At 63.4% G+C, this 55,575-nt stretch carries 54 protein-coding genes, 1 tRNA gene and 2 pseudogenes (1 of these 57 only partly in view); 16 read left to right on the top strand and 41 right to left on the bottom strand.

The genetic code is table 11. From position 1 onward, the window contains the following. Nucleotides 1-571: the 3' portion of a quinone-dependent dihydroorotate dehydrogenase gene (locus AB7F11_RS15220; RefSeq protein ID WP_428289580.1), read on the top strand. 515 nt of this gene lie to the left of the window's left edge; only the last 571 of its 1,086 coding nucleotides appear in the window; its start codon lies beyond the left edge, outside the window; its stop codon occupies nt 569-571. Here AB7F11_RS15220 and AB7F11_RS15215 read toward each other — a convergent pair. Genes AB7F11_RS15215 through AB7F11_RS15190 form a run of 6 tightly spaced genes read right to left on the bottom strand, consistent with a single transcriptional unit; the run spans nt 561 to nt 5,379 of the window. Beyond that, entirely contained in the window at nt 561-1,682 is a 1,122-nt protein-coding gene (locus tag AB7F11_RS15215; RefSeq protein WP_428289581.1) for an NAD(P)/FAD-dependent oxidoreductase, read from the bottom strand. The genes AB7F11_RS15220 and AB7F11_RS15215 overlap by 11 nt on opposite strands. Nucleotides 1,683-1,699: 17 nt before the next feature. Next, the gene (locus AB7F11_RS15210) at nt 1,700-2,470 is read right to left on the bottom strand and encodes a S1C family serine protease (RefSeq protein WP_428289582.1); all 771 of its coding nucleotides are present in this window, start codon (nt 2,468-2,470) and stop codon (nt 1,700-1,702) included. Continuing rightward, on the bottom strand, nt 2,467-3,570 hold the full coding sequence (locus AB7F11_RS15205) for a nucleotidyltransferase domain-containing protein (protein ID WP_428289583.1): 1,104 nt from the start codon (nt 3,568-3,570) through the stop codon (nt 2,467-2,469). The genes AB7F11_RS15210 and AB7F11_RS15205 overlap by 4 nt, the downstream gene beginning before the upstream one ends. Then, complete coding sequence (locus AB7F11_RS15200; protein WP_428289584.1) at nt 3,567-4,466, bottom strand: HprK-related kinase A; 900 nt, start codon at nt 4,464-4,466, stop codon at nt 3,567-3,569. The genes AB7F11_RS15205 and AB7F11_RS15200 overlap by 4 nt, the downstream gene beginning before the upstream one ends. Nucleotides 4,467-4,480: 14 nt before the next feature. After that, nucleotides 4,481-4,777 carry a hypothetical protein gene (locus AB7F11_RS15195; protein WP_428289585.1) on the bottom strand — a complete coding sequence of 99 codons (297 nt, stop codon included), beginning with the start codon at nt 4,775-4,777 and terminating at the stop codon, nt 4,481-4,483. Next, a complete protein-coding gene (locus AB7F11_RS15190; protein ID WP_428289586.1) occupies nt 4,774-5,379 on the bottom strand; it encodes a hypothetical protein in 606 nt (201 codons plus the stop codon). The genes AB7F11_RS15195 and AB7F11_RS15190 overlap by 4 nt, the downstream gene beginning before the upstream one ends. A 199-nt stretch (nt 5,380-5,578) precedes the next feature. Between AB7F11_RS15190 and AB7F11_RS15185 the strand changes: the two are divergent. After that, nucleotides 5,579-6,400, top strand: a pseudogene (locus AB7F11_RS15185) (integrase arm-type DNA-binding domain-containing protein); the annotation flags it as partial. A 70-nt stretch (nt 6,401-6,470) separates the two neighbouring features. Next, nucleotides 6,471-6,935, top strand: a complete 465-nt coding sequence (locus tag AB7F11_RS15180) for an integrase (protein WP_428289587.1) — start codon at nt 6,471-6,473, stop codon at nt 6,933-6,935. A gap of 382 nt (nt 6,936-7,317) precedes the next feature. On the opposite strand, the gene AB7F11_RS15175 is transcribed toward AB7F11_RS15180, so the two are convergent. Continuing rightward, nucleotides 7,318-8,181 carry a nucleotidyl transferase AbiEii/AbiGii toxin family protein gene (locus tag AB7F11_RS15175; RefSeq protein ID WP_428289588.1) on the bottom strand — a complete coding sequence of 288 codons (864 nt, stop codon included), beginning with the start codon at nt 8,179-8,181 and terminating at the stop codon, nt 7,318-7,320. Further along, nucleotides 8,178-8,783, bottom strand: a complete 606-nt coding sequence (locus AB7F11_RS15170) for a type IV toxin-antitoxin system AbiEi family antitoxin domain-containing protein (RefSeq protein WP_428289589.1) — start codon at nt 8,781-8,783, stop codon at nt 8,178-8,180. The genes AB7F11_RS15175 and AB7F11_RS15170 overlap by 4 nt, the downstream gene beginning before the upstream one ends. Nucleotides 8,784-9,441: 658 nt before the next feature. Between AB7F11_RS15170 and AB7F11_RS15165 the strand changes: the two genes are divergently transcribed. From AB7F11_RS15165 to AB7F11_RS15150, 4 genes and pseudogenes are all read left to right on the top strand, one after another. Continuing rightward, entirely contained in the window at nt 9,442-10,320 is an 879-nt protein-coding gene (locus AB7F11_RS15165; RefSeq protein WP_428289590.1) for a restriction endonuclease, read from the top strand. A 13-nt stretch (nt 10,321-10,333) separates the two neighbouring features. Then, a pseudogene (locus AB7F11_RS15160) lies at nt 10,334-12,319 on the top strand (DEAD/DEAH box helicase family protein); the annotation flags it as partial. Between the two features lie 498 nt (nt 12,320-12,817). Beyond that, nucleotides 12,818-13,510, top strand: coding sequence for a DUF3427 domain-containing protein (locus AB7F11_RS15155; protein WP_428300105.1), 693 nt, complete (start codon nt 12,818-12,820; stop codon nt 13,508-13,510). 42 nt (nt 13,511-13,552) lie between these two features. Beyond that, nucleotides 13,553-13,810, top strand: a complete 258-nt coding sequence (locus AB7F11_RS15150; protein ID WP_428291564.1) for a hypothetical protein — start codon at nt 13,553-13,555, stop codon at nt 13,808-13,810. A 268-nt stretch (nt 13,811-14,078) separates the two neighbouring features. Here the strand turns inward: AB7F11_RS15150 and AB7F11_RS15145 are convergent. From AB7F11_RS15145 to thrS, 9 genes are all read right to left on the bottom strand, one after another. Next, nucleotides 14,079-14,155 (bottom strand) — tRNA-Pro (locus AB7F11_RS15145). 35 nt (nt 14,156-14,190) lie between these two features. Further along, nucleotides 14,191-14,646 (bottom strand): MerR family transcriptional regulator, encoded by a 456-nt coding sequence (locus AB7F11_RS15140; RefSeq protein WP_428291563.1) that lies wholly within the window; start codon nt 14,644-14,646, stop codon nt 14,191-14,193. Nucleotides 14,647-14,838: 192 nt separating this feature from the next. Then, nucleotides 14,839-15,165: an integration host factor subunit alpha gene (locus AB7F11_RS15135; protein ID WP_428291562.1), complete on the bottom strand. Its 327-nt coding sequence runs from the start codon at nt 15,163-15,165 to the stop codon at nt 14,839-14,841. Nucleotides 15,166-15,190: 25 nt separating this feature from the next. Continuing rightward, nucleotides 15,191-17,623, bottom strand: a complete 2,433-nt coding sequence (pheT, locus tag AB7F11_RS15130) for a phenylalanine--tRNA ligase subunit beta (RefSeq protein ID WP_428291561.1) — start codon at nt 17,621-17,623, stop codon at nt 15,191-15,193. Nucleotides 17,624-17,632: 9 nt separating this feature from the next. Beyond that, nucleotides 17,633-18,685 carry a phenylalanine--tRNA ligase subunit alpha gene (pheS, locus tag AB7F11_RS15125; RefSeq protein WP_428291560.1) on the bottom strand — a complete coding sequence of 351 codons (1,053 nt, stop codon included), beginning with the start codon at nt 18,683-18,685 and terminating at the stop codon, nt 17,633-17,635. Nucleotides 18,686-18,810: 125 nt separating this feature from the next. After that, complete coding sequence (gene rplT, locus AB7F11_RS15120) at nt 18,811-19,170, bottom strand: 50S ribosomal protein L20 (protein ID WP_086120609.1); 360 nt, start codon at nt 19,168-19,170, stop codon at nt 18,811-18,813. 24 nt (nt 19,171-19,194) lie between these two features. Beyond that, nucleotides 19,195-19,398: a 50S ribosomal protein L35 gene (rpmI, locus tag AB7F11_RS15115; protein WP_066151481.1), complete on the bottom strand. Its 204-nt coding sequence runs from the start codon at nt 19,396-19,398 to the stop codon at nt 19,195-19,197. Between the two features lie 181 nt (nt 19,399-19,579). Beyond that, nucleotides 19,580-20,194, bottom strand: coding sequence for a translation initiation factor IF-3 (gene infC / locus AB7F11_RS15110; protein ID WP_428291566.1), 615 nt, complete (start codon nt 20,192-20,194; stop codon nt 19,580-19,582). 109 nt (nt 20,195-20,303) lie between these two features. Then, the gene (gene thrS, locus AB7F11_RS15105; RefSeq protein ID WP_428291559.1) at nt 20,304-22,211 is read right to left on the bottom strand and encodes a threonine--tRNA ligase; all 1,908 of its coding nucleotides are present in this window, start codon (nt 22,209-22,211) and stop codon (nt 20,304-20,306) included. Between the two features lie 290 nt (nt 22,212-22,501). On the opposite strand from thrS, the gene AB7F11_RS15100 reads away from it, so the two are divergent. Continuing rightward, complete coding sequence (locus tag AB7F11_RS15100; protein WP_428291558.1) at nt 22,502-23,101, top strand: hypothetical protein; 600 nt, start codon at nt 22,502-22,504, stop codon at nt 23,099-23,101. Between the two features lie 49 nt (nt 23,102-23,150). Here AB7F11_RS15100 and aceA read toward each other — a convergent pair whose 3' ends face one another. After that, nucleotides 23,151-24,482, bottom strand: a complete 1,332-nt coding sequence (aceA, locus tag AB7F11_RS15095) for an isocitrate lyase (RefSeq protein WP_428291557.1) — start codon at nt 24,480-24,482, stop codon at nt 23,151-23,153. A gap of 385 nt (nt 24,483-24,867) precedes the next feature. Here aceA and AB7F11_RS15090 point away from each other — a divergent pair, with 385 nt between their 5' ends. Further along, nucleotides 24,868-25,749, top strand: a complete 882-nt coding sequence (locus tag AB7F11_RS15090; RefSeq protein ID WP_428300104.1) for a DMT family transporter — start codon at nt 24,868-24,870, stop codon at nt 25,747-25,749. Between the two features lie 2 nt (nt 25,750-25,751). Here the strand turns inward: AB7F11_RS15090 and AB7F11_RS15085 are convergent, their stop codons facing one another. Beyond that, nucleotides 25,752-26,411: a sulfite exporter TauE/SafE family protein gene (locus AB7F11_RS15085; protein WP_428290896.1), complete on the bottom strand. Its 660-nt coding sequence runs from the start codon at nt 26,409-26,411 to the stop codon at nt 25,752-25,754. 18 nt (nt 26,412-26,429) lie between these two features. Beyond that, nucleotides 26,430-27,809, bottom strand: a complete 1,380-nt coding sequence (hemN, locus tag AB7F11_RS15080; RefSeq protein ID WP_428290895.1) for an oxygen-independent coproporphyrinogen III oxidase — start codon at nt 27,807-27,809, stop codon at nt 26,430-26,432. 152 nt (nt 27,810-27,961) lie between these two features. Here hemN and fnr point away from each other — a divergent pair, with 152 nt between their 5' ends. Then, a complete protein-coding gene (gene fnr / locus AB7F11_RS15075) occupies nt 27,962-28,681 on the top strand; it encodes a fumarate/nitrate reduction transcriptional regulator Fnr (RefSeq protein WP_428290894.1) in 720 nt (239 codons plus the stop codon). Between the two features lie 21 nt (nt 28,682-28,702). Here fnr and AB7F11_RS15070 read toward each other — a convergent pair whose 3' ends face one another. From AB7F11_RS15070 to AB7F11_RS15030, 9 genes are all read right to left on the bottom strand, one after another. After that, nucleotides 28,703-28,939, bottom strand: a complete 237-nt coding sequence (locus AB7F11_RS15070; protein WP_428290893.1) for a hypothetical protein — start codon at nt 28,937-28,939, stop codon at nt 28,703-28,705. A 1-nt stretch (nt 28,940) separates the two neighbouring features. Continuing rightward, on the bottom strand, nt 28,941-29,234 hold the full coding sequence (locus AB7F11_RS15065; protein WP_428290892.1) for a FixH family protein: 294 nt from the start codon (nt 29,232-29,234) through the stop codon (nt 28,941-28,943). Between the two features lie 31 nt (nt 29,235-29,265). Beyond that, nucleotides 29,266-30,765: a cytochrome c oxidase accessory protein CcoG gene (gene ccoG, locus AB7F11_RS15060; protein ID WP_428290891.1), complete on the bottom strand. Its 1,500-nt coding sequence runs from the start codon at nt 30,763-30,765 to the stop codon at nt 29,266-29,268. Further along, entirely contained in the window at nt 30,725-31,639 is a 915-nt protein-coding gene (ccoP, locus tag AB7F11_RS15055; RefSeq protein WP_428290890.1) for a cytochrome-c oxidase, cbb3-type subunit III, read from the bottom strand. Before ccoP ends, ccoG begins: the two co-directional genes overlap by 41 nt. A 28-nt stretch (nt 31,640-31,667) precedes the next feature. Then, a complete protein-coding gene (locus tag AB7F11_RS15050) occupies nt 31,668-31,808 on the bottom strand; it encodes a cbb3-type cytochrome oxidase subunit 3 (RefSeq protein ID WP_428290889.1) in 141 nt (46 codons plus the stop codon). Nucleotides 31,809-31,825: 17 nt separating this feature from the next. Next, complete coding sequence (gene ccoO / locus AB7F11_RS15045) at nt 31,826-32,452, bottom strand: cytochrome-c oxidase, cbb3-type subunit II (protein ID WP_428290888.1); 627 nt, start codon at nt 32,450-32,452, stop codon at nt 31,826-31,828. A gap of 10 nt (nt 32,453-32,462) precedes the next feature. Beyond that, complete coding sequence (ccoN, locus tag AB7F11_RS15040; protein WP_428290897.1) at nt 32,463-33,902, bottom strand: cytochrome-c oxidase, cbb3-type subunit I; 1,440 nt, start codon at nt 33,900-33,902, stop codon at nt 32,463-32,465. 74 nt (nt 33,903-33,976) lie between these two features. Beyond that, nucleotides 33,977-34,114 (bottom strand): cbb3-type cytochrome oxidase assembly protein CcoS, encoded by a 138-nt coding sequence (gene ccoS, locus AB7F11_RS15035; RefSeq protein WP_159606574.1) that lies wholly within the window; start codon nt 34,112-34,114, stop codon nt 33,977-33,979. 7 nt (nt 34,115-34,121) lie between these two features. After that, complete coding sequence (locus AB7F11_RS15030) at nt 34,122-36,479, bottom strand: heavy metal translocating P-type ATPase (protein WP_428290887.1); 2,358 nt, start codon at nt 36,477-36,479, stop codon at nt 34,122-34,124. A gap of 108 nt (nt 36,480-36,587) precedes the next feature. Between AB7F11_RS15030 and AB7F11_RS15025 the strand changes: the two genes are divergently transcribed. After that, nucleotides 36,588-37,031, top strand: a complete 444-nt coding sequence (locus AB7F11_RS15025; protein WP_428290886.1) for a universal stress protein — start codon at nt 36,588-36,590, stop codon at nt 37,029-37,031. A gap of 3 nt (nt 37,032-37,034) precedes the next feature. Here the strand turns inward: AB7F11_RS15025 and AB7F11_RS15020 are convergent, their stop codons facing one another. The 7 genes from AB7F11_RS15020 to AB7F11_RS14990 all read right to left on the bottom strand — a co-directional run bounded on the left by AB7F11_RS15020 (nt 37,035) and on the right by AB7F11_RS14990 (nt 44,228). Beyond that, entirely contained in the window at nt 37,035-38,591 is a 1,557-nt protein-coding gene (locus AB7F11_RS15020) for a malonate--CoA ligase (protein WP_428290885.1), read from the bottom strand. A gap of 36 nt (nt 38,592-38,627) precedes the next feature. Beyond that, on the bottom strand, nt 38,628-39,395 hold the full coding sequence (locus AB7F11_RS15015; RefSeq protein WP_428290884.1) for an enoyl-CoA hydratase/isomerase family protein: 768 nt from the start codon (nt 39,393-39,395) through the stop codon (nt 38,628-38,630). Further along, complete coding sequence (locus AB7F11_RS15010) at nt 39,392-40,381, bottom strand: Bug family tripartite tricarboxylate transporter substrate binding protein (RefSeq protein ID WP_428290883.1); 990 nt, start codon at nt 40,379-40,381, stop codon at nt 39,392-39,394. The genes AB7F11_RS15015 and AB7F11_RS15010 overlap by 4 nt, the downstream gene beginning before the upstream one ends. Nucleotides 40,382-40,412: 31 nt before the next feature. Continuing rightward, complete coding sequence (locus AB7F11_RS15005) at nt 40,413-41,744, bottom strand: malonyl-CoA decarboxylase (RefSeq protein ID WP_428290882.1); 1,332 nt, start codon at nt 41,742-41,744, stop codon at nt 40,413-40,415. Next, nucleotides 41,741-42,409: a GntR family transcriptional regulator gene (locus AB7F11_RS15000; protein WP_428290881.1), complete on the bottom strand. Its 669-nt coding sequence runs from the start codon at nt 42,407-42,409 to the stop codon at nt 41,741-41,743. Before AB7F11_RS15000 ends, AB7F11_RS15005 begins: the two co-directional genes overlap by 4 nt. A gap of 71 nt (nt 42,410-42,480) precedes the next feature. After that, nucleotides 42,481-43,293 (bottom strand): prolipoprotein diacylglyceryl transferase, encoded by an 813-nt coding sequence (gene lgt / locus AB7F11_RS14995; RefSeq protein ID WP_428290880.1) that lies wholly within the window; start codon nt 43,291-43,293, stop codon nt 42,481-42,483. 5 nt (nt 43,294-43,298) lie between these two features. Continuing rightward, nucleotides 43,299-44,228, bottom strand: a complete 930-nt coding sequence (locus tag AB7F11_RS14990) for a LysR family transcriptional regulator (RefSeq protein ID WP_428290879.1) — start codon at nt 44,226-44,228, stop codon at nt 43,299-43,301. A 129-nt stretch (nt 44,229-44,357) separates the two neighbouring features. Between AB7F11_RS14990 and ilvD the strand changes: the two genes are divergently transcribed. Beyond that, the gene (gene ilvD, locus AB7F11_RS14985; protein ID WP_428290878.1) at nt 44,358-46,064 is read left to right on the top strand and encodes a dihydroxy-acid dehydratase; all 1,707 of its coding nucleotides are present in this window, start codon (nt 44,358-44,360) and stop codon (nt 46,062-46,064) included. A gap of 9 nt (nt 46,065-46,073) precedes the next feature. On the opposite strand, the gene AB7F11_RS14980 is transcribed toward ilvD, so the two are convergent. Further along, nucleotides 46,074-46,319 carry a TIGR04438 family Trp-rich protein gene (locus AB7F11_RS14980; protein ID WP_428290877.1) on the bottom strand — a complete coding sequence of 82 codons (246 nt, stop codon included), beginning with the start codon at nt 46,317-46,319 and terminating at the stop codon, nt 46,074-46,076. A 122-nt stretch (nt 46,320-46,441) separates the two neighbouring features. Between AB7F11_RS14980 and AB7F11_RS14975 the strand changes: the two genes are divergently transcribed. Beyond that, nucleotides 46,442-46,747, top strand: coding sequence for a c-type cytochrome (locus tag AB7F11_RS14975; protein ID WP_428290876.1), 306 nt, complete (start codon nt 46,442-46,444; stop codon nt 46,745-46,747). Nucleotides 46,748-46,819: 72 nt separating this feature from the next. Here AB7F11_RS14975 and acs read toward each other — a convergent pair whose 3' ends face one another. Next, a complete protein-coding gene (acs, locus tag AB7F11_RS14970; RefSeq protein WP_428290875.1) occupies nt 46,820-48,814 on the bottom strand; it encodes an acetate--CoA ligase in 1,995 nt (664 codons plus the stop codon). Between the two features lie 185 nt (nt 48,815-48,999). On the opposite strand from acs, the gene AB7F11_RS14965 reads away from it, so the two are divergent. Then, a complete protein-coding gene (locus AB7F11_RS14965; protein WP_428290874.1) occupies nt 49,000-49,602 on the top strand; it encodes a TIGR00645 family protein in 603 nt (200 codons plus the stop codon). Nucleotides 49,603-49,605: 3 nt separating this feature from the next. Here AB7F11_RS14965 and fumC read toward each other — a convergent pair whose 3' ends face one another. Beyond that, a complete protein-coding gene (gene fumC / locus AB7F11_RS14960) occupies nt 49,606-50,991 on the bottom strand; it encodes a class II fumarate hydratase (protein WP_428290873.1) in 1,386 nt (461 codons plus the stop codon). 132 nt (nt 50,992-51,123) lie between these two features. Between fumC and AB7F11_RS14955 the strand changes: the two genes are divergently transcribed. Both AB7F11_RS14955 and murI read left to right on the top strand, forming a co-directional pair. Further along, the gene (locus tag AB7F11_RS14955; RefSeq protein WP_428290872.1) at nt 51,124-52,677 is read left to right on the top strand and encodes a fumarate hydratase; all 1,554 of its coding nucleotides are present in this window, start codon (nt 51,124-51,126) and stop codon (nt 52,675-52,677) included. Continuing rightward, nucleotides 52,674-53,474 carry a glutamate racemase gene (gene murI, locus AB7F11_RS14950; RefSeq protein WP_428290871.1) on the top strand — a complete coding sequence of 267 codons (801 nt, stop codon included), beginning with the start codon at nt 52,674-52,676 and terminating at the stop codon, nt 53,472-53,474. The genes AB7F11_RS14955 and murI overlap by 4 nt, the downstream gene beginning before the upstream one ends. Nucleotides 53,475-53,477: 3 nt before the next feature. Here the strand turns inward: murI and AB7F11_RS14945 are convergent, their stop codons facing one another. After that, entirely contained in the window at nt 53,478-54,791 is a 1,314-nt protein-coding gene (locus AB7F11_RS14945) for an MFS transporter (protein WP_428290870.1), read from the bottom strand. A gap of 63 nt (nt 54,792-54,854) precedes the next feature. Next, nucleotides 54,855-55,478, bottom strand: a complete 624-nt coding sequence (locus AB7F11_RS14940) for a DUF6806 family protein (RefSeq protein ID WP_428290869.1) — start codon at nt 55,476-55,478, stop codon at nt 54,855-54,857. Nucleotides 55,479-55,575 lie beyond the last annotated feature (97 nt).

Raw genomic sequence — 55,575 nt, 5'->3', positions numbered from 1 at the left:
CTACCCCCATGCGGACTACGTCACCGTCAACATCTCCAGCCCCAACACGCAAAACCTGCGAAGCCTGCAAAGCGACGCCGCGCTCGACGCCTTGCTGAACGCAGTGTCCGAGCGGCGCGAGTTGCTGGCGCAACGCCATGGCCGCCACATTCCCGTGTTTCTGAAAATTGCCCCTGATCTGGACGATACGCAGATCGAAGTCATTGCCACCACGCTCATGCGCTACGGCATGGACAGCGCAGGCCAAGCCACCAACGCACTGGGTGTGATTGCCACCAACACCACCCTCAGCCGTGAAGCGGTGGCAGGCTTGCCACACGCCGAACAAGCCGGTGGGCTCTCGGGTTCGCCGGTGCTGCAAGCGAGCAACCGGGTCATCCGCCAGTTGCGCGCCTGCCTGGGAAAGAGCTTCCCCATCATTGGCGTGGGGGGGGTGCTCAGCGCGGACGATGCCGTCAGCAAAATCGAGGCGGGGGCGCAACTGGTCCAGATCTACACCGGCCTCATCTACAAGGGCCCTTCGTTGGTCTGGGAAGCAGCTCGAGCGATCCAGACGCGAGCTAAGGCCTGACCAGGGAGACCACCCGATCGGCGATGGCCAGACTGCTGGTGAGGCCAGGGGACTCGATGCCAAACAGATTCACCAGACCAGGTACACCGTGAACCGCTGGGCCCTGGATCACGAAATCCGCGGCAGGTTCGTCGGGCCCGTTGATCTTGGGCCGCATGCCGGCATAGCCCGGTTGCAAGGCGCCGGCCGGCAGGTCTGGCCAGTAGCGCCGGACCTCGGCATAGAAGCCTTCGGCGCGCGAGGAATCCACCACCAGGTCGTCGGGTGAATCGGTCCATTGCACATCGGGACCAAACTTCGCCTGCCCACCCAGGTCAATGGTGAGATGCACGCCGAGGCCGGCCAGGTGCCGGTCGGGTTCAGGCGCTGGATAGATCAAACGCGTGAACGGCGTGCGGCCTGCCAGTGTGAAGTAGTTTCCCTTGGCGTACCAGGCTCGCGGCACGTGGCAAGGGTCCAGGCCTTGCACGCGCCGGGCCAGGTCACAAGCCGAGAGCCCGGCGGAATTGACCACCGTCTGCGCCAGCAACCGGGTGCCATCGGCGCAGTGAACCTCGATGCCCTGCGAGGTGACCATCATGCGCTCCACACCGCTGTGGCAGGCCACCAGCCCGCCGGCGTGCTCCAGATCACCCTGGTAAGCCAGCATGAGGCCGTGGCTGTCCACGATGCCGGTCGAAGGCGAATGCACCGCACCCAGACATTCAAGCGCAGGCTCCATGCGCTTGGCCTGCTGTGCGCTGAGCAGCTGGAGATCGGTCACCCCGTTGCGCCTGGCCTTCTCCAGAATGGCCGGCAGTGCCGCCTGTTGCGAAGGCGTTGTGGCCACGATCAGCTTGCCGCAGCGGCGGTGAGCCACGCCGCGCTCGGCGCAATACGCGTACAAGGCATCTCGCCCCTGCACACACAGGGCCGCCTTGAGGGAACCAGCCGGGTAGTAGATGCCGGCGTGGATCACTTCGCTGTTGCGCGAACTGGTCCCCGTGCCGATGGCGGCCTCACGCTCGAGCACCATCACATCCCGTCCACCCAGACCCAGCGCACGGGCCACGGCCAGGCCCACCACACCGGCGCCGATGACCACGGCGTCCACCCGCTCGACGTCTTGCATAAAGGCGTGTCTCCGTTTCAGTCGTGCCGCCGCAGCAGCTCGTTCGCGTACTGGCTGGGGATGGCGTACGAAATGCCCGATGGCTGGCTCAGCACCGCTTCTCGGGTGTTCTTGATGAACGCCAGGTTCATCACTCCCACCACCTCGCCAGTCTCGGGGTTGAACAGCGGGCCACCGCTGTTGCCGGGGTAGGCGGTGGCGTCCAGTTGAAAGAGATCGAAAGTACCGTCACGCAGGCTGCGTATGGCTTGCGCCTGAAGGCGATCGGCCGACGGGCTGGGCAACGCGGCCGATGTGATGGAAGACACCATGGCACGGTGTGTCACGGGAGAGAAGCCCAGCGATCCCCCCACAGGGAAACCGGTGAACACCAGGTCGTCGCCCTCACGCACGCGCGACGAATCACCCAGGCGCAGCGCAGGTCCGGCCACTGCATTCAGCTTGAGCAAGGCCAGGTCGCGGACCGCATCAACCTCCAGCACCGTGACCATGCGCACCTGCCAGTTGCCGCCGGGTTGCCGCACCTGAATCACCGGGAGCGCAGCCTCAGGGGCTCCGTTGCCAGCGGGTAGAGCGTGAGCAGCAGTCACCACCATATCCCCACGGCCCACCAGAAATCCGGCACCCAGGTGCACGAACTTCGGGCTCTGCGTCGCCTGGAAGCTACCCACCAGAACCACCGAGTTCTTCGCCTGCGACACGGTTTCGGCCCAACCCGCACCAGCCGCCCCACTCTGGAACAGCGCAGGACACCACAGCATCGTGGTCAACAGCGTGCGTCGCTTCATGTCTGCGGTTCGGGCGGGTTGGGCCGGGTCAGCTTGCGCAACAGGTGCAACGCCAACTGACCGGGTGGCATGCGCAGCCAATGACCTCGCAGGTACAGCAGAAACCGTGCAGTGGGCGTCCACGCATCGGAGGCGGAAGGATGCGCAGGACGAAGTGCGCGAAGAAACAAGGCATCCATCCAGGCCTGACGCCGCGCACCGACCCGCACCACCTGTGGACTGGCGCGCAACGCATGCACCGTAGACGCCGGGACGGGTGTGTGCATCAGCATGCCCGAATACCTCAAGGCTTGGTGCAGCGGCCATTCCAGTTGAAGTTGCGCGGCTCTGGCCTGCAGAGATGGCCAGAAATCTTCGATCTGCGCGAACTCACACAGCAGCGCGTCCAGATCGACCAGCCCGCGGAGTCCCAACTCCAGCTCGCCTTCGTGAAACAAGTGGGCCGCACTGTGCAGCACCATGTCCGCGGGGCACAGCACATGGATCCGGCCATCCGCGTCCAGTGGGCGGGCGCTCTCCAGCAGAAGCCGCGAATCGGGCTTGAGGCGCGCGCTCAGGGGCATGATCGCGTGATGCACATCCAGTACGGTACCTCGCCGCATGTGCTTGAGCGGCGGCAGCTCGTGCATCCAGGTGCGGTAGTAGCGCTGGTCGTAGGCATCCCGGTTCGTCGAAACCCAGCCCGCCATCATCAGCGCCGACTCGACGTCGGCCAGGCGCGAGCGCGGCACCAGCACATCGACATCGGAAACCATCCTCCCCAACGAAGCCTTCAGGCCCGCCATCGTGTAAGCAGCGCCCTTGAGCAACACCAGCGGCACCCCTGCCGGCTCCAGCGCCCGGGCGATCTCCACCACCTCGTGGCGCAGTTCCCGATGCTGCCGCGCGGCCAGCAGCATCGCCGAGGCCAGGTGGCGTCTAGGCGCAATGGGCCAGTCGTCCCAATGGCCAAGGGCTTGGGCGTGAGCGCCGATGCGCGCCAGAAGATCGGACTGGCGCCCCTGACGGATGACCAAGTCCCACTCCAACGGCCCATAGGCTCTCAATGCCTCCGGCTGCTTGAGTGCGGTCACCAGGCTGTCGATGCGAGGCAGGCTCATGCTGGCACCGCCAGTTGTGAAAACCAGGCAATCGCCTCATCCAGTTGCCCATAGGACAGGTCATGGCAATCGCACCGATCGACCAGCGCCACCAACGCATCGAAGCCGGCACGGCCATGCACATGGTGATTGAAGCTGTTGGAGGCCAGTTCCACCAGCGCACTGGCTTTGCCCCGTGCGGCCACCGTCAAGGGCGCGCCTTGCTCGAATTTTGGGAACACCACCCACGCAGGCCTGGCCGGCTCGTGGGCCCTGGACAAGCTGTCCGCGGAAATCCTCATGTGCGCCACGGTACCCTTCATGGTGTCGTGCGCCACCGGGCCGAATCCCACATCGGGCGCCCTGCGCCGGATCACTTCAATCGAATGGTTCTTCAAACTGACCGGCCGAGGCGATGGCGTCACCAACCCCGTGACCGGGTCGAGCAGCGCCATCTCGTCGGACAAGAGACGCCAGCCGCTGAGCATCAATGCCGCACACAGGGTGCTCTTGCCCGACCCCGGAGGCGCCGGCAACAGCACCACATGGCCGTTGCGCTCCAACACCGCCGAGTGGACTGTGATCCAAGTGTGGCAATAGCTCGTCACACACCAGTTCATGCCCCACTCAAGAAACGCGTAGGCCTCGCCATAGGCCAGGGGAGTAAAGGGCTCGAAACCGTCCATCTCGAACACACAGACGCTTTTGAACAGGCGCCTGCGGGGCTTCACCGCCACGTGAAAATCAACGAACTGGTCGTCGTCTTCGAGCAACGCGTGGCTCGCATACATGGAACGCAAGCCCTGCGCCACCACCGGGATCGGGCTTCGGATGCGCATGACGAAAGGCGGCACGCTCACGCAAACGCCTGCGCCATCCAACCGGGTGGCGAGTTCGTCAAGGGACAGTGAGGACACCGTCCGGAAAGTCCTCACCCCTGCGTGCACTCGATCAGACCCATGGACTCGAACTCCACCAGCAAGGACGCCACGAGTTCAATGTCTTCCGGTGAAGGCTCTGCCTCGAAAAGCACCCTGGCGAGGCTCGCGGCGTCGAACCGCCCCTGCGTCAGCAAGATTTCAAATGCCTCACCCGCCACCGGATGCAGCGCCTGAAGACTGGCGCGCGCGTCGTCGTAGACGACAACGCCGTCAGGCCAATGTTGAAGAACGAAATCGGCAGGACGCGAGCAACCGCAACCAATGGCACTCGCCGGCGGCGCGGTCACAAGAAGGCTGGACCGTAGATCTTGTCGAAATAGGCCATGGTCTGCGTCAGGTCCCAGGTCTTGCCCGAAAAGGGCGTCCAGGTCCCTTGACCATTCCATATGCTCACGCACTGGCTCTTGGTGAGCAAGACGCGGCTCGAATTGTTGTTGTAGGCCACCGCCGTCAGGTAGGCAGCCACCACATGGCGGGCCAGAGCAGCGTTGTAGCCATTGCCCTTCAGCTCCAGGACCTGCTGGAAGGACAGGCCATCGTAGCCCTTGCCCGGGTTGGCCGAAAACCCGGTGGTGCCCGATAGAAACATGGTCTTCTTGAAGCCGCCCGGCAGACCAGTCGACTTGTTCTTCCAGTAGCCGTGGGACTGGCACTCGAAGTCAGAACGAATGGTGCGCCCCTTGCTCACCTGCATGTGCGCGGCCGTCAACGACGAGAAGGAAGAAGGCCGGATGCAGGTGTGATCGCCCGCCAGCACGCTGTTGGTCTTGAGGGCTGCCAGCACCGGAGCGGCGCTCAGTCCGGCCCGAACCAGCCGGCGGCGCGCAATGCCCGCCGAGCCAGCGACAGCAGCCGGGTTGGAAGAAGAATGCTCTGAAGATTCCATCATCTTGCGTACCTCGCGTTCGCTCAATCCCGTACGACAAACACCCTGGGGGGTTTGAGTCTTTGTGCAGCAAGTATAGAGGCAGTGGCAACAAAAAGTAAGCAAAACAGCGTGCCTTTCAGCGCCAGGCAGCCATGTCGCGCCCAGGTGTGACGTAGTGCTCAAAGTGCCCGTTTGGCACCATCGACCAAACCGGAGTTGAATGCCGTCGCAACTGCTTGTCGCAACAGCAGTTTTTCGCGATTTTCTGCCGCAGGACACAAAAGGCCCGAAATCTTGCGAGATTTCCCGGGACGTTATGGGACGAATTTTCTGTTTTAAATCATATAGATACAAAGGATTCTTGATTCCAGGTCGTCCCACGAAATACACTGACAGCGTCCTTTTTTGTTTACCCCACCGTTTACCCCATGGAGGCCCCATGACACGGTACCCGAAGGCGGGAAAGGGCAAGAAGTGGACGACGCTGGAGCTCAAGGCCATGCCTCCAGATTGGCGTGGCGACACCCTCAGTGACGGCGACGGACTCATTGGCGAAGTCCGCGTCGCCAACGACCAGAGCGTGTCCGCCCGCTTCAAATTCGCCTTCCGGTGGGACGGCAAGATCGCGTGGTACCCATGCGGCACCTGGCCCAACGTGTCCATGGAACAGATCCGCCGTCTGCGCCATGAAGCCCGTGAACTCGCTCGCTCCGGCGTTAACCCCAACGACCACAAGAAGGCCGAGCGCATCGAGAGCCAGGCTGCAGTCGAAGCGACGATCGCGCAGGCCGCCGCCGAGGCCAGCCAGAACAAGCCTTTCAAGGACATGTTCGACGCCTGGCGGGCTGATGGGGTGGCGCGCAAGGACGGCAACGCCGAACTGCGCCGCTCGTTCGAGAAGGACGTGCTGCCCGTGCTGGGCGACAAGCCCGTGCGCAGCATCACCGAACACGACCTGCGCAAGCTCCTGCGGACCATGGTGGCGCGTGGCGTGAACCGCATGTCCGTGCGCGTGCACCAGGACCTGGTGCAGCTGTTCGCCTGGGCCGAGAAGCGCCAGCCCTGGCGCGGCCCGCTACTGGACCATCCCGATCGAGAACGTCAAGGGACTGATGGGCAAGAAGCAGGGTCACCGGGTCTACCTCTCGGACTTCTCGCTGCGTCAGTTCCAGGCGCTCAAGGCCCTCACCGGAACATCGCCCCACTGCTTCCCGGCCCGCAACCACAAGGAAGACACCCACATCGACGTCAAGACCGTGTCCAAGCAGGTGGGCGACCGCCAGATCCGGTTCAAGACCCGCAAGGACCTGTCACGCCGCGCCAACGACAACGCGCTGGTGCTCAAGTGCGGCAGCCACCGAGAGTGGACACCGCAAGACATGCGGCGCACCGGCGCCACCATGATGCAGGCGCTGGGCATCCTGCCCGACATCATCGACCGCTGCCAGAACCACGTGATGGCTGGCAGCCGGGTCCGGCGGCACTACCTGCACCACGAGTTCGCCGATGAGAAAAAAGCGGCCTGGGACAAGCTGGGGAAGCAGATTGACGCCATCCTTGAACAGAACAATCGGTAGTCGCCCGCTGCGCCTGCGCCAGCGGAGACGCAGAAAGCCTGAAGCCGGCTCAGAACTGAGGTCACCGCGCTGTGCACGATAACTTTGGCAAGGTTATCGTGCTGGTCCGTTGTTATCCAAGGGTCGGCGTGGACATCTGTTGCTGCCACCTGCGCACCCCACGCACTTTGCCTATTTTGTTGGGCATTTCAGCCATCAACGCCCAAACCAATGGGCAAACTCATCACACCTGCACAAGCTGCTGAACGTGTGATCTAGCGCTCGGCGCGAGTGGGAAAACCCTGGAAGGCAAACGACGTCTACGACCTCTGAACTGATGCGTGCGCTCTCATCCAGCGAACCTGCTCGAAGCTGACGACACCCGTCCTGCGCTGCGGCGATGTCACGGCGCAAAAGTCTGCAGAACCGGCATCAGTGAGACACGCAGTTTGCCGACGATTGCAGGCAAGGGTTCCAGAGCAAGGTCGTTCTTTCGAAGAAGCGCCAGCCACAGGGCCTGCCGAGAAGCGTCGTCCGCAAATTCGTCTGTCAGGCCGACAGGCAATGATTCAGGAGCCGGCATGCCGCGCCGTTCGAAGGTGGCCTTGATCGCCTGGGCCAACAAGTCGGTGTCCAGGGTCTCCCTGTCCAGAAGCACCGAAAGATCGAAGTAGTCCTTCAGACGGCTGTTGGTCATGCCCAGCAGGGCGATGGCGTGGAGCTTTTCCGCGATGACGGTGTATTTCGGGTAGACCAGCAGGTTTGGCGCGGGGAGATCGTCCAGCAGCACCGGGTAGACCGAATCGACTGGAGCTGGCGTGACCGCGTCACCGAACCCGACGTCGATCTGGGTCTTGCAACGTGCCCGGGCCAGATCGCCTGCGATCATCACGCGAACGCCGCCATACCCTGCTTCCTTGCGGATTTCCTCGACCGTGACCGAAGCCGGATCGAACACGATCCCGTCATCGACCGACACGGCTGCAATGTCACGGAAGACCTGGGCGACCGAGTCCAGATCGCTGGCACCGAAGCCGAGAAGATCGGCATCGCGCGTGGCCCTGTGCGGCATGTCGTACCAGAGCGTGAACAGCAGCGCCCCCTTCAGCAGGAAGCGATCCGCGTGCGGTGACTGGGTCATCCGGTAAAGGATGCGCTCCAGCGCGAAGCGCACCAGCACCTGGTTGAAATCGACGCCCTGCGCCTTGGCCACGTTGAGCAGGCGTGCACGGACTGACGCGGCGACGTTTGGACCGACAGCGCTCATCCGACGCTCTCCAGGTACGGCCGCATCACGTTGGCGACGCGGCAGACCTTGGCGTAGCGCCAGATCTCGTCCACCGACGCCATGTTCCTCGAACGAGCGTCCTTGAGCGCCTCAAGGGCCACGTCGAGGCCGATCTTGTTCCGGTGCTTGAAACAGTCCGCCACGGTCTTGGCCACGCCGTACACCTTGAGCTTGACGCCATCGCGTTCAACTTCTTCGACCCCTTCGGAATAGGCCTCGCCCGTGAACTGCACCATCTTGATCGGCGGGTAGTCGATCCGGGGTGGGTGGCTGCCGCGTGGCATGGCGATCCAGACCTGGCGCGGCAGCTGGGTGGTCAGCTCGTGGAACTGCAGTGCGGTGAGCAGGCAGAACACGGCCTGTGGCACCTTTGCAGCGACAGTGCCGAGGCTCTCGAACTCAGACACCTGTGCATCTGGCAGGCGATAGAGGCCACGCCCGACCCGCTCCAGCAGTCCTGCGGCATTCAGCCGCGTGAGGACAATCCGTGGTGCATCGATCGCATCCAGGTCGCTGGCGCGCAGAAGCCCTCTCTGGCCAACCAGATCAAGGACACGCTGGGTGTGGGTTTCGGAAAGCATGCCGCAGTATGTTCCGTTATTTCGTCGAATGCAAGTAATCGACGTCAAATTGGAACATCCAACCTCCGGGCTTGGTTCAGGCCAGACACACCTATCCGCATAGAAAAATCGTCACAGTTGAACCTGGAAGACAACTGTCGCAAGAAAAACATCCATCCATGCGACACCACGAGTAGGCGCATCGAGTCATCGTGGCTTGCCCGGCACCGCCCTCCCCGCTTGATTTCAGCCCGAATCCAGCACGCAACCAGCCTGCTCTGGCCCCTAGAGTGATTGTCCTCACCCTCGACGATCGATCATGGGCTCGCTCACCAACTTCCTTGCCAACCGCAAGACCCCGGGACTGCATCTCGACCAGTTGAACCTGTTCGATGGCAGACCCTCCAGACTGCCTCTTGCCACATTCAGCTCAACACCTTGACGGCAGGCACCGAGTTGCGCTGTCAAACCGTTTGACAAGTCACTGCTGATCCATTGGGCATGCAAAGCTGCCCCCCTTGATCTGCCCCTTCCGGCTGGTGCTACTCGCCACGACAGGGGTCGGACGGTCCGACCCCTCCGGACAAACTGAAGAGAGATGGATAGGATTGATGGCAGGATAGGCTGAGCGCCAGCAAATGGCTGCCATGCAGCAGTGTCATCAAGGGAGGGACTAAGAATGGCGAGACGCAAGAAAACCAGCACGGCCGATGAGTTGCTGGAACTGGTGGCGATGCTGCCCTGGTGGGCCGGAGTGCTGCTGGCGCTGGTGAGCTACTTCGTGCTCCACAGCATCGCATCCCAACCGGTGGTGGCGCCGACGCAGTCCGGACAAATGGGCGGGATGGTCACGCAGTCCATCTGGAAAGCGCTGGCCACTGTTGGCCAGTACTTCGTTCCTTTCATTTGCTTGCTGGGTGCGGTCACGTCTGCCTGGCGGCGCCGAGAGCGAAAGAACCTGGTGGCTGACGTGGCCGGGAGCAAGGCGACCGACGCGCTCGATGGCATGAGCTGGCGCGAGTTCGAAATGCTCGTGGGGGAAGGTTTTCGATTGCAGGGCTACCAGGTGGTGGAAACCGGGGGCGGTGGTGCCGACGGCGGCATTGACCTCGTGCTTACCAAGCCGGGCAAGAGCGGCGGCGAGAAATTTCTTGTGCAATGCAAGCAGTGGCGCGCCTACAAGGTTGGCGTGGATGTGGTGCGCGAGCTATATGGGGTGATGGCTGCCAAGGGGGCCACCGGCGGATTCGTGGTGACCTCGGGGCGGTTCACCGATGAGGCGATCAACTTTGCGAGCGGTCGCAATGTGACGCTGATTGATGGGCCGAAGCTGCACGGACTGCTACGGCAAGTCCAGGCGGGAGTCGACCGCCCACGTGCCCAGAAGCCTGCTGTGCCGGTGGCACACTCCCCTGCTCCGCCAACCCAAGCGCTGGCTTGTCCTCTGTGCGCGAAACCCATGGTGCGGCGCACCGCCAAACGCGGCGCCAACGCCGGCAACGAGTTCTGGGGCTGCGCTGGTTACCCGGCCTGCCGTGGCACGCGCCCGATCAACTGATTCAAGGACACCGATGGCATTGCCCGATGGCCTCTATGACCTGTTGGTGACCGAGGGGCTGGCCCGTTCGCTCGCCGAGGTGGACCCCTCACGTGCCGATGTGTCGGCGCTCAAGGGTGGGGCAGCTGACCTCCTGGCAGATGTCATCACCCGCCAGCTCTCGACCATCCTCGACGATGTGTCGGGTGACGAAGGCGAGAAGGCAAAGCGACAACTCAAACTGGTCAATGGCCTGCTGGTGATGTTGCGGCAGCGACTCACCGGAAGCAACGCGGATGGCGTCTCCGCGTCTGGCGAAGTGGTGGACCTGGTGGCGCCGCCGTTGCGGGTCCTGAGGGCTGTGCAGCGCGACCAGCAGTTTCCGGTGTCGCCGGAGATTGGGCTGGGCGTGCCCTGGTTGTTCACGGCCGGCAAAGGCTCGCCTTCGCTGCTGCAGGAGATTCGTCGCGAGCTGGCATCGAGCGATCAGGTGGACATCCTGGTCAGCTTCATCACCGTCTCGGGCGTGCGCAAGCTGCAGGATGTGCTGCAGCAGATCACCGCCAAGGGTGCGCAGCAAGATGGGCAGGCGCAACCGAAGACCCGGCTGCGCATCCTCACCACCACGTACACAGGTGCAACCGAGGCACGCGCGCTGGACGAGCTCGCGCGGCTGCCCGGGTGTGAGGTCCGCGTGTCGCTGGATGGCCGGCGCACCCGTCTGCATGCCAAGGCCTGGCTGTTCCAGCGCAAGACCGGCTTTGGTTCGGCGTATGTCGGCAGCGCCAACCTCTCAGGTGCCGCGCTGACCGGCGGGCTGGAGTGGACAGTCAAGCTGACCCAGCGCGCGCAAGAAGCGCTGTTTGCCCGTGCCGTGGCCCACTTCGAGACGCTGTGGGCGGACAGCGAGTTCCAGCGCTATGACCCGGACAACGTTGAACACCGACAGGCCCTGGCAGCGGCGCTGGGTCGAGAGTCGTTTGGCGGCGAGCCCTCTGCCACGATCAGCTTTTTCGACCTGCAGCCCAAGACCTACCAGCTGGAAATGCTGGAGCAGCTGACCACCGAGCGCGCGCACGGTCGAACCCGAAACCTCCTGGTGGCGGCCACCGGTACGGGCAAGACGGTGGTGGCGGCGTTTGACTACCGGAACACCTGCCGCATCGAAGGCGGGCGTCCTCGCCTGCTGTTTGTGGCCCACCGAGAGGAAATCCTGCGTCAGGCCATGCGCACCTACCGCGAGGTGCTGCGCGATCCCGAGTTCGGCGATCTGCTCACGGGAAGTCATCAACCCGAACGCTAGGACCACCTGTTCGCCACCATCGACAGCGTGACCAGCCGCGACCTGGTGGCCACCGTTGGCGTCGACCACTGGCACACGGTCGTGGTGGATGAGTGCCACCGCCTAGCGGCCGATCGGTTTGACGCATTCGCCCGGGCCGTTCGCCCCAGTGTGTTGCTTGGGTTGACGGCAACGCCTGAGCGCAGCGACGGGCAACCCATCGCGCCCTATTTCGATTCGCGGCCGGACGGCAGCCCAGCGGTCGAATTGCGACTGTGGCATGCGCTGGACCTACAGCTGCTGGCGCCGTTCGAGTACTACGCCTGCGACGACGCCACCGACTTTTCGGAAGTGCCTTGGGACAGGCCGGGAGAACGCGAGGCGGTGGACAACCTGGTCACCGGCAACGACGTGCGCGCCAAGCTGGTCATCAATGAATGGCGCCGCCTGGCGTCCGATGCGCGGAAGTCCCGCGCCATTGTTTTTTGTGTGTCGGTCGCGCACGCAGAGTTCATGACCGATTGGCTCAACCGTGCGGGTCTGCCTGCGGCCTGTGTGGTGGGCACGACGGCCGCCGAAGACAGGCGACGTGCACCTCAGCGTTTGGAAAAAGGTGAGCTGTGCGCACTGGTCACGGTGGACCTCTACAACGAGGGCATCGATCTGCCGATGGTGGACACGCTGCTGCTGCTGCGACCCACTCAGAGCCCGGTCCTGTTCCAGCAACAGATCGGTCGTGGTCTGCGTTTGGCGCCCGACAAGGAGAGCTGCCTCGTGCTCGACTTCGTTGGCCAGCACCGGGCCGAGTTCCGGTTTGACCGCCTGTTGTCGAGCCTGACCGGCTTGTCGCGACGTGAGCTGGTGGACGGCGTTGAGAACGGCTTCGGCAGCCTGCCGCCTGGTTGCCACATCCATCTGCAGCGCCAGACGCGAGAGCAAGTGCTGCAAGGCCTGCGATCCCTGACGTCCCAGAACTGGCGCCGTTTGAAGACCGAGCTGCAGACCTATGCGGCACTGCGTGGCCGATCGGCGATTCAACTGGCCGACTTCCTGCACGACCAGGCGCTGGAGCTGGAGGACATCTACCGCACCGGTACCGGACAAGGCCGCAGCGGCTGGACATCGCTCAAGCGCGATGCGGGCTTGATCGTCGCTGAGCCCGGACCTGAAGAGGACTACTTCAGCCGCCGCTTTGGCGATCTGCTGCATGTAGACGATCCACGCCGACTCGATGTGATGGCCGCTGTGGGTTCGCGCCAAGGGAGTTCATCAGCAATCAATGCAGAGGAGGCTCTGGGCGTGCAGATGCTGGCCTATCAGATCGATGGACGCCACGAGCAGGCAGCGGGGCACGAAGCCTTCCTGGAGCGCTTGGAGGGTCACCCAGCCATCGCTGCCGAGCTGGTGGAGCTGTCTGCCCTTCTGCAGGCCCGCAGCACCTTGGGCGCGCATCCGGTGCCCGGTCTAGAAGACACGCCCTTGTGCCTGCACGCAGGCTACGGTGCGCGCGAAATCCTCACGGCGGTGGGCTGGCTGACGGCGTCGCGCCGCGTGCCGTTCCAGGCCGGCACCTTGTCGCTGCTCAGCCGCCAGACCGAGCTGCTGTTCGTCACGCTCGACAAGAGTGAGGGCTACCACGACCGCATCGCGTACCACGACTACGCGATCAGCGCCGAGCGCTTTCACTGGCAATCCCAGAACAGCGCAGGCCCGGACACGCCTGGCGGTCGGCGCTATCTCGAAAGCGCAACCAATGGATGGCAGTTCCAGCTATTCGTGAGACCGCGCAAGGGCGAGGCCTACCGTGCCTGCGGGCCGGTCACGCTGGAGTCGGCCGAGGGCGACCGGCCCATGAGCATCGTCTGGCGCTTGCAGACGCCGCTGCCGGCGCGGTTGTTCCGAGAGTTCAGTGTGCTGCGCGGGGTGTAGTGTCCGGGTAGAGTTCTTCCATCGCACGAACTTCACTTCGACATGTACGACGAACACGATCTCATTGATTCCCCGTTGAACCAGACCTACTCGGCCGATGGGCGTTCGGTCGAAATCCACATCTACCGCATGCCGCACTCAGGCTGGACGCTGGAGGTCGTGGATGACCTGAACAACTCCACGATGTGGGACGGGGAGTTCGCAACGGACCAGGAAGCACTGGACACGGCCATGGCCGAGATCAACGCAGAAGGCATTGAAGCCTTCATCGCGAGATCACCGGACCAACCCACGCACTGAACGCGAGCCGGCAAGAAGTTGCCGTTCGTCGGCGAACTGAAGTCGATGGCGCCAAGCCATACAGGCAACGTCTCATCGTTGCTTGACCACCACAAAGCCAAAACCTGAGAAGTTGCGGAGTCTAGGAATGAGAGTCCTGTCGTCGTGGGCTTTCTTCTGGTCCGTTGAAGAAGCTAAAGCCCAACGGCGGTTTACCCCCCGGTTTACCCCCGGAGCGCCACAAAGAAAAACGGGTTAGCTCATTTCTGAGCTAACCCGTTGATTTTATTGGTCGGCGTGGCGGGATTCGAACTCGCGACCCCTTGCACCCCATGCAAGTGCGCTACCAGGCTGCGCTACACGCCGACAAGCCTTAAATTATAGCTGGCAAACGGAGCCTTTCAGGCGGTGTGCCGAAGAAGCTCGCGTATTTCAAGCAGCTCCCGCCTGACATCGTGGAGCAAGGAACCCGACTCGCGGTATTCGGGATCGTCAGCTTCAATGAATGGAACCACCACATCGCCGCCGTGCACCATCTCATCGAGCTCGATCACGTCAATGGCTTCGCCATCTTCGTTGCGCCGCTTGTCACGCTCGGCCTGCACGATCTCTTGCAGCTTGTTGCGCGCGCCGCTGATCGTGAAGCCCTGGTCGTAAAGCAACTCTCGTATGCGGCGGATCATCAGCACCTCATGGTGCTGGTAGTAGCGCCGATTGCCGCGGCGTTTCATGGGTCTCAACTGCGTGAACTCCTGTTCCCAATACCGAAGCACATGGGGCTTGACACCGCACAACTCGCCCACTTCACCGATGGTGAAGTAGCGCTTGGCGGGGATGGGCGGAAGTGATTTTTCCATGAAAATCAAGGCAGTACAGACCGAACCTTGAAATCTACTCTAACTTGAGCAGGCGTGCGCGGAGGATTGATGAAATCCGTGTGAAATGTTGCAACGGCGCGCCCCTGAGGTGCCGACGGGCCGCCCGCGCGCAGACTCGCTGCCGAGCAGACCGATGCGAAAAACAGCGTGATTGCTCTTTTTGGAGCGTGCTTAGCTGCCAATGACGGCGGTTTGCACCTGCTCTTTGAGCTTGGGGCTGGCGTGGAAGGTGACGACGCGGCGTGCCTGAATCGCCACAGGCTCGCCAGTCCGCGGATTGCGCCCGGGGCGGGGAGCCTTGGTGCGAATCTGGAAGTTGCCAAAACCGGAGATCTTCACGTCGTTGCCATTGACGAGGCTATCGGTGATGAGATCGAAAAAGGCGTCGATCATGTCCTTGGATTCACGCTTGTTCAGGCCAATCTGGTCAAACAGCAGTTCGGCCAGTTGAGCTTTGGTCAATGCCGGGGTCTCCAGGCTTTCAACAGCGAGTTCCATGCGGGGGTTCTCCATCCTCGTTTGATCAGGCGCGCAGCCGGCCGGCCAGCCGTTGCTCCACAGACGCCAGCGCGCCTTTGACAGTCGCTTCGATGTCTTCCTCGGTCAGTGTAGCGTCGTCGCGGTTGAGCACCAGCCGGACCGCCAGGCTTTTTTCGTCGTCGTTCAACGCGCCGGCACCGCCTTGGCCGCCCGCCTGTTTCTTGGGCCGGTAAACGTCGAAAAGCACCACATCGCGCAACCAGGGGTTCGCCGGCGCACGGATCGCATCCATGATCGCAGCGTGAGTGACGGACTCCTTGACCACGATCGCCAGGTCGCGCTCGACGGCCTGATGCCTCCCCACGACCTGGTAGGCAGGCACCGGATGCTCAAGAACCGCATCAAGATCCAGTTCAAACATCACGGGTGCCTGCGGCAACTCATAGGCTTGCCGCCACCGCGGATGCATTTCGCCCACATGGCCAACACAGCGATCGCCCAACCAGACGCTGGCGCAGCGCCCCGGGTGCATCGCAGGGTGTTCAGCGACCCGGAACTCCGGGCTGCGGGGAGACAGCAAGGCCTGCACGTCGCCTTTGGCATCAAAGAAGTCCACCGAACGCTCCGGCATGCCCCATTGCAGGGTGTCCACTCCACCATGGCACAGGCCCGCCACACGCATGGGCTGGGAAAAACCAGCCACGGTCGCGTCGCTGTCGGGCACGGAGGCGTCTCGCAGGAATACCCGGCCCAGCTCAAACAGGCGCACCCGGTCGACGCGGCGATCCAGGTTGAACTTGAGCACCGAGATCAGGCTGCCCAGCAGCGAAGAGCGCATCACGCTCATCTGGCTGGCGATGGGGTTGAGCAGGCGAATGGGTGTGGAATTGCCAGCCAGCTCATGTTCCCAGCGCTCCTCGACGAAGCTGAAATTGATGGTTTCCTGGTAGCCGAGTTGGGCCAGTTGCCGCCGCAGTGCAAAGGGACCACGACGCGCTTCGGGACGGATGCGCGCGGTGATGGGCGCCAGTGGTGGGGTATCGGGGAGGTTCTGGTATCCGATGACACGGGTCACCTCCTCGATGAGGTCCTCCTCGATCAGGAGATCGAAGCGGTAAGCGGGTGGCGTGACCGTGATGACGCCATCGCCCTCCTCGACCGGTAGCCCCAGGCGGCGCAGCGCGCCGGCGCATTGAGCCTGCGTGAGCGACATGCCCGTGACCCTGGCCGCCCGCGCCACGCGCAGGCTCACCGGCTGGACGGCGGGCAAATTCACCACGTGATCGTCCATCACCGCCGCCTGACCGCCACAGATATCGAGCACCAGTTGCGTGATGCGCTCCACGTGCTCCACCGTGGTGGATGGGTCCACCCCGCGCTCGAACCGATGACCGGCGTCGGTGGAGAAGTTGTAGCGGCGCGAACGACCGGCAATGGCCTTGGGCCACCAGAAGGCCGCTTCAATGTAGATGTTGCTGGTGTCGTCGGACACTGCAGTGGCGTCCCCACCCATGATGCCGGCAAGCGATTCGACGCTCTGGTTGTCGGCGATCACACCGACGTGTTCGTCGACGGCGACCGTGTTGCCGTTCAACAGTTTCAAAGTCTCACCCGACTGGCCCCAGCGCACGGTCAGGCCACCGTGGATCTTGTCCAGGTCGAAGATGTGCGAGGGCCTGCCCAGCTCGAACATCACATAGTTGGAAATGTCGACGAGAGCGGTCACGCTGCGCTGGCCGCAGCGAGCCAGACGCTCGACCATCCAGTCCGGCGTGGTCGCCCGGGTGTTGACGCCGCGCACGATGCGGCCGGAAAAACGGCCGCACAGGTCTGGCGCCTGAACCTTCACGGGCATTCGGTCCTGAAGGGTCGCAGGCACCGGCGTGAACACGGGTTCGACCAGGGGTGCTCCCGTGAGTGCGGCCAATTCTCGTGCGACGCCGTACACACTCAAACAGTGCGCCAGATTGGGTGTGAGCTTGAGTGTGAACAGCATGTCGTCCAGCGAGAGTTGCTCGCGAACGTCGCGGCCCAGCGGGGCGTCGGACGCCAGCTCCAGCAAGCCGCCATGGTCCTCGGAGAGCTTCAATTCCCGCGCCGAACACAGCATGCCCTGGCTTTCAACGCCGCGCAGCTTGCCCAGCTTGATCAGGAAGGGTTTGCCATCTTCGCCAGGTGGCAACTCGGCTCCCACCAGCGCACATGGCACCTTGATGCCTGCACGCGCGTTGGGTGCTCCGCAGACGATGTTGAGCAGGCTGCCCTGCCCCACGTCCACCTGGCAGACGCGCAGTCGGTCGGCGTTGGGATGCTGGTCCGCCGTCTTGATCTCGCCCACCACCACCTTCGTGAATGGAGGCGCCACAGGCGCAAGTTCTTCGACCTCAAGACCCGCCATGGTCAGCGTGTCGGCGAGCTGCTGGCTCGTCAGCGGAGGGTTGCAGAAGGCGCGCAGCCAGGATTCGGGAAATTGCATGTCAAGGTCTCAGCGGAACTGGGCGAGGAAGCGGACGTCGCCGTCGAAGAACAGGCGAAGATCGTTGACGCCGTAGCGCAACATGGTCAAGCGGTCTGGCCCCATGCCGAAGGCAAAGCCGATGTAGCGCTCGGGGTCCAGGCCCATGTTGCGCACCACGTTCGGATGCACCTGCCCCGAACCAGCCACCTCAAGCCAGCGGCCGGCCAGCGGGCCATGCTGGAACTGGATGTCAATCTCTGCGCTCGGCTCGGTGAAGGGAAAGAAGCTTGGACGGAAACGCAGCACCAGGTCGTCCGACTCGAAAAACGTGCGACAGAAGTCGGTGAAGACGAACTTCAAGTCCTTGAAGCTCACGTTCTCGCCAATCCACAGGCCCTCACACTGATGGAACATGGGTGAGTGGGTGGCGTCGCTGTCCACGCGATACGTGCGCCCGGGCGCGATCACGCGAATCTCAGGCATGCCAAGGCCGGCATCCAGCGCGAAGCGGTGACGCTTGACGTGCTGCACAGCGTGGCGAATCTGCATGGGGCTGGTGTGCGTGCGCAGCAGGTTGGGCGCCTTTTCGCTACCACCTTCGACATAGAAGGTGTCATGCATCGAACGCGCCGGATGGTCCTCGGGCGTATTCAGCGCGGTGAAATTGAACCAGTCGGATTCAATCTCCGGGCCCTCCGCCACCTCGAAACCCATGGAACCGAAGATGGCCTCGATGCGTTCCAGTGTGAGGCTCACCGGATGAAGACCGCCTTGGCCGCGTTGGCGCCCGGGCAGCGTCACGTCCAGCGCCTCGGCGTGCAGCTGCCTCTGCATTTCTGCTTCGGCCAGTGCCTGACGACGCTCGGCGAGAGCGGCTTCGATGGCCTGTTTGGCAAGATTGATCGCAGCCCCCCGCGTTTTCTTCTCATCGACCGAGAGTGCGGCCATCCCTTTCATCAGCTCGGTGATGCGGCCGGACTTGCCCATAAACAGGGCCTTGGCGTTTTCCAGATCGGCGGGGGCGGCAGCGCGGGCAAACGCGGCTCGTGCGCCTTCGACCAGTTCGTCCAACTCGTTCATGTGTGTGGGGGAATCGTTGGGAAACAAAAAAAGGGTTGAAGCCTGCGAGGGAATCCCTCAAGCCTCAACCCCTTTGAGCGACCGGGTGGCACAGCGGCAAGCCCGCCGTGCGTCCCTGTCGTGAATCAAGCGGCCAGCTTGGCTTTGACTTGCTCCACGATGCTGCCAAAGGCAGCCGGATCGTTCACCGCCAGATCGGCCAGGACCTTGCGGTCGATCTCGATCTGAGCCTTCTTCAGGCCGTTGGCGAACTGGCTGTACGTCAGGCCGCATGCGCGAGCGCCGGCGTTGATGCGGGCAATCCACAGCTGCCGGAACACGCGCTTTTTGGTGCGGCGATCACGGTAGGCATATTGCCCGGCTTTCATCACCGCCTGCTTGGCGATGCGGAAGACATTGCCGCGGCGGCCGCGGAAACCTTTGGCCAGAGCCAGAACTTTTTTGTGTCGGGCGCGAGCCGTGACACCACGTTTGACGCGAGGCATGAGTTACTCCTTGTTCGTCGTTGATCAAATGCCCATGCCGGGCAGCATCTGTGCCATGTGACCCATATTGGTCTCATGCACGGTCACCGCACCCCGCAGGTGGCGCTTGTTCTTGGTGGTCTTCTTGGTCAGGATGTGACGTTTGAAGGCTTGGCCGCGCTTGACGGTGCCACCGGGACGAACGCGAAAACGCTTCTTCGCGCTGCTCTTGGTCTTCATTTTGGGCATTTGCATGCTCCTTTTCATTTGTGCTCGTGAGGCGCTGCGAACCTTCCGCAGACTTGTTGGCCCCGAGCCACTTTTATGGGCAGCCTTTCGGTCACCCGTTCGGCATCAATCCTCTCGGACTGCACCTCGAACCGCCAGGAGACTACTCTGGCGATCCAGTTCTTTGTTCTTCACCAGCGGCTCAAGCCGCCTGTTGTCCTTCCGTGGGGGCCACGGCCACTTCAGCAGCCTTGGGCGCCCCACCGCCAGCCTTCTTGCGTCCAGGCGCAATCATCATGATCATCTGACGCCCTTCGAGCTTGGGAAACTGTTCCACCACGATGGAATCGGCCAGCTCATCGCGAATGCGGTTCAAGAGCGCCAGGCCGAGATCCTGGTGGGTGATTTCCCGACCGCGAAAACGCAAGGTGATCTTGCATTTGTCGCCATCATCCAGAAACCGGCGAATGTTGCGCATCTTGATGTTGTAGTCGCCGTCGTCCGTGCCCGGGCGAAACTTGATTTCCTTGATCTCGATGACGGTCTGCTTGGCTTTCGCCTCAGCGGCCTTCTTCTGCTCCTGGTACTTGAACTTGCCGTAGTCCATCAGGCGACACACGGGAGGGACGGCGGTGGCCGCAATCTCGACCAGGTCCACATCCAGCTCACCGGCCATGCGCAACGCTTCTTGCAGACTGACGATGCCCAGCGGCTCATTCTCCGGCCCGTTGAGGCGAACCTCAGGGGCCATGATTTCCCGGTTCAGTCGGTGTGCGCGCTCTTCACGCTGGCGGCGGTCGCGAAAGTTGGTAGCTATGGTGAGTTCCTTTGTGTGGGCTGATCAGACACGATGGCAGCCCCCAGGGCCGCCGTTGGGCAAACGAGGGATGCCACGACCGCAGGGGCTTCGATCCTGATGTTTGGTGTCAAACCTTGGATGAAACGTCTGCCGCAATGAGTTTGGAAAAGGCTTCCAGCGGCATGACACCGAGGTCTTTGTTACCCCGAGCCCGCACAGCCACGGCATCGGCCGCCTTCTCTTTGTCGCCCACGACGAGGATGAAAGGCAGCTTTTGCAACGCGTGCTCCCGTATTTTATACGTAATTTTCTCGTTGCGCAGGTCGGTTACGACCCTAAGCCCTTGATTCTGCAACGTTTTCGCGATTTCACGACAGTAATCGGCCTGTCCGTCGGTGATGTTGAGCACCGCCACCTGTTCCGGCGCCAGCCAGACTGGCAAGGCGCCGGCGTGCTGCTCGATCAGAATACCGATGAACCGCTCCAGGCTGCCCACGATGGCGCGGTGCAACATGACAGGGTGCGCACGCCCGCTCGTTTCGGTCACGTATTCCCCACCCAGGCGCTCTGCGGTGTTGAAGTCCACCTGCATGGTGCCGCATTGCCATTGCCTGCCGATCGCGTCCTTGAGCGTGTATTCGATCTTGGGCCCGTAGAACGCACCATCGCCGGGTGAGACGATGAACTCGCAGCCTGAACGGCGCAGAGCTTCCATGACCGCGAATTCGGCTTTGTCCCACAGTTCGTCGGAGCCCACCCGTTTCTCTGGACGGGTCGCCACCTTGTAGATGATGTCCTTGAAGCCGAAATCGGCGTAGACCTTCTGCAGCAGGGCGGTATAGGCAATGCATTCGTCCAGGATCTGGTCTTCGGTACAGAAGATGTGGCCGTCGTCCTGCGTGAACCCGCGCACGCGCATGATGCCGTGCAGCGCGCCGCTGGGTTCGTTGCGGTGGCATTGGCCGAACTCGCCGTAGCGCAGTGGCAAGTCGCGGTAGCTCTTGATGCCTTGCTTGAAGATCAGCACGTGCCCAGGGCAATTCATCGGCTTGAGCGCGTACTCGCGCTTCTCCGATTCCGTGGTGAACATGTTGTCGCGGTAATTGTCCCAGTGACCCGTCTTCTCCCACAGGCTCTTGTCCAGAATCTGTGGACCCTTGACCTCCTGGTAGCCGTTGTCCCGGTAAACGGCGCGCATGTACTGCTCCACCGCCTGCCAGATGGTCCAGCCTTTGGGATGCCAGAACACCAGGCCCGGCGCCGTTTCCTCCATGTGGAACAGATCCAGTTCACGGCCCAACTTGCGGTGATCGCGCTTCTCGGCCTCCTCCAGCATCGTGAGGTAGCCTTGCAGTTCTTCCTTGGTCGCCCACGCGGTGCCATAAATGCGCTGCAGCATCTCGTTGCGGTGATCGCCACGCCAATAGGCACCAGCCACCTTCATCAGTTTGAAGTGCTTGAGCTTGCCAGTGCTGGGCACGTGCGGGCCTCGGCAGAGGTCTTCAAAGGCGCCTTCCCGGTAGAGCGACACGTCCTCGTTGCTCGGGATACTGGCGATGATCTCTGCCTTGTAGTGTTCACCGAGACCCTTGAAATACGCCACCGCCTCATCGCGCGGCAGCACGCGGCGCACCACCGGCTCGTCTTTTGAGGCCAGCTCGGCCATGCGCTTTTCGATGGCCGCCAGGTCTTCAGGTGTGAAGGGGCGCTTGTACGAGAAATCGTAGAAAAACCCGTGTTCGATCACGGGACCGATGGTCACCTGGGCATCGGGAAAGAGCTCTTTGACCGCGTAGGCGAGCAAGTGAGCCGTGGAGTGGCGGATCACCTCCAGGCCATCGGCGTCCTTGGCCGTGATGATCGACAGTGGGCTGTCCTGTGTGATCAGGTGGCTGGTGTCGACGACCTTGTCACCGATCTTGCCGGCGAGTGCGGCCTTGGCCAGGCCGGTGCCAATGGAGGCAGCCACGTCGGCGACCGTGATCGGGCCGGGGAATTCACGTTGGGAACCGTCGGGAAGCGTGATGTGCAACATGGTCGTCCAGAAAACAAAAAGCGCGGCAGGAGCCGCGCTGGTGTGAGAGGAACAGGGAATCGGGCAGGCGCGAACTGCAGGCCTCAACGGGCCAGGAGAGTCGTCTCCATAGTTCGCGGTGTCATAACCAGATTGCCTTTCTCGCTCTTGTTGAGTCAGATGGACCACGATTTTCCCACAATTTCCAGGCTCGAGCGCGAAGGCAGGCCGATTGGAAACATCTCCGAACACCCATGAAGTTGCTCTGCGTGCAGACTACACGCTGCTTCCACGTCCCATCCACCGACCGCATGAAACTGCTCCCCTTGTATTTCTCGCTGAGCGCGGTGGCGTTCGCGCCCCTGGCGGTGGTGGCACAAACCCCTGCCAGCCCGCCCGTGGCCAAACCCACCTCCAACGTCAAGCCGCCCACGAAACGCGCTCCGCTGGCTCGCTCGGCTGCCAAGGCCGTTGAAGAGGCAACCCCCATCGAAGAACACTCAGACGTCGTCCTCAGTGAAGCGGATCTCGCCGTCGCTCAAAGGGTATACGTTGGGCAGATTCCCTGCGAACTGGGCTCGACCGTTGAGATCACGCCCGCCAGGCGCCAGGGTTTCTTTCTGGTTCAGGTCAAGAACGTCCGCAATGCACGCTATTTCATGCACCCGGTGGAAAGCCGCACCGGCGCCATCCGGCTCGAAGATCCGAAACGTGGCGCGCTCTGGCTGCAACTCGGCAACAAGTCCATGCTCATGAGCCAGAAGCTGGGTGCCAGGCTGGCGGATGAATGCATGAGCCCGGACCAGTTGACGCTGGCCCAGGAAATGAAAAGAAATCCGCCTCGCAGCCTGCTGGATCCCGCGGAACCCCTCAAGGGCTCTCCGCCCCATCCACCAGCGTCCACCAATTAAAAAGCCACCCCGAAGGGTGGCCCTGTCACCTCGGTCGCTTTGGGCAGGTTCAGTGGAACTGCTCTTCTTCGGTCGAGCCGGTCAGCGCCTTCACGCTGGATGAGCCGCCCTGAATCACGGTGGTCACGTCGTCGAAGTAACCCGCGCCCACTTCCTGCTGGTGCGACACGAAGGTGTAGCCCTTGTCCCGTGCGGCGAATTCAGGTTCCTGCACCATCTCGGTGTAGTGCTTCATGCCTTCGCCGCGGGCGTAGGCGTGGGCGAACTGGAACGTATTGAACCAGTTGATGTGGATGCCGGCCAGCGTGATGAACTGGTACTTGTAGCCCAGCGCGGCCAGGTCTTCCTGGAACGAAGCGATCTGCTTGTCGTTGAGGTTCTTTTTCCAGTTGAACGATGGCGAGCAGTTGTACGACAGCAGCTTGCCGGGGCAGGCACTTTGCACGGCCTGGGCAAATTCGCGGGCAAAGCCGATGTCGGGCACCCCGGTTTCGCACCACACCAGGTCGGCGTAGGGCGCGTAGGCAATGCCCCGGCTGATGGCTTGTTCCAGGCCATTCTTGACGCGGTAGAAACCTTCCTGCGTGCGCTCGCCGGTCAGGAAGGGTTTGTCGTTGGCGTCGTGGTCGCTGGTGATCAGGTTGGCCGCTTCGGCATCGGTGCGGGCCAGCACGATGGTGGACACACCCATGACGTCGGCGGCGAAGCGCGCGGCGATCAGCTTTTCGCACGCCTCCTGCGTGGGCACCAACACCTTGCCGCCCATGTGGCCACACTTCTTGACGGCTGCCAACTGGTCTTCGAAGTGCACGCCGGCCGCACCGGCGGCAATCATGTTCTTCATGAGTTCAAAGGCATTGAGCACGCCGCCGAAACCCGCTTCGGCGTCAGCGACGATGGGCAGGAAGTAGTCGATGAACTCCGGGCTGCCCGGCTCGATGCCACGGCCCCACTGGATTTCGTCGGCGCGCTTGAACGTGTTGTTGATGCGCCGCACCATGGTGGGCACCGAGTCGTACGCGTAGAGCGATTGGTCGGGGTACATGGTTTCGGAGGTGTTGCCATCGGCGGCCACTTGCCAACCGGACAGGTAAACCGCTTCCAGACCCGCCTTGGCCTGTTGCATGGCCTGGCCCGCGCTGATGGCGCCGAACGCATTCACGTAACCCTTCTTGGCGCCACCGTTGACCTTGTCCCACAGCTTTTCGGCGCCGCGCTTGGCCAGCGTGTGCTCGATCTGCATGCTGCCGCGCAGTCGGACCACGTCAGCGGCGGAATAGCCGCGCTTGACGCCCTTCCAGCGGGGGTTGGTCGCCCAGTCTTTTTCCAGGGCTTCGATCTGTTGGGCGCGGCTGAGTTGCTCGGTGAGAGATTGGGGCATGGCGGACTCCGTGAGGTTGATGAAAAGGGATGGCTTCGGGGTTTGCATCGTCGACATGCAAGCGGGATGCCGATGGGTTGACTTTAAGTCTTATAGAAGAGTTTTGAAAGCTCTTATGTCTTATATAAGATAAAATTTTTCTGGTTATTTTTCAACGATGTATTCATATGATTTCTCGATGCGAAAATCAATCTCTTGCATTGAGAAAAAATCGTGCGGCGCAACATTCTAGTATTTCATATTGCGAAAACCTCATTTCTCATGCAGGAATCGCACGAGGTGGCTTCGGGCATGATGCAGCCCACTTTCGTGCAGCCGCCCTCTTTCCGTGAATCCATCTCCTCCCCTGACCCGCTGGTGGGCCTATGGCTGCCTCGCCCTGAGCATGGCCCTGGTCGGCAGCTACGTGGCTTTGTCCAAGCCGCTGGTGCTCGTGTTTCCGGTGTTCCTGCTGGCCTGGCTGCGCTTTGGCATCGGCGGCCTGGCGATGTGGTCCTGGCTGCGCAAGCCGACGTCCGAACCTCCCATGACGCCACGAACGCGGTGGTTGCTGTTCCTGGAGTCGTTCCTGGGAAATTTCCTGTTTTCCATCTGCATGCTCTTCGGTGTGAGCATGACCACCGCCGTGGCTGCGGGTGTCGTCATGTCATCCATTCCGGCCGTGGTAGCGGTGCTGAGCTGGCTGTTCCTGCGCGAGCGCATCGGCTGGCGCAGCGCCGCCGGCATCGCCTGCGCGGCCATTGGCATTGGCCTGTTCTCACTGCAAAAGGGGGATGCGGGCGCAAGCGTCGAGGTTGACACCAGTGGGCCGTTCGGCATCAGTCGTGCGCTGCTGGGGAATTTGCTGGTGTTCGCGGCGGTGGTCTGCGAGGCGTCGTACGTCGTCATCGGCAAGCGCCTCACTGAGGGGCTGAGCCCCAGGCGCATCTCGGCAGTCATCAACCTCTGGGGCTTCGCGCTGGTCACACCGTTGGGCATCTGGACTGCCTGGCAGTTTGACTTCGGCTCCGTGGCCGCACCCATCTGGGCGCTGCTGGTGTTTTACGCTTTGGCCGCCAGCATGTGGACGGTGTGGCTCTGGATGACCGGCCTCAAGGTGGTGCCGGCTTCACAGGCGGGTGTGTTCACCGTGATGCTGCCGATCAGTGCGGCGGCCATCGGTGTGTTGTTCATGGGCGAGCGCCTCACCGCGTTGCAGGGTGTGGCATTCGGCATTGCCTTGCTGGGCCTGGTGCTGGCCACACTGCCAGGGCGAAACGCTCGCTGACCTCAGGCGCACCACAGCCCGGAGGGCTGTGTGATGCCCATCCAGACCGCCCAACCCGAGGTCAGTGCCAACGCCAACCCGGCCAGTCGGATGCCCCAGGCGCCCGATCGAGCGCCGCGAAGGCGCAGCAAGAGCCAGGGGCCAGCCGTGAGCGAGACCGAGGTGCCCAGTGAAAACAACGCCATGATGACCGCACCCTCGAGCGCGTTGGCCGACAGCGACGCGACCAGCAAGGCGGAATAGAGCAACCCGCACGGCATGAGCGCCCAGCCAACACCCAGCACCACAGGCGCACGCGGCCCCAACTTGCCCAGCACCGGCCGGGCGCGACGCCACACGTTCTGGCCCAGCGCCTCAATCCACGCCGGCTGCCGAGCCTGCCAGAGCAGCACCGCACCCAGCATCAGCGCCGCCACGTGGAACATGGTCCAGACCGGGCGCAGCACAGCGGTGTTGGTACCCAGCCAGGCCAGGCCCTGCACCGAGCCGGCGGCCAGGGCGCCGAACAAGGCGTAGCCCACCATGCGACTGAACTGGAAGGTCATGAGCGCAGACGTGCTGCGAACTCCGGCAGCCCGACCGATGCCCGCGCAGGCCGCACCGCACATGGCCACGCAGTGGGGGCCGCCCACCAGGCCCATGAACAGGGCCGTGATCGCCATCGTGGTCTGCATCGTGGTTCAGATGATCCGAGAGAATTTCGCCCGATCTTGGTCGACCTGCAAATTCTTGTCGAACACCATGGCGATCGCCCGCACAAGGTACCAACCGGTCTCCGTTACCTGCACGCCGCCAGGCTGGATCGTCACCAGCCCCTGTTCGGCCATGTCCTGGAGCACCTCCAGCTCGCGCTCGAAATACCGCTTGAAGTCGATCAGGTGACCCAGTTCGATCGACTCAAACTGCAACTCGCCCTGACACATGAGCGACATGATGACCGCGCGACGCAAAAGGTCGTCGCGCGTGAGTGCCAGCCCGCGCACGATGGGCAGGCGCCCCTGGTCCAGCAGGTCGGCGTACTCTGCCAGCGTCTTGGCATTCTGGCTGTACGTGGCGCCGATGCGGCCAATGGCGGAAACGCCCAGGCCGATCAGGTCGCAGTCGGGCTGGGTGCTGTAGCCCTGGAAATTGCGGTGCAGTCGACCCTGCCGCTTGGCCACTGCCAGCGTATCGGTGGGCAGCGCGAAGTGGTCCATGCCCACGTACACATAGCCTTCGCCCATGAGGGCATCCAGCGAAGCAGAGAGCATGGTCAGCTTGTCGCCAGGGCTCGGCAGTTCGGCGGACACAATGCGCCGCTGCGGCTTGAAACGCGAGGGCAGATGGGCGTAGGCGTACAGCGCGATGCGATCGGGCCGCAAGGCGTTGACCTGGGCCAGCGTGCGGTTGAAGGATTCAGGCGTTTGCAGGGGCAATCCGTAGATGAGATCAACGTTGACGGACTCGAAACCGATGCGGCGCGCAGCCTCCACCAACGCAAACACCTGCTCGGCCGGCTGCACGCGATGCACTGCCTTCTGCACGGCAGGATCGAAGTCCTGCACGCCGAAACTCAGGCGGTTGAAACCCAGGCGCGCCAACGAGCGAAGGCGCTCCTCGGTGACGGTGCGCGGGTCCACCTCGATCGAGTACTCGCCACCGGGCGCCAGGGTGAAATGCCGACGCAGCATGGCCATGAGGTCCTCTAGCTCTGCGTCCGAGAGGAAAGTGGGGGTTCCGCCGCCAAGGTGCAGTTGGGAAACGGCGTGCCCCACACCGAAATGCGCCACCTGCAACTCCACTTCGCGCGCGAGGTAGCGCAGGTACTGCGCGGCGCGCTCGTGGTGCCGGGTGATGACCTTGTTGCAAGCGCAGTAGTAGCAGACCGATTCGCAAAACGGGATGTGCACATAGAGCGAGAGCGGCAACGCCATGGATCCGGCACGGCGCTGCCCCAGTGCCTGGATATGGTCGTGCTCGGTAAAGGCTTCGACAAATCGGTCGGCTGTGGGGTACGAGGTGTACCGGGGCCCCGGGACGTCGAAACGCCTCAGCAGGTCGTCGGAAATGGCGTGGCTCACGGGATGGTCTCCATATCAGGCTTCACTGTGCAACAGAGAGGCACCTCCCCCCTTGATCTTGGTCAAATGTGGTCAGCGGGAGGCATGGGCATTGAGCATCGACACTCCATGGGGGTATGCTTCGAGCTTTCAGGGATCAATACGGACTGCATATGGACGCCCAAAGCATCAAGGTCGCCTGCTCTAGCTGCAACCTTCGCGAGTTGTGCCTGCCCATGGGACTCAATGCGGGCGAGATGGACAAGCTCGACCGGGTGATTTCCACGCGCCGACGTGTCAAGCGCGGCAGCGCACTGTTCAACGTGGGCGACAAGTTCACATCGCTCTACGCCGTACGCTCGGGCTTTTTCAAGACCTGCGTGACCACAGCCGACGGCCGCGATCAGGTGACCGGCTTCCAGATGACGGGCGAGATCATTGGGCTGGATGGCATCGTGAGCGACCGCCATTCCTGCGATGCCATTGCACTGGAGGACGCCGAGGTCTGCATCATGCCTTTCGACCAGGTGGAAGAACTCTCTCGGGAATTCACCACACTGCAGCACCATGTCCACAAGATCATGAGCCGTGAGATCGTGCGCGACCACGGCGTGATGCTGCTGCTGGGCAGCATGCGGGCCGAGGAGCGCCTCGCCGCGTTTTTGCTGAACCTTGTGCAGCGGCTGCATGCGCGTGGCTTCTCGCAATCCGAGCTGGTGCTGCGCATGACGCGCGAGGAGATCGGCAGCTATCTCGGCATGAAGCTGGAGACCGTGAGCCGCACTTTTTCGAAGTTTGTGGAAGACGGCATCATCGACGTCAAGCAGCGCTACGTGCACATCAAGGACACCGACGCGCTCAGGCAGATCGTGAATCCCCCGAACTGCAAATGAAGATGTCCGACGGCGGATCGGTCAACGGTTGATGTCGCTGGACGGCCTGGCCAGCAGCAGCGTGAGCGCGCTGGACACCGCTGCCACCGCCCAGAACACGAAGAAGGCCACGGTATAGACCGCCTGGCGAGACCAGTGCAGGGGCTGACCGAACCAGTGCAGATCGCTTGGGTCGACCAGGGCAAACACCACCATCTCCAAGACGGCCGCCAGCAGGAAGGCCGGCCAGACGATCACCATCCAGGGCCGCGCGTCCATGTCAACGGTCCTGCGGCACCACGGGCGACGCGGCGTGGTTTCGGGCCTGGTGGGCCGGCTGCAGCTTGATCAGCGCGTCCGCCCTCGCCTGGCCTTGCAATGCCATGGCGGCCTGGCGGTCGCGTTCGAACGCGCTTTTGTCCAGGACGGGATCGGCGTTGTGAACCGCGATCCAGGCGGTGATGAGGCTGGCCACCACCACCGCCAGCGGTCCGCCCACCACGAGCCACATCTGCGGCACGCGCCACCACGCCGGTGAGGGGGCTTTGAGTACGCTGGGGGCGGATAGGCTCATGGTTTGCTCCTGGTGGGATAGGGTTCGGGCTTCATCGCGGCACGACGAAGGCAGCCTTTTCGGTCACGCGCGAGACGCCATCGCCCGTGGCATGGATCTTGAACTCGATAGGATGCGAGCCCGTGCTGGCCGCGTCAGGCGGAATCTGCACCCGCACCGCGGCCGAACGCACCTCGGTGGGCAACACCTCGATCTCGGCATCCGAGGCCAGTGTGATGCCCGGCAGGCCTGTGACACTGATGACGTAGCGCTGTGTCGATTCGGTGGCGTTCATGATCTGAAGACGAAACACGTTTTCGATTCGCCCTTGCTCCACCATGCGCGCCAGCGCGCCACGGTCGCGAATCACATCCACCTTGAGCGGCGTTCGCAAGAAGAGGCTCACGCCCACGGCCAGGGTGATCGTCGACAGGATGCCGGTGTACACAAGCACGCGCGGGCGCAACGCACGCTGCAACATCTGGCGCGTGTTCCAACCCTGCGCCATGCCATTCTGGGTGGAGAACCTGATGAGGCCACGCGGATAGCCGACCTTGTCCATCACCTCGTCGCACACGTCCACACAGGCTGCGCAACCGATGCACTCGTACTGCAGCCCTTTGCGGATGTCGATGCCGGTGGGGCAGACCTGCACGCAAAGTGTGCAGTCCACACAGGAGCCCAGGCCAAGCGCCTTGGGATCGGCCTTCTTTGACCGTGCGCCTCGCGGTTCGCCTCTCTGCGCATCGTAGGTCACGATCATGGTGTCCTTGTCGAACATCGCGCTCTGAAAGCGCGCGTAGGGACACATGTACTTGCAGACCTGTTCGCGCAGGAATCCGGCATTGCCGTAGGTGGCGAAACCGTAGAAGAAGACCCAGAAGGTTTGCCAGGGACCGAGCGACGCGGCGAGTGCCAGCGCACCGAGCTCGCGAATGGGGGTGAAGTAGCCGACAAAGGTGAAGCCAGTCCACAAGGCGAAGGCGATCCACAGCGCATGCTTGAGGGATTTCTTGCCGAACTTGGCTGCGGTGAGCTTCGAACCGTCCAGCCGCAGCCGGGCCGAGCGATCGCCCTCCACCTTCTTTTCGATCCAGAGAAAGATTTCGGTGTAAACGGTCTGAGGACAGGCAAACCCGCACCACAGGCGCCCGGCCACGGCGGTAAACAGGAAGAGTGAGAGCGCCGATATCACCAACAGGCCCGTGAGGTAGATGAAATCCTGCGGATACAGCACCAGGCCAAAGATGTAGAAGCGGCGGACTTCCAGATCGAACAACACCGCCTGCCGCGCATTCCACTCCAGCCAGGGCAGGCCGTAGAAGACGATCTGCGTGATCCACACCGTGAGCCAGCGCCAGCGAGAAAAGATGCCCGACACCGAACGGGGGTGGATCTTCTGGCGCGAGGCGTACAGAGAAACCATCTCCTCGTCCTCGGCGGGCACCGAGACGATGGGAATGACGGTCTTGGGCGAGCTGGCGCCGGTGCTGGCGGTGGTCACGGGGAAATCAGTTGGCGGTGGCGGGCTTGCGGGACAGGCCCCAGACATAGGAAGTCAGAACCTGGATCTGATCGGCGTTGAGCTTGCTGGCCTGAGCCGGCATCTGGTTCGTGAAGCCGTTGTTCACGGCGCGCACGATCGCCTCCTCGCCCCAGCCGTGCAGCCAGGTTCCATCGGTCAGATTGGGTGCGCCCATGGCCTGGTTGCCCTTGCCGTCCATACCGTGGCAAGCCGCGCAGGCTCCAAACTTGGCCCTGCCTTGCACCGCGCGCACCGGATCGTGGGGGGTGGCGGAGAGACTGAGCACGTAGTGCGCGACGTTGCGCACATCCTCCGGGGTCCCCACGGCTGCGGCCATGGGCGGCATCACGCCCGTGCGCCCTTCGGTCAGTGTCGTCTTGATCAGAGCGGGTTCTCCGCCCCAGAGCCAGTCGCCATCGGTGAGATTGGGGAATCCGCGGGCGCCTCGAGCGTCCGAACCGTGGCACTGCGCGCAGTTGTTCATGAACAGCCTTTCGCCGATCGCCATGGCACTGGCGTCACCGGCGAGTTGCTCGGGCGTCATGCCCTGGAACTTTGCATAGATGGGTGCGATGGCCTTCTCGACTTTTTCCACCTCGGCCTTGTGCTGCCCATCGGAAGACCAGCCCAGCACACCCTGGTAGGTGCCAAACATGGGGTAGAGCATGCCGTAGATCAGGGAAAACACGACGGTGATGACGAAGAGATAGACCCACCACTTCGGCAGCGGGTTGTTCATTTCCCGCAGGTCACCGTCCCACACATGGCCGGTGGTGTTGTCGGCGGAGGCGGCCACCTTGGTGGTGCCACTCACCCACAGCAGGATCACGCAGGCCACGATGCTGACCAGAGTGAGCCCTGCCACGTAGATCGCCCAGAAGTTGCTTGTGAAGTCGCTCATGATGTTTCTCTACTTGTTCGGGCCGAGTTCATGCTTCGTCTTCGAATGGCAGGCGAGCTGCCTCGTCGAAGCGATCCTGATTGCGCCTGGACCATGCCCAGGCGACGATGCCCAGGAAAGTCAGCAGGCTGATCACCGTCATGATGCTGCGCAGGTCGTTGATGTCCATGGTGTTCTCCGCGGGGCTCACTTGATGGCGGTGCCCAGCACCTGCAGGTAGGCGATCAGGGCTTCGAGCTCGGTCTTGCCCTTCACATCGGCGGTGGATGCGGCGATCTCTTCGTCGGTGTAGGGCGCACCCAGCGTGCGCAGCACTTCCATGCGGCGCGGAATGCCGGCCTCGTTCACGGTCCTTTTCTCGAGCCAGGGGTAGGCCGGCATGTTGGACTCCGGCACCAGATCGCGTGGATTGATCAGGTGCAGGCGGTGCCATTCGTCGCTGTAGCGTCCACCCACGCGGGCGAGGTCGGGCCCCGTGCGCTTGCTGCCCCACTGGAACGGGCGGTCATAGACGAACTCACCTGCCACCGAGTAGTGGCCGTAGCGCAGCGTTTCGGCCTGGAACGGCCTGATCATCTGCGAGTGGCAGTTGTAGCAGCCTTCGCGCACGTACACGTCGCGTCCGGCAATCTGCAGTGCGCTGTAGGGCTTCAAGCCTTCCACAGGTTGCGTGGTGGATTTCTGGAAGAACAGCGGAACGATCTCGACCAGCCCGCCGACCGCGATCACCAGCACGATGAGCACGATCATCAGGAAGTTGTTGGTCTCGATCCGCTCGTGGGTGAAACCCTGGGGTTTGTTGTTTTGAGCCATGGTGTTGTCCTCAGGCATGGGCGGGATTGATGGCGGGAATGCGCACTTCCTGCGCCTGTCCGCTGCGCGCGGTCATGACCGTGTTCCACAACATCACCAGCATGCCGCCGAGGTAGAGCAGGCCACCGAGCAGGCGGATCACGTAAAAGGGGAAGGTGGCCTTGACGGATTCGACAAAGGTGTAGGTCAGACTGCCATCGGGGTTGACCGAACGCCACATCAGGCCTTGCATCACCCCCGCAATCCACATGGCGGCGATATAGAGGACGATGCCAATGGTGGCCACCCAGAAATGGATTTCGATCGCAGGCACGGAATACATCTTCTTCTGGCCATACAAACGTGGAATCAGGTAGTACATGGAACCCATGGTCACCAGACCCACCCAGCCCAGCGCGCCGGAGTGCACGTGGCCCACGGTCCAGTCGGTGTAGTGGCTCAGGGCGTTCACCGTCTTGATGGACATCATCGGACCCTCGAAGGTCGACATGCCGTAGAACGAGAGCGAGACGATCAGGAAACGCAGAATCGGGTCGTCGCGCAGCTTGTGCCATGCACCCGAGAGGGTCATGATCCCGTTGATCATGCCGCCCCAGCTCGGAGCGAGCAGGATGAGCGAGAACACCATACCCACCGACTGCGTCCAGTCGGGCAACGCGGTGTAGTGCAGGTGGTGCGGGCCGGCCCACATGTAGGTGAAGATCAGCGCCCAGAAGTGCACGATGGACAGGCGATACGAGTACACGGGCCGCTCGGCCTGCTTGGGGATGAAGTAATACATCATCCCGAGGAAGCCCGCCGTGAGGAAGAAGCCCACGGCGTTGTGGCCGTACCACCACTGCACCATGGCGTCCTGTACACCAGCGTAGGCCGAGTACGACTTGAACAGGTCCACCGGCAAGGCCGCACTGTTGACGATGTGCAGCATGGCCACGGCGAGGATGAAGGCGCCGAAGAACCAGTTGGCCACGTAGATGTGGCGCACCTTGCGCAGGCCGATGGTGCCAAAGAACACGACCGCGTACGCGACCCACACCACCGCAATCAGCAGGTCGATCGGCCATTCGAGTTCGGCGTATTCCTTGCCCTGGGTCAGGCCCAGCGGCAGGGTGACCGCTGCCAGTACGATCACCAGCTGCCAACCCCAGAAGGTGAAGGCGGCCAGGCCGTCGGAGAAGATGCGCGTCTGGCAGGTGCGCTGCACCACGTAGTAGCTGGCGGCGAACAGGCCACAACCGCCAAACGCAAAGATCACCGCGTTGGTGTGCAGCGGCCGCAACCTTCCATAGGACAGCCATTCAATGCCGAGATTGAGCGAAGGCCAGGTGAGCTGGGCGGCGATGATCACGCCCACCAGCATGCCGACCACGCCCCACACCACCGTCATGATGGCGAACTGCCGAACCACTTTGTCGTTGTAGACCGTCGCCTGGCCGGCCTTGCTTGTCATGGACATACAGAACTCCTCGCAAATGTCACTGTTGCCAGTGTGCGCAAGGTGGTCTGTGAGCACCTTGACCTAGGTCAATCGCTCTTCAGGATGCGTTCACCCTCGCGCTCGATGTTGTCGAACTGACCCGATTGCAGTGCCCACCAGAAGACACCGATGATCCCGAACACCAGCAGAACGGACAACGGGATGAGCAGGTACAGGATGTCCATAAGGCTTTCAGTCGGTTTGGCGAGTCAGCCGCAAGGCATTGCCGATCACCAGCAGCGAGCTGGCAGCCATGCCCAGACCCGCCAGGGCCGGCGGCATGTAGCCGGCAAGCGCCAACGGGACGCTGATGGCGTTGTAGGCCGCTGCCCAGGCCAGGTTCTGACGCACGATGCGCAGGGTCGTGCGCGCGTGCCGCAAGGCGAGCACGACGTCCATGACCTGTCCACCCTGAATGACGAAGTCCGATTGCGCCTGAGCCAAAGGCGCCGCATGGCCGAGGGCGAAAGACGTGTCTGCCCGAGCCAGAACGGGGCCATCGTTCAGGCCGTCGCCCACCATGGCCACCTTCAGGCCAGCGGCCTGCAAATCCGCCACCTCAGCGAGCTTGCGCTCGGGCGTGGCACCGGCGATGACGTGGTCCACACCCACCGCCTCACCAGCCCGCGCCGCCGCCTCAGCTCGATCGCCCGACAGCAACCAGGTGCGCACGCCCATGGCGCGCAAGGCCGAGACAGCGTCGCGGGCATCGGCTCGCAGCGACTCCTGCATCACGAAGCTGGCCAGCCAGCCTTGCGCATCGCTCAGGTGCACCGTGGGTGAACCGTCGCCCTGCCGCACCGCTGCACCACAGAAGCCCGCCGATCCCAGGCGTACCACCCTGCCGTCAGCGCCCTCCGCCTGCATGCCCTGCCCCGCCACTTCGCCGCGCGCCGACAGGGGCGGCACTGGCAGCAGTCGTTGGCTGGCCTCGGCAGCGATGGCCCGTGAAACCGGGTGCAATGAACCTTCCGCCAGCGCTCCGGCCAGGGCCAGCGCATCGTCGCGCGACACACCCGACCGCGTGATCACGTCCCGAAGAGCGAGCCCTTCGTGGGTCAGCGTGCCGGTTTTGTCGAACACCACCGCGTTGACGCCTGCCAGCGCCTCGAAAGCTTGCAGCCGGCGCACCAGCACCCCGCGCCGCGCCAGCGCTCCAGCCGCGGCAAGCATGGCCGCAGGCGTGGCCAGCGAAAGCGCGCAGGGGCAGGTGACGATGAGCACCGCCACGGCCACGGCGAGCGCCTGGGTGTGGTCGATCTGCCACCAATACCAGCCCGCGAGGGTCGCTGCCAGCATCACCAGCACGAGGAACGGCGCAGCCACGCGATCGGCCAGCACCGCCAGCCGAGGCTTCTCGGTGGACGCCTGCTCCATCAGTCGCACGATCTGCGCAAATCGGGTGTCCGCTCCCACACGCACCAGGCGCACCAGCACCGGGCCGCCCAGATTGAAACTGCCCGCCACCAGGCCCTGACCGCGCTCGCGCGACACCGGGTGCGACTCACCGGTGAGCAGGGCCTCGTCCACCGTGGCACGCTCGCTGAGCAGCTCACCATCCGCAGGAAAAGCCTGACCAGCGGAGATCCGCACCACGTCGCCCGGCACCAGGCGGCGGATGGACACGGTCTCGAAAGCGCCAGCGGCGCCCCGTCGCTCGCATGCCTGTGGCAGCCGGTTCATGAGGCTGTCGAGCGCGCCGGCGGTGCGGTCGCGCGCCTTGTGCTCCAGGTAGCGCCCCCCCAGCAGGAAGAACACGAACATGGTGAGAGAGTCGAACCAGACTTCGGAGCCCCAGGGTCCAGACGGATCGAAGGTGGCCGCCGAACTGGCCAGGAAGGTGATCAGGATGCCGACGGACACCGGTGTGTCCATGCCGATGCGGCCGCGCCGCAGGTCGCGCCAGGCGCTGCGAAAGAAGGGCCCGCTGGCAAAGAACACCACCGGCAGGCAGATCACCCAACTGGCCCAGCGCAGCAACTGCTCAATGTCCGCAGGGATCTCGCCGGGCTCGGTCACGTACGCCGGCCATGCGTACATCATCACCTGCATCATGCACAGGCCGGCGACGAAAAGTCGCCAGAGCGCCTGGCGTGTCTCCAGCAGGCGCTGGCTGATGGAAAGCGCCTGTTCCATGGGCAGCAAGCGGTAGCCGGCGGCACCGACGGCGCGCGCCAAAACCGACATCTGCGTGGCCGTCGGGTCCCAGCGCACGCGCAGGCGGCGCGTGGCCGCATGCACCCGGGCCTGGCGCACGCCGGGCAGGTCCTGCAGCGCGGACTCCACCGCATCGGCACAGGCAGCGCAGTACATCCCTTGCACCATCAACAGCGAATCGGCCAGGATGTGGCCATCTTCCTCGTTCACGTCGGTGAACGCTTTTTGCTCCACCGGGTCGTCGAGCACAGCGAAATCGTCGGTGACGGTCAGCGGTCCGCGATGCGCGCCCAGCCAGTCCGTCGAACCCGCGGAACGCTCGGGGGACGGGGGGGCGGACGTTGCGTCGGCGAGCCGAAGCCCAACCGGCAGCGTGGCGGAGGCCTGATTCATGGCCGTAGGGTATGGCGTGTCTTGTTTCATGCCGTTGACATATGTCAACCACAGGTGGCCTCAGTTTGCTACGCTGAGCCTCCAGCACACAACTTCGAGGAGCACTCCATGTACAAACGCATCCTGGTGGCCACCGATGGCTCGAAACTCTCGCAACAGGCCGTGGAGCATGCCATCAATCTGGCCGATCTCACCGGTGCCGAGGTGGTGGCGCTGAAGGTGGTTCCGCGTTATCCGCAGACCTATTTCGAAGGCGGCGTGGCACTGGCCGCTGCCGAGGTCGCCCGCATCGAGAAGCAGTGGCAGGAAGAAGCCATGGCCGCGGTCAATGCGGTGAAGTCGGCCGGTCAGTTGCGCGAGGTCAAGGTCAAGCCGGTCACGGTCAAGTCGGACCTGATCGCCGAAGCCATCATCGCCGCAGCCAAGCGCAACAAGTGCGACCTGATCGTGATGGCATCGCACGGGCGCCGCGGCATCAAGCGACTTCTGCTGGGCAGCGAGACGCAGCAGGTGTTGACGCATTCGCACACCCCCGTTCTCGTGTTGAGGTAGACCTCAGCGCGAAAAGCTGCTTTTGTACTGCTCTCGCAGCAGATTCTTCTGGACTTTTCCCATGGTGTTGCGCGGCAGGTCGGGCACGACCACGCAGCGCTTGGGAATCTTGAAGTTGGCCAGGCGGGCCTTGAGCGCGGCCACCACCTGATCGGGCTCGACCTTTGCGCCCGGCTTGGCGATCACCACCGCCACGCCCACTTCGCCGAAGTCCGGGTGGGGCACGCCCACCACTGCACTCTCGGCCACGCCGGCCATTTCGTTGATGCAGCCCTCAATCTCAGCCGGGTAAACGTTGTAGCCGCCCGAGATGATGAGATCCTTGCTGCGGCCGACGATGCTCACATAGCCCCGTTCGTCGATGCGCCCCACGTCGCCGGTCTTGAAATAGCCGTCGGCCGTGAACTCCTCGGCGGTCTTTTCGGGCATGCGCCAGTAGCCCTTGAACACATTGGGTCCGCGAACCTGGATGCCGCCGATCTCGCCTGAAGGCACCGGCAGACTGCTTTCGTCCACCACGCGCAGCTCGATGCCGGGCAACACGAAGCCCACCGTGCCTCCACGCCGCTCGGACTGCCCGCCGTGGCGTGCATCTGCTGCATACGGGTTGGAGGCAATCATCACCGTTTCACTCATGCCATAGCGCTCCAGAATGGTGTGGCCGGTGCAGGCCTTCCATTCGTCGAAAGTCTCGATGAGCAGCGGTGCCGAGCCCGAGACGAACAGGCGCATGTGAGCCACCTGCTGTTTCGTGAGCCTCGGGTCGGCGAGCATGCGCACATACAGCGTGGGAACACCCATGAACACGGTCGCACGCGGGAACAGCTCCACCACCGCACGCGGATCAAAGCGATTGAGCCAGAGCATGGGGCTGCCATTGATCAGCGCCCCGTGGATGGCCACGAACAGACCATGCACGTGAAAGATCGGGAGCGCGTGAATGAGCACGTCGTCCGGCCGCCATCCCCAGTACTGGCGCAGCACCTGCGCATTGCTCAGCATGTTGCCGTGCGAAAGCATGGCGCCCTTGCTGCGCCCGGTGGTGCCGCTGGTGTAAATGATCACGGCCAGGTGGTCGGCGCGCCGCACGGCCGGTGTATGCACATCGCTGTGGTGCGCAGCGCGGTCCAGCAAAGTGCCGCTGCGATCTTCGTCAAGCGTGTACACGTGGCGCGTGCCAGCCTTGAAGGCGATCTTGGACACCCAGCCGAAATTGGCTTTGCTGCACACCACCACGGCAGGCTCCGCATTGCCGATGAAGTACTCGATCTCACCTGCCTGGTAGGCGGTGTTGAGCGGCAGAAACACATGGCCTGCGCGCAGCGTGGCCAGGTAGAGCACCAGCGCCTCCACCGATTTCTCCACCTGCACGGCGATGCGCGATCCGGCGGGCAACTGCAGCGAGTCGAGCAGGTTGGCCATCATCGCGCTGGCGCGCTCCAGGTCACGCCAGGAATAGCGCAGGCCGGCATGCTCGCCACCCACGGTTTCGACGGCGGTGGCTTCCAGGTCGGCGGGAAACGCCGCACGCAGGGCAACAAAGAGGTTGTGGTTGTCCATGAGGATGCTGTGAACGTTGCTGAAACTCAAAAAAACTCAGAACACGGCTCGGCGCTTGTTCAGGAAAGCAGTTACGCCCTCCCGATGCTCGTCGCCATCGGCGTAACGATAGGCATGATCGAGCAAACCGGCGGGTGGCTCGATACCGACCAGGGCCCGCATCGCCTGCTTGTTCAGGCGGGCCGCCCGGGGCGCCAGGGCAGCGATGCGCAGCGCGCGATCGTGCGCCTGTGCGGCCACCATCTGACCAGGCAGCACCGCATGCAGAAAACCCCGCGCCTTCATTTCACTGGCCTCCAGCACGGCGGCCTCCAGCAGCATTTCCCGCGCCGTGGCAGCGCCCGCTTCGCGCAGCACCAGTTGAGCCTCGCGCGGGGCCATGGGGAAACCCAGCCGCGCGATTGGTGCGCCAAAGCGAGCCGATTCAGCGGCCAGCCGGATGTCGCAGCAGCAGGCGATCTCCACACCTGCCCCCATGCAATGCCCTTCGATCTGCGCCACGATGGGAATGTCGCAGGCCAGCATGGCGCTCAGGCCGCCCCACACATCACCTTCGTGAAACGCTCGCAAGCTGGCTTCCTCGAAACGGAAACCGGGGTACTCGGCAATGTCGCCACCGGCACAGAAGTGCCCGCCCTCCCCGGCCACGATCACGCAACGCAGGTCTTCGCGAGCCGAGAGCATGTCGAAGACCGACCGCAGTTCACGCCACATCGCGCGCGACATGGCGTTGAACTTGGCAGAATGGCTCAACGTGACCCGAGCCACCTGACCTTCCACGTCGAGTCGAACCCGGCCGCTCATTCGAGCTTGGCGCCCGAAGCCTTGACCACCTGCGCCCACTTCTGAATCTCACCTTTCACGAAGGCGTCGAACTGCGGGCCGCTCACGTTCGCGAACTCGGCGCCCTGGCTGGCCCAGACCGCTTTGGCTTCGTCGGTGCTGACGGCTTTGCGGATTTCCTCGATCGCGCGTGCCTGAGCTTCCGCAGGCGTTCCCTTGGGCGCCCACACGCCGTACCAGGTCGTCACGTTGTAGTCTGGCAAGCCCATTTCGGCTGCACAGGGCACGTCGGGCAAGGCTGCGCTGCGCTGCTTGCCCGACACCATCAAGGGCTTGATGCGTCCGCCCTTGATGTGGCCTGCAGAGGAACCGAGGCCGTCGAACATCACGTCCACCTGACCTGCGATCAGATCGTTGAGCGCCGGGCCAGCGCCCCGGTAGGGAATGTGGGTGATGAAGGTGTTGGTCTGCTGCTTGAACAACTCGCCGGCCAAGTGATGTGAAGTGCCGCTGCCGGCCGAGGCGTAATTGAGCTTGCCCGGGTTGGCCTTTACCTGCGCCAGGAATTCCTTGAAGTTTGCCGCCGTCACGCGCTTGGGATTGACCACCACCACCTGCGGAACGCTGGCCACCAGAATCAGCGGCACCAGATCGGTCTCAAGGTTGTAGTCCAGCTTGGGGTACATGCTGGGCGCGATGGTGTGGTGCACCGCCCCCATGAAGAGGGTGTAGCCGTCCGGCGTGGCCTTGGCCGCAATGCCTGCTCCGAGCGTGCCGCCTGCACCGCCCCGGTTGTCGATCACCAGCGACTTGCCTGTCAGCCGCGTGAACTGCGCGCCCATGGGCCGCGCGAATGCGTCGGTACCACCCCCGGCAGGGAAGGGAACGATCATCGTCACCGGCTTGGTGGGCCAGGTCGACTGGGTGTGTCCCGCTGTGCTGTAGAGCGCGGCGCCCGCCACGGCTGCTCGCAAGATGTCCCTACGGTTCAGGCTTTGATGATCCATGCAGTTGTCTCCTGTGGTTGAAATGGCGGTTTCAAAGGTAGTGGTCTTTGATGGCCGCTGCTATCGGGATTTTTCCCTGCGCCAGCCAGGCGCGGTGTTTGTCCAGGCGCTTGAGATCGTAGAGGTAGTTCACCATCAATCCATGCGACTGCTTCAAGCCCTTGGGCGAGGGGTCGGCGGCCCAGTTCAGGCGTTCCACGCGAGCGCCATTGCCCAGGTGGAACCGCGCCACCGCATCCAGCGGCTTGCCGTCCTGCATCTCCTGGCCCAGGTAGCGCGCTGCCCAGCCCATCAAGGTCCGGCGATCTTCCGAGCCTTCCGGCAGTTCGTCTGCACGCTCCCAGGCTTTGAGCAGTTCGGTGGGTGCGGTCTTGTTCAGCCAGGCGCGAAGGCCAGGAATGGGTGAGAGTGTGGCAAAGGTCTTGAGGCGCGGAAACTCCTGGTGCAGCGTCTCCACCACCCGTTTGATCAGCGAGTCGCCGAAGCTCACGCCGCGCAGGCCGGTCTGGGTGTTGCTGATCGAGTAGAAGATGGCGGTCGTGGCGCGATCGAGATCGGCGGGTGCGGCGGACTCGTCCAGCAGTGGCGTGATGCTGTCGGCAATCTCGTTGGTCAGCGCCACTTCCACAAAGATCAGCGGCTCCTCGGGCAGGCGCGGGTGGAAGAACCCGTAACAGCGGCGATCACTGTCAAGGCGGTTCTTCACGTCGGTCCAGCTGCGGATGTCGTGCACGGCTTCATAGCGGATGAGTTTTTCCACCAGCGAGGCGGGTGAATCCCAGGTGATGCGGCGCAACTCCAGAAAGCCCACGTCAAACCAGGTGGAGAACATGTACTCCATCTCCACGTCCAGCGCGAGCAGGCGCTTGTCGCTCTTGAGGTGCGATTGCATTTCGGCACGCAGGTCGACCAGAAACCGCACGCCGTCGGGGTTGGCGCTGAAGCGTTGCAGCAGCCGCCTGCGCGGCGACACGGTGGCGCGCCTGTAGAGCACTTCAGCGGCGGCTTCGTCGGGCGTGCCCACGGCGGCGGCGTACTGTGCCTGAGCCTCTTTCACCTGCAGCGGATCGGCCACGAAGCGCTCGCTCATGAGCAGCCACAGGTCGCGCCGATGCGGCGGCGCGGCGCTGGCATACCAGTCCATCATGGCCTGAGCACGGCGCCCTCCCTCCACTTCGCTCACCAGTGGATCGACGATGGACTTGAGGTCCTTCAAAGACTGGCGCAAGGCGCGCGGCGACATGGCCTCGTCGTCCTGGCGCAACGTGGCCTTGAGCCGTTCCTGGGTAGAGCGTGGCGGGACCGCTTTTTTGGGCGCTCGCAGCCGCGAGACGCTCTGGCTCAGCCATTCGGTGGTGTTCATGCCATGAGCCTCGATGCCTGGCTGCGCGCGAGCTCACGCAGCGCCACACGCTGCCGCGTCAGGTGCGTGCGCATGGCGGCTTCGGCGCCCTCGGCATCGCGCGCCTTGAGTGCAGCAAACACCGCCATGTGTTCAGACAGACTTTGATCCAGCCGGCCCGGCGCGTGCAACTGTTGCAACCGAGCCAGCTTGACGAGCTTGCGCAGATCGCCGATCACCTGCGCCAGCCATCGGTTGTTGGCCAGGGTGATGATGGCTTCGTGGATGGCGAAGTTGGCCTCGTAGTAGTCGGTGATGCGCCGCGCTCTGGCGCTTCGGTTGAGGCGCTCGTGGAGCTGCTCCAGCGCGACGAGCTCGGCGTCGCTTGCGTTGTTGGCGGCCTCGAAGGCGCAACGACCCTCCAGCAGCGCCAGCACAGGGAAGATTTCGTCCAGGTCGCGCTCGGTGATCTGGCTGACAAAGCAACCTCTGCGCGGCTCGTGGCGCAACAGCCCTTCGGCGGTGAGCACCTTGAGGGCTTCGCGCAGCGGCGTGCGCGAGATGGACAAGGAAGCACACAATGCCGGCTCATCAATGAAGCTGCCGGGCGGCAGGTCGCCCGAGAAGATGCGTTCCCGCAGCTTGGCCGCTACTTCGTCGTGGAGGGAGTTGAGCACCAGTCGCATCCGTAATGATCTGTAATTACAGATAATTTTAAGAAGCCGTCCTCATCCGTCACCCGGTATTTACCCTGCCCTCAGACGGACGGCGAGCGGCGCCCGAACCACCACCAGAGGAACACACCACCTGCGATCATGGGCACGCAAAGCCACTGCCCCATGCTCATGCCCAAGGCGAGCAGGCCCAGGTGGGCGTCGGGCTCGCGGAAATATTCGGCGATGAAGCGAAGCACGCCGTAGCCCAGCAGAAACACCGCCGACACCTGCCCGCGCGCACGCTCCTTGCGCGCATACAGCCAGAGCAGCACGAAGAGCAGCAAGCCCTCCAGCAGGAACTGGTACGCCTGCGAGGGATGGCGCGGCAGGTCGCCAGCGCCACGGAACACCATGCCCCAGGGCAGCGACGGGTCGGCCACGCGCCCCCACAGTTCGCCATTGATGAAGTTGCCCACGCGCCCCGCTGCCAGGCCCGTCGGAACGCAGGGTGCCACGAAGTCCATGACCTGCATGAAAGGCCGCTGCCGGCTGCGCGCATACCAGACCATGGCCACCATCACACCGATCAGGCCGCCATGGAAGCTCATGCCGCCCTGCCAAACCGCAAAAACCTCCAGCGGGTTGGCCAGGTAGTAAGCGGGCTTGTAGAACAGGCAGTAGCCGATCCGGCCACCGGCCACCACACCCAGCACACCAAGGAAAAGGATGTCTTCCACGTCGCGCCGCGTCCAGGGGGCTGGTTGCATGACGCCGGCAAACGGCGGATGGTTCAGGCGCAGGCGGCCAAGCAGCAGAAACAGGCCGAACGCTGCGAGGTAGGTCAGTCCATACCAGTGGATGGCGAGGGGCCCGATCTGCAGGGCCACGGGATCAATCTGGGGGTGTTGAAGCATGAGGCCTATTGTGGCAGGGCACTTTTGGCAAATTCGACCAAGTGTCCCAGCGCCGGGCTCACCACGTCTGAGCGCCACACCAGGCTGGTTTCGCATGCCGGCAGCGAACGACCGCGCGGCAGCGCCGGGCTGCGGTAGACCACGCCCGTGCGCTGGAACTGACGCACGCTCTGCGGCACCCAGGCAATACCCAGCCCGGCCGAGACGAGGTTGACAATGGTCTGCATCTGGATCGCTTCCTGCGCCACTTGCGGCACGTGACCGGTGGCGTGGTAGAGCTTGAACACGGCGTCATGCACCGAAGGCAGGATGCGACGCGGGAAGATCACCAGCGGCTCGCCGAGCAGCGCCGCCAGCTTCGGCGCCTCCAGCGCAGCCAGCGGGTGCGATTCGGGGATGGCCACCACCAGCGGCTCACTGGCGATGCGCATGTGAGACAGACCTGCAAGGGCAAAGCCAGGTGAGTGCAGCATGAAGCAGGCATCCGCCTCGCCGCTGGCCATCAGGTCGAGCTGGACATCACCCGTGGCCTCCGTGAGCTCCAGCGCCACCTGCGGCCAGCGCTGGCGAAAAGCCCGCACCCAGCGCGGCAGCAGCTCGTAGCCCACGGTAGACACGAAGGCCAGTCGAAGGCGCCCCAGTTCGCCGGCTGCAGCGGCGCGGGCCAGTTCGGGCAGGGCATGCGCGCGCACCAGCAGTTCGCGAACCTCGGGCAACAGGGCCATGCCCGCCGGCGAGAGCGCGACACTGCGCTTGGTGCGCTCGAACAGACGCACCCCCAGGATCTGCTCCAGCCCCGCGATGGCCTGGGTGAGCGGTGGCTGGGTCATGTGCAGGCGAAGGGCCGCACGACCGAAGTGCAATTCCTCGGCGAGCGCGACAAACTGGCGCCACTGCCTCAATTCAATCCGCAGCTGATTTCCGACGTCTCTCATATGCAGTACATATTAGTCCACGCCACCAAACCAATTGGAAACAGCGCGACTCGTGACGCATACTCCCCGCTGGCACGGGCCAGCGAACGCGCGGCTCTCTCCCTCCCACCGCCCTACGACGAGACAACCATGGCCGACAAGAAAACCATTCCGATCCAGCCGATCAACCACCGCAGCGCCCACATCACCCAGGGCAAGTCGCGCGCGCCCAATCGCTCCATGTACTACGCCATGGGCTACCAGGAAGGCGATTTTTCCAAGCCCATGGTGGGCGTGGCCAATGGCCACAGCACGATCACTCCGTGCAACTCGGGCCTGCAGAAACTGGCCGACGCGGCGATTGCCGGCATCGAGGAAGCCGGCGGCAACGCCCAGGTGTTCGGTACGCCCACGATTTCCGATGGCATGGCCATGGGCACCGAAGGCATGAAGTACTCGCTGGTAAGCCGCGAGGTGATTTCCGACTGCATTGAGACCTGCGTGCAGGGCCAGTGGATGGATGGCGTGCTGGTGGTGGGCGGTTGCGACAAGAACATGCCCGGAGGCCTGATGGGCATGCTTCGCGCCAACGTGCCCGCCATCTATGTATACGGCGGCACCATCCTGCCCGGCCGCTGGAAGGATCAGGATCTCAACATCGTCAGCGTGTTCGAGGCCGTGGGCCAGAACGCCGCAGGCAACCTGAGCGACGCCGACCTGCGCGAGATCGAGATGCATGCGATTCCCGGCACCGGTTCCTGTGGCGGCATGTACACCGCCAACACCATGTCGTCGGCCTTCGAAGCGCTGGGCATTTCGTTGCCCTACTCCAGCACCATGGCCAACCCGCACGACGAGAAAATGAACTCGGCGAAGGAATCGGCCAAAGTGCTGATCGAGGCCATCAAGAAGGACATCAAGCCGCGCGACATCGTCACCCGCGAGGCCATCGAAAACGCCGTGGCCGTGATCATGGCCACCGGTGGGTCCACCAACGCCGTGCTGCACTTCCTGGCCATCGCTCACGCGGCCGAGGTCGAATGGACCATTGACGATTTCGAGCGCATCCGCAAACGCACGCCCGTGTTGTGCGACCTCAAACCGAGTGGCAAGTACCTGGCCGTGGACCTGCACCGCGCCGGCGGCATCCCGCAGGTCATGAAGGTACTGCTCAACGCCGGACTGCTGCACGGCGATTGCATCACCATCAGCGGCCAGACGATTGCAGAAGTGCTCAGGGATGTGCCGGACGTGCCGCGCTCGGATCAGGACGTGATTCGCCCGATCGACAAGCCGATGTACGCGCAGGGCCACCTGGCAATCCTCAAGGGCAACCTCAGCCCCGAAGGCGCGGTGGCCAAAATCACCGGCCTGAAGAAGCCCGTGATGACCGGCCCGGCGCGCGTGTTCGACGACGAGCAGTCGGCCCTGCAGGCGATTCTTGACGGCAAGATCAAGGCGGGTGACGTGATGGTGCTGCGCTACCTGGGCCCCAAGGGCGGCCCCGGCATGCCCGAGATGCTGGCACCCACCGGTGCGCTGATCGGCGCAGGCCTGGGCGAGAGCGTGGGCCTGATCACCGATGGCCGTTTCTCGGGCGGCACCTGGGGCATGGTCGTGGGCCACGTGGCGCCAGAGGCGGCTGCTGGCGGCACCATCGCGTTCATTCAGGAGGGTGACAGCATCACCATCGACGCGCACCAGTTGCTGCTGGAACTGAATGTGCCGGAGGCCGAGATCGCCAGGCGCCGAGCCACATGGACGGCGCCGGCCCCGCGCTACACGCGCGGCGTGCAGGCCAAGTTCGCGTTCAATGCCGCCAGCGCCAGCAAGGGTGCCGTGCTCGACGCGTATTGACGCAGGGCATCAGCGCGAGCGCCTCTTGGTCTTGATGCCGAGGTTCTCGCGCTGCCTGTCGATTCGATCCTGCTTCTTCTGGTCCATTTTCTCCATGGCCTTGCGCCGCGTGTAGCCGGTGGTGTCGGCCCATATCCACCAGAGCACTGCCATTGCAAAAGGCGAGAGCACCCACCACCACGAGAGGTCGGTGGCGAAGCCGAACTCCAGGTACTTCATCAGCATCAGGATCAAGCCTGCGATCAGGAAATACATCACACCCTCCAGTAAAGGCCCGGCAAAGCCGACAAGAAACTGTAACCGGTCGTTTCCCGAGGGGCCTGACTCGGTAAAATTGCGGCATGCCGATCCCGGCATCACTCACAAGGACAATCCCCATGAAACGTGCTTTGCTGATTATGGCCGCCATCACCACCCTGGCGGCGCCCGCCATGGCCGACGAAGCCCTGGCCAAGAGTAAGAACTGCATGGCCTGCCACGCAGTGGACAAAAAGCTCGTGGGCCCCTCCTACAAGGACGTGGCCAAGAAGTACGCAGGTGATGCCAAGGCCGTCGACGCGCTGGCTGCCAAGATCATCAAGGGCGGCTCCGGCGTCTGGGGTGCCATTCCCATGCCCGCGAACACGCAGGTCAGCGAAGCTGACGCCAAGAAGCTCGCGGCCTGGGTGCTGAGCCAGAAGTAATCTTCAGTTTCGCCCACAAAAAACCCGCTGATAAATCCAGCGGGTTTTTTCTTGTCCGAGGTTTTCTACGGGTCAGTTGTTTTCCGACAGCTGATCCAGGATCGCGGGATTCTCCAGTGTCGAGGTGTCCTGCGTAATGGCTTCGCCTTTGGCGATGGAGCGCAGCAGGCGGCGCATGATCTTGCCCGACCGCGTCTTGGGCAGGTTGTCGCCAAAACGGATGTCCTTGGGCTTGGCGATCGGTCCGATTTCCTTGCCCACCCAGTCACGCAACTGCTTGGCGATGGCTTTGGCCTCGTCGCCGGTGGGGCGCGAGCGCTTGAGCACCACAAAAGCCACGATGGCTTCGCCAGTGAGGTCGTCGGGGCGACCCACCACGGCCGCTTCGGCCACCAGGTCGGTCTTGCCGACCAGGGCGGATTCGATCTCCATCGTGCCCATGCGGTGGCCCGAGACGTTGAGCACATCGTCGATGCGGCCGGTAATGCGGAAGTAACCCCGGTCGGCGCTTCGCACCGCACCGTCGCCAGCCAGGTAGTAGCCGTTGAGCTCGTCGGGGAAGTAGCTCTTCTTGAAGCGCTCCGGATCGCCCCAGATGGTGCGGATCATCGAGGGCCAGGGCTTCTTCACCACCAGAATGCCGCCCGCGCCATTGGGCACGTCGTGGCCAGCCTCGTCGACGATCGCTGCGGCGATGCCGGGCAACGGCAGCGTGCACGAACCCGGCACCAGGGGCGTGGCCCCAGGCAGCGGTGTGATCATGTGACCGCCGGTCTCGGTCTGCCAGAAGGTGTCCACGATCGGGCAGCGCTCGCCACCCACGTGCCGGTAGTACCACATCCAGGCCTCGGGATTGATGGGCTCTCCCACCGAGCCGAGCAGGCGCAGGCTTGAGAGGTCGGAGCGCGCCGGGTGCACTTTTTCGTCGCCTTCGGCGGCCTTGATCAGCGAGCGGATGGCCGTCGGTGCGGTGTAGAAGATGGTGCACCGATGCTTCTCGATCATCTGCCAGAAGCGCCCTGCATTCGGGTAAGTTGGCACGCCCTCGAACACGATCTGCGTCGCGCCGGCAGCCAGAGGGCCGTAGGCCACATAGGTGTGGCCGGTGATCCAGCCGATGTCGGCTGTGCACCAGAAGATATCCTGGGGCTTCAGGTCGAAGGTCCAGTTCATCGTGAGGTGAGCCCACAGCAGGTAGCCGCCGGTGCTGTGCTGCACGCCTTTGGGTTTGCCAGTTGACCCCGAGGTGTAGAGCACGAAGAGCGGGTGTTCAGCGCTCACCATTTCTGCGGGGCACACGTCGGATTCCCTGGCCATCACGTCGTGCAGGAAGCTATCGCGCCCGGCCACCATGTTGCAGGCCGTTGGCGTGCGCTGGAAGACGATGACGTTCTTGATCGAATCGCAACCACCCATGGCAATGCCATCGTCCACGATGGCCTTGAGCGGCAGCTCCTTGCCGCCGCGGAGCTGGTAGTTGGCGGTGATGACGGCAACCGCACCCGCGTCCTGGATGCGCTCTTGCAGCGCCTTGGCCGAGAAGCCTCCAAACACCACGCTGTGGGTGGCACCGATGCGCGCGCAGGCCTGCATGGCGACCACGCCTTCCACCGTCATGGGCATGTAGATCACCACGCGGTCGCCCTTTTTGACGCCACGCGCCTTCAGCGCATTGGCAAAGCGCGAGACCTTGCCCAGCAACTCCTTGTAGGTGACCTTCGTCACCACGCCGTCATCGGCCTCGAAGATGATCGCCGTCTTGTTTTCCACCGGCGTGCCCATGTGCCGATCCAGGCAGTTGTAAGAGGCATTGAGTTCGCCGTCTTCAAACCACTTGTAGAAGGGCGCCCTGGAGCTGTCCAGCGTCGTGGTGAATGGCTTGTGCCAGCTCAGCGTTTCGCGCGCCAGACGGGCCCAGAAACCTTCGAAATCCTTGTCCGCTTCGGCACACAGCGCCTGGTAGGCTGCCATGCCCGACACCCGGGCAGCCTTCTGAATCGCCTCGGAAGGTTCAAAAACTCGGTTTTCGACCAGGGTGGATTCAATGGACGACGAAGGCGCTGACATGGACTGTCTCCTAGGTGGTGTTGCCGGAAGCGTGACAGCCGGGGACTGTGCGCAAAGGCTCTTACGAGCCACTTACATGGCACCGGGCTGCTGGGGAAAAGCCCGAATATACGACCAGACGCGGACCTACAATACGGCCACTTCGCGCTGGCCCGTTTCGGGCCGTCCCAACCTGCCCGCCATCCATGACCGAACCCGTCAAAACGCCCGCCTCTGTGCGCGCGCTGCCCAACCTGATCTTCGCCAGCCGCTGGCTGCAGTTGCCCCTCTACATCGGACTGATCGCAGCGCAGGCGATCTATGTGTTCCATTTCTGGGTCGAGCTGGTGCACCTGATCGAGGCCGCCTTCGGCAGCCAGGTGGCACTGGACAAGCTGATTCACAGCATCGGCTACAAGAGCGATGTCCAGCTCACGGGGCTGAACGAGACCGTCATCATGCTGGTGGTGCTGGCCCTGATCGACGTGGTCATGATCTCCAACCTGCTGATCATGGTGATCGTGGGCGGCTACGAGACCTTCGTGAGCCGCATGCACCTGGAGAACCACCCCGATCAACCCGAATGGCTCAGCCACGTGAACGCCTCGGTGCTCAAGGTCAAGCTGGCCACGGCCATCATCGGCATCAGCTCCATCCACCTGCTCAAGACCTTCATCAACGCAGCCAACTACGACGAGAAGGTGCTGATGTGGCAGACCATCATTCATGTGGTCTTTCTTCTCAGTGCCATGGCCATCGCCATGACCGATCGACTGATGGCACACCCGGCGCCCAGGGACGAGCACTGAGCCTCAGCGCCCCACCATCTGCTCGGGGCGCACCCACCGATCGAACTGCTCGGCCGTGACGTGGCCCGACGCGATGGCGGCCTCGCGCAGGCTGGTGCCCTCCCGGTGCGCCTTTTTCGCAATGAAGGCCGCATTGTCGTAGCCGATGTGCGGGTTGAGTGCGGTCACCAACATCAGCGACCGGGCCACCAGTTCCGCCATGCGCTCGCGCTCGGGCTCGATGCCCACTGCGCAGTGGGCATCGAAGCTCTTCATGCCGTCAGCCAGCAGGCGCACGCTCTGCAGAAAGTTGTGCGCCACCATGGGCCGGAAGACGTTCAGTTCAAAATTGCCCGAAGCACCGCCGATGTTGATGGCCACGTCGTTGCCGAAAACCTGGGCGCAAAGCATGGTGACTGCCTCGCTCTGCGTGGGGTTCACCTTGCCGGGCATGATCGACGAGCCCGGCTCGTTTTCCGGGATGCGCAGTTCCCCGATGCCGCTGCGCGGCCCGCTGGCCAGCCAGCGCACATCGTTGGCAATCTTGTTCATGCTGGCCGCGAGGGTTTTGATCGCGCCGTGCGCATGAACCAGCGCATCCACGGAAGCCAGCGATTCGAATTTGTTGGGTGAGGTCACGAAAGGCAGGCCTGTGAGGGCAGCCAGTTCACGTGCCACACCTTCGGCATATCCCCGAGGCGCATTCAAACCTGTGCCCACCGCCGTGCCGCCCAGGGCAAGTTCGCACAGGTGCGGCAGTGCGTCGCGCACGTGCCCCTCACCATGGGCGAGTTGCGCCGCCCAGCCCGATATCTCCTGGCCCAGGGTCAATGGTGTGGCGTCCTGCAGGTGGGTGCGCCCAATCTTCACGATGTCGTCGAAATCGGCCGCTTTCTTCTCCAGGGTGCCACGCAGGCTGGCGATGGCGGGTAGAAGGCTGTGCGTGAGCGACGCGACGGCCGCGACATGCATGGCGGTGGGGAACACGTCGTTGCTCGACTGGCTGCGGTTCACATCGTCGTTGGGATGAACCAGGCGGGCCTCGCCACGTTCACCGCCCAGCAACTCGCTGGCGCGGTTGGCCAGCACTTCGTTGACGTTCATGTTGGTCTGGGTGCCCGAGCCGGTCTGCCAGACCACCAGAGGGAACTCTGCCTCGTGATGCCCGGCGATGACTTCGTCGGCCGCCGCCGCGATGGCCTGCGCCTTGTCGGCCGGCAGCAGCCCCAGTTGGTGATTGACCACCGCACTGGCTCGCTTGACTTGCGCCAGCGCGTGGATGATCTCGCGCGGCTGGCGCTCCCCGGAAATGTCGAAGTTCTGCAGCGAGCGCTGGGTCTGCGCACCCCACAGGCGCTCGGCAGGGACCTCGATGGGGCCGAAGGTGTCGCGCTCGATGCGAATGCTCATGGGGGTTCTCCAACGGTCGTACGTCCGGAGGTGCGACCTGTCAAAATGCGGGTTGCGCTTACCGTAGCAGAAATTGCTCCGATGCCGCCAGCGCAGCATCGGTTTCCCCCGCCCTCTTCCCCTTCCCACGCCATGACCACGAGCATCCGCCAGAACGATCTGATCGAATCCGTTGCCGCCGCCCTGCAATACATCAGCTACTACCACCCGGCGGACTACATCGCTCATCTCGCACGCGCCTACGAGCGCGAGCAGAGCGCCGCCGCCAAGGACGCCATCGCGCAGATCCTCACCAACAGCAAGATGAGCGCGACCGGCCACCGCCCGATCTGCCAGGACACCGGGATCGTCAACGTGTTCCTCAAGGTCGGCATGAACGTCAGGCTCGACGGCTTCACCGGTAGCCTCGAAGACGCCATCAACGAGGGCGTTCGCCAGGGCTACAGCCACCCCGACAACCAGTTGCGTGCCTCGGTCGTGGCAGACCCGCAGTTCGCGCGCAAGAACACCTGGGACAACACGCCCGCCGTGATCTTCACCGAGCTTGTGCCCGGCGACACCGTGGAGGTGACGGTGGCCGCCAAAGGTGGCGGCAGTGAGAACAAGAGCAAGATGATCATGCTCAACCCGGGCGACTCGGTGGTCGACTGGGTGCTCAAGACCGTGCCCACGATGGGCGCCGGCTGGTGCCCGCCTGGCATGCTGGGCATCGGCATCGGTGGCACGGCCGAAAAGGCGGTGCTGATGGCCAAGGAAAGCCTGATGGACGACATCGACATGTACGAGCTGCAGGCGAAGGCCTCGAAAGGCGAGAGGCTCAGCCAGGTCGAAGAGCTCCGCCTGGAGCTGTACGACAAGGTGAATGCGCTCGGCATCGGCGCGCAAGGCCTGGGCGGCCTCACCACCGTGCTCGACATCAAGATCAAGATGTACCCCACGCACGCGGCCAGCAAACCCGTGGCCATGATCCCCAATTGCGCCGCCACCCGCCATGCCCACTTCGTGCTCGACGGCAGCGGCCCTGTGTACCTCGATGCGCCCAGCCTGGACCTGTGGCCCAACGTGAACTGGGTGCCCGACACCCAGAAGAGCCAGCGCATTGACCTGAACAAGCTCACCAAGGCCGAGGTGGCCAGCTGGAAGCCCGGTCAGACCCTGTTGCTCAACGGCAAGATGCTCACTGGCCGGGACGCTGCGCACAAACGCATTCAGGACATGCTGGCCAAAGGCGAAAAGCTGCCGGTGGATTTCACCAACCGTGTCATCTACTACGTCGGTCCGGTCGATCCCGTGCGCGACGAAGCGGTGGGGCCCGCCGGTCCCACCACTGCCACCCGCATGGACGGATTCACCGACATGATGCTGGCGCAAACCGGCCTGATCGCCATGATCGGCAAGGCCGAGCGCGGCCCGGTCGCCATCGAATCCATCAAGAAGCACCAGAGCGCCTACCTCATGGCCGTGGGTGGGGCGGCCTATCTGGTTTCCAAAGCCATCAAACACGCCAGGGTGGTGGGTTTCGAAGACCTGGGCATGGAAGCCATCTACGAGTTCGACGTGGTCGACATGCCGGTCACGGTGGCCGTGGACGCGGGTGGCACCAGCGCTCACATCACCGGTCCGGCCGAGTGGCAGCAGCGCATCGCCACTGGCGAGTTCAAGGGCATCAGCCTCGCCGCCGCTTGAAGACAGTCGGCGTTTTCGACAGCGGGGTTGGCGGCCTGAGCGTGCTGCGCGCCTTGCTCTCGGAACTGCCCGGCACGCGCTTCGTCTACGTGGCCGACAGCGCACACGCGCCGTATGGCGAGCGCACGGCCTCAGAAGTCTCGGCACGCACCCATCGCATTGCCGCGCACCTGCGCGAGACCCATGCCATCGACGCGCTGGTGCTGGCCTGCAACACCGCCACCGCGCAGGCCATCGACAGCCTGCGCGAGCGGAATCCGGATCTCCCTGTCATCGGCGTCGAGCCAGCGCTCAAACCAGCCGCCATCAGCAGCCGCAGCGGACACATCGGCGTGCTGGCCACGCGGGGCACCCTCGATAGCGCACGTTTCGCGCAGTTGCGCGAACGGCAGCTGGCGGGCGCCACTCGGGCCCTGCAATTCAGTTGTCAGCCCTGCGACGGTCTGGCCGATGCCATCGAGAGGCACGACACACCCGCCATCTTGGCCTTGAGCGAACGCAATCTCCACGCGCTTCGCGAGCAGGCAGGGCCTGACATGGACACCCTGGTGCTGGGCTGCACGCACTACCCGTTTGCCGCCGACGTTCTGAGCCACCTGTGTGGGCCGTCGGTGGTGCTGATGGATACCGGCATGCCGGTGGCCCGCCGCACGCGTGAGGTCTTGGGTGAAAGCTCCACGGACACAGGATCGGCCAGCCCACCCGTGCTTGCGTCCACGGGTTCGCCTGAAGCTTTGATGCAGGCCGCACGACGCTGGTTGAACATCCACAGCGCCGCGCAAGCCTTGCAAGCCTGAATTTCAGTGGGCAGGGGATGCCTCAACCAGTGCGGCCGCCCGCCCGCGCGCCATGTTCACTGGCATCAATAGCGCCAGGCCGATCAGGAACAACACGGCGGTAAAACCGATGGCCAGCCGCTGGTTGCCCCCCGTCATCCAGGTGATGGCGCCATAGCTGAGCGGGCCGATGATGCTGGCCACGCGCGTGGCGAAGGTCCACAGGCCAAAGAATTCCGCCAGTTGGGCAGGTGGCGCGAGCATGCCAGCCATGGCGCGACCCGAAGACTGGCTCGACCCCATGCACACGCCGGCAATGGCGGCGGCGTACCAGAATCCGCCTTTGGTGGTGGTGATGGCCGCGATGACGCAGGTCGCCACCCAGCCCACCAGCGTGATGCCCAGCGCCAACTTGTGACCCAGGCGATCCTGCCAGTAGCCAAAGGCCAGGGCACCCAGCGCCGCGGCGACGTTGAGCACGAAGATCAGCACCATGGTTTCCTGTTGCACAAAGCCGATCACCTGCTCGGCGTAGATCGCCGCCAGTGTGATCGCCACGGCCACCCCACCCTGGTATGCCGCCACGCAGGCCAGCAGCCACATGAAATCCCGGTATCGGCGGGCCTGTTGGAAAGTGCGCCGCAACTGGCGCAGCGACTCGCGCCAACCTCCCGCCCCCGCCGGTCCGGTGACGGGCTGCGCTCGCTCGCGCAGCAACACCAGCGTGAACAGAGCGGCGATCCCGAACACGCCGGCGGTGATCCACATCGTCACGGGCACGAACTCAGCCGCCACCTGTCCTTGCGCTTGTGCCCAAAGCACGTAGCCCAGGCACAGGCCGAGCGCCAGCATGCCGCCCACATAGCCCAGACTCCAGCCCCAGCCGCTGACGCGTCCCATCGCCTGAGGCCGTGCCAGTTCGGGCAGGAACGACGCCACCAGCGATTCGCCCCAGGCGAAGAACACGTTGGAAACCATGATGAGCATCATGCCCAGCGCCACCGCGCCAGGCCCCACCAGGCCCAGCGCAGCGGTGCTTAGCACGCAGCCCACGGTGGTCAGCATCAGCAGGCGCTTTTTGGCCGCATGCCGGTCGGCCCATGCGCCCATGGCCGGAATGGTGAGCATCACGATGAGGTGCGAGACGCTCAGCGAGAGTGTCCAGGCGAAGGTAGACCAGGATTTGCCACCGGCCACCGCTCCCACGAAGTAGGCGGCGAACACCGCCGTGATCACCACCGTGGTGTAGCCCGAGTTGGCAAAGTCGTACATCGCCCAGCCGAACACCTCGCGCTTGCGCACGCCGGGGTTCAGGGCATTGGTGGAGAACAAAGCCATGCGCGCTCCAGTGTTCGGGTCAATCGCCCCGTGTGGTGCCGCAACGCCAGGTTGCGCGAAGCGTCAATGGAGATGGCGCGGCTTGCGAGGCCCGCCGTGGCCAGAAGAGCCGCCGAAGCCGCGCGGCGGCTTGCCAAGCTGCATGGAACTGACCAGCGCATCGAAACGCTGCGTGAAGAGCTTGTCGATCGAGGCAACCACATCGCCCAGTTCGGACGGGTCAAAGTGGCGTTCCATCACATGCAGCACATCCTGCACCAGCAGGTCGCGCTGGACCTGCATGATGGCCGCAGGCGTGGGGCCCACGAAGCACATCAGGAAGTCGTCGCGTGCTTCTTCTTCGGACGATTCATCTTCCTCGTCATACTCGGCGTCATAGAACGAGACCTCCAGCGGAGCACCTGCCGAGGCGATTTCGTTGAGGCCCATGCAGGCTTCTTCGATCGCCTGGCGAAAATCCTCGTCGCCAGGTACCGTCCAGCAGATCTGCAGTACATGGGCTTCCGCATCAAAGCGGATGCCAGGCTCGTCTTCGTAGCTGCTCTCGGCGGCTGCCGCCAGTGATCGCGCACCAGCGTACTGCCACAAGGGCTTGAGCGCGTCCTGGATCTGACCAAAGACCACGTCCTCGCGCAGCGGAACGTCGCCGTGCACATGGATTTCGAAGGGCGCGTTGTATCGGGTCATGGAAACTCACTGTACCGGCGAAACCGGAAAAAACCTAGCCTGGTGCCTCGAAGCGGACTTGAACCGCTAAGTCGTTTTCACGACGGGGGATTTTAAG

The sequence above is a fragment of the Hydrogenophaga sp. genome, from assembly GCF_050250835.1.
Lineage (GTDB): Bacteria > Pseudomonadota > Gammaproteobacteria > Burkholderiales > Burkholderiaceae_C > Hydrogenophaga.
The sequence above is the reverse complement of the archived record's forward strand: the minus strand, read 5'-3'. Positions and strand labels throughout refer to the sequence as shown.

Excerpts from the sequence above, each read along its gene's own strand:
- AB7F11_RS15215 (WP_428289581.1), bottom strand. The coding sequence starts at position 1,682 with ATGCAAGACGTCGAGCGGGTGGACGCCGTGGTCATCGGCGCCGGTGTG.
- AB7F11_RS15210 (WP_428289582.1), bottom strand. The coding sequence starts at position 2,470 with ATGAAGCGACGCACGCTGTTGACCACGATGCTGTGGTGTCCTGCGCTG.
- AB7F11_RS15205 (WP_428289583.1), bottom strand. The coding sequence starts at position 3,570 with ATGAGCCTGCCTCGCATCGACAGCCTGGTGACCGCACTCAAGCAGCCG.
- AB7F11_RS15190 (WP_428289586.1), bottom strand. The coding sequence starts at position 5,379 with ATGATGGAATCTTCAGAGCATTCTTCTTCCAACCCGGCTGCTGTCGCT.
- AB7F11_RS15180 (WP_428289587.1), top strand. The coding sequence starts at position 6,471 with ATGGGCAAGAAGCAGGGTCACCGGGTCTACCTCTCGGACTTCTCGCTG.
- AB7F11_RS15175 (WP_428289588.1), bottom strand. The coding sequence starts at position 8,181 with ATGAGCGCTGTCGGTCCAAACGTCGCCGCGTCAGTCCGTGCACGCCTG.
- AB7F11_RS15170 (WP_428289589.1), bottom strand. The coding sequence starts at position 8,783 with ATGCTTTCCGAAACCCACACCCAGCGTGTCCTTGATCTGGTTGGCCAG.
- AB7F11_RS15165 (WP_428289590.1), top strand. The coding sequence starts at position 9,442 with ATGGCGAGACGCAAGAAAACCAGCACGGCCGATGAGTTGCTGGAACTG.
- AB7F11_RS15155 (WP_428300105.1), top strand. The coding sequence starts at position 12,818 with ATGGCCGCTGTGGGTTCGCGCCAAGGGAGTTCATCAGCAATCAATGCA.
- AB7F11_RS15150 (WP_428291564.1), top strand. The coding sequence starts at position 13,553 with ATGTACGACGAACACGATCTCATTGATTCCCCGTTGAACCAGACCTAC.
- AB7F11_RS15140 (WP_428291563.1), bottom strand. The coding sequence starts at position 14,646 with ATGGAAAAATCACTTCCGCCCATCCCCGCCAAGCGCTACTTCACCATC.
- AB7F11_RS15135 (WP_428291562.1), bottom strand. The coding sequence starts at position 15,165 with ATGGAACTCGCTGTTGAAAGCCTGGAGACCCCGGCATTGACCAAAGCT.
- pheT (WP_428291561.1), bottom strand. The coding sequence starts at position 17,623 with ATGCAATTTCCCGAATCCTGGCTGCGCGCCTTCTGCAACCCTCCGCTG.
- pheS (WP_428291560.1), bottom strand. The coding sequence starts at position 18,685 with ATGAACGAGTTGGACGAACTGGTCGAAGGCGCACGAGCCGCGTTTGCC.
- rplT (WP_086120609.1), bottom strand. The coding sequence starts at position 19,170 with ATGCCTCGCGTCAAACGTGGTGTCACGGCTCGCGCCCGACACAAAAAA.
- rpmI (WP_066151481.1), bottom strand. The coding sequence starts at position 19,398 with ATGCCCAAAATGAAGACCAAGAGCAGCGCGAAGAAGCGTTTTCGCGTT.
- thrS (WP_428291559.1), bottom strand. The coding sequence starts at position 22,211 with ATGTTGCACATCACGCTTCCCGACGGTTCCCAACGTGAATTCCCCGGC.
- AB7F11_RS15100 (WP_428291558.1), top strand. The coding sequence starts at position 22,502 with ATGAAACTGCTCCCCTTGTATTTCTCGCTGAGCGCGGTGGCGTTCGCG.
- aceA (WP_428291557.1), bottom strand. The coding sequence starts at position 24,482 with ATGCCCCAATCTCTCACCGAGCAACTCAGCCGCGCCCAACAGATCGAA.
- AB7F11_RS15090 (WP_428300104.1), top strand. The coding sequence starts at position 24,868 with ATGGCCCTGGTCGGCAGCTACGTGGCTTTGTCCAAGCCGCTGGTGCTC.
- AB7F11_RS15085 (WP_428290896.1), bottom strand. The coding sequence starts at position 26,411 with ATGGCGATCACGGCCCTGTTCATGGGCCTGGTGGGCGGCCCCCACTGC.
- fnr (WP_428290894.1), top strand. The coding sequence starts at position 27,962 with ATGGACGCCCAAAGCATCAAGGTCGCCTGCTCTAGCTGCAACCTTCGC.
- AB7F11_RS15070 (WP_428290893.1), bottom strand. The coding sequence starts at position 28,939 with ATGGACGCGCGGCCCTGGATGGTGATCGTCTGGCCGGCCTTCCTGCTG.
- AB7F11_RS15065 (WP_428290892.1), bottom strand. The coding sequence starts at position 29,234 with ATGAGCCTATCCGCCCCCAGCGTACTCAAAGCCCCCTCACCGGCGTGG.
- ccoG (WP_428290891.1), bottom strand. The coding sequence starts at position 30,765 with ATGTCTGGGGCCTGTCCCGCAAGCCCGCCACCGCCAACTGATTTCCCC.
- ccoP (WP_428290890.1), bottom strand. The coding sequence starts at position 31,639 with ATGAGCGACTTCACAAGCAACTTCTGGGCGATCTACGTGGCAGGGCTC.
- AB7F11_RS15050 (WP_428290889.1), bottom strand. The coding sequence starts at position 31,808 with ATGGACATCAACGACCTGCGCAGCATCATGACGGTGATCAGCCTGCTG.
- ccoO (WP_428290888.1), bottom strand. The coding sequence starts at position 32,452 with ATGGCTCAAAACAACAAACCCCAGGGTTTCACCCACGAGCGGATCGAG.
- ccoN (WP_428290897.1), bottom strand. The coding sequence starts at position 33,902 with ATGACAAGCAAGGCCGGCCAGGCGACGGTCTACAACGACAAAGTGGTT.
- ccoS (WP_159606574.1), bottom strand. The coding sequence starts at position 34,114 with ATGGACATCCTGTACCTGCTCATCCCGTTGTCCGTTCTGCTGGTGTTC.
- AB7F11_RS15030 (WP_428290887.1), bottom strand. The coding sequence starts at position 36,479 with ATGAATCAGGCCTCCGCCACGCTGCCGGTTGGGCTTCGGCTCGCCGAC.
- AB7F11_RS15025 (WP_428290886.1), top strand. The coding sequence starts at position 36,588 with ATGTACAAACGCATCCTGGTGGCCACCGATGGCTCGAAACTCTCGCAA.
- AB7F11_RS15020 (WP_428290885.1), bottom strand. The coding sequence starts at position 38,591 with ATGGACAACCACAACCTCTTTGTTGCCCTGCGTGCGGCGTTTCCCGCC.
- AB7F11_RS15015 (WP_428290884.1), bottom strand. The coding sequence starts at position 39,395 with ATGAGCGGCCGGGTTCGACTCGACGTGGAAGGTCAGGTGGCTCGGGTC.
- AB7F11_RS15010 (WP_428290883.1), bottom strand. The coding sequence starts at position 40,381 with ATGGATCATCAAAGCCTGAACCGTAGGGACATCTTGCGAGCAGCCGTG.
- AB7F11_RS15005 (WP_428290882.1), bottom strand. The coding sequence starts at position 41,744 with ATGAACACCACCGAATGGCTGAGCCAGAGCGTCTCGCGGCTGCGAGCG.
- AB7F11_RS15000 (WP_428290881.1), bottom strand. The coding sequence starts at position 42,409 with ATGCGACTGGTGCTCAACTCCCTCCACGACGAAGTAGCGGCCAAGCTG.
- lgt (WP_428290880.1), bottom strand. The coding sequence starts at position 43,293 with ATGCTTCAACACCCCCAGATTGATCCCGTGGCCCTGCAGATCGGGCCC.
- AB7F11_RS14990 (WP_428290879.1), bottom strand. The coding sequence starts at position 44,228 with ATGAGAGACGTCGGAAATCAGCTGCGGATTGAATTGAGGCAGTGGCGC.
- ilvD (WP_428290878.1), top strand. The coding sequence starts at position 44,358 with ATGGCCGACAAGAAAACCATTCCGATCCAGCCGATCAACCACCGCAGC.
- AB7F11_RS14980 (WP_428290877.1), bottom strand. The coding sequence starts at position 46,319 with ATGTATTTCCTGATCGCAGGCTTGATCCTGATGCTGATGAAGTACCTG.
- AB7F11_RS14975 (WP_428290876.1), top strand. The coding sequence starts at position 46,442 with ATGAAACGTGCTTTGCTGATTATGGCCGCCATCACCACCCTGGCGGCG.
- acs (WP_428290875.1), bottom strand. The coding sequence starts at position 48,814 with ATGTCAGCGCCTTCGTCGTCCATTGAATCCACCCTGGTCGAAAACCGA.
- AB7F11_RS14965 (WP_428290874.1), top strand. The coding sequence starts at position 49,000 with ATGACCGAACCCGTCAAAACGCCCGCCTCTGTGCGCGCGCTGCCCAAC.
- fumC (WP_428290873.1), bottom strand. The coding sequence starts at position 50,991 with ATGAGCATTCGCATCGAGCGCGACACCTTCGGCCCCATCGAGGTCCCT.
- AB7F11_RS14955 (WP_428290872.1), top strand. The coding sequence starts at position 51,124 with ATGACCACGAGCATCCGCCAGAACGATCTGATCGAATCCGTTGCCGCC.
- AB7F11_RS14945 (WP_428290870.1), bottom strand. The coding sequence starts at position 54,791 with ATGGCTTTGTTCTCCACCAATGCCCTGAACCCCGGCGTGCGCAAGCGC.
- AB7F11_RS14940 (WP_428290869.1), bottom strand. The coding sequence starts at position 55,478 with ATGACCCGATACAACGCGCCCTTCGAAATCCATGTGCACGGCGACGTT.